The sequence below is a fragment of the Pseudomonas sp. R-28-1W-6 genome (assembly GCF_009799925.1).
Lineage (GTDB): Bacteria > Pseudomonadota > Gammaproteobacteria > Pseudomonadales > Pseudomonadaceae > Aquipseudomonas.
In genome coordinates this window covers 1-55,538 of record NZ_WELK01000008.1, presented here as the reverse complement: position 1 = coordinate 55,538, position 55,538 = coordinate 1, and the positions used below count along the sequence as shown (strand labels likewise).

Sequence of the window (55,538 nt, the reverse complement as noted above, 5' to 3'; positions counted from 1 at the left end):
TAGGAGCGCACCGCATCGTCCACCGTCACCGCATCGCGCGGCACACAGACCGCCTGGAAGTTGCCGCCGCGACGAGCGAGCTTGGCGGTCAGTTCGGCCAGCACCCGCTCGGTGTCGAGGAAGGCATCCTGGTGGTAGAACAGCACTTCGCCGTTACCCACCGCGATCACGTCGTTGTGGAACACACCCTGGTCGATCACCGCCGGGTTCTGTTGAGCATAGACCACGCCGTCGTCGCTCAGGCCGTGCAGGCGGGCGATGGCCTGCGAGGCCTCCAGGGTCTGCCGCGCCGGGTAGCGCGCAGGCGCCGGGTAGCGGCTGTCGAAGGCGCTGCGGCCGTAGACGAAGAACTCCACACCGGCATCGCCATAGCCTTTGCAGAAGCGCGTGTGGTTGGCCGCGCCTTCGTCGCCGAACTGGCCGACCGCCGGCAATGCGGCGTGGTGGGCGAAATGCTGCTGGCTGGCGAACATGGCGCCGAGCACGCGGCTGGTGGTCGGGTGCTCGATGCTGCGATGGAACTTGCAGTTGAGGTTGGCCGCGGTGAAATGCACGCGCCCGTCGGCGGTGTCGGCACTGGGGCTGACGGTGCAGGAGTTGGCGGTCCACATGCTGGAAGCCGAGCTCACGGCGGCGAGCAGCGGCATGGCCTCTTTCGCCGCCTGGGCGATCACCTGAGCGTCGGTACCGGCGAAACCCAGGCTGCGTAGGGCGGCGACGTCCTGGCGCTCCTGCGGGGCGAACACGCCCTGCTTGAAGCCCATTTCCATCAGCGCCTTCATCTTGCCCAGGCCCTGCAGCGCGGCTTCCTTCGGGTTGGACGCCGCCTGGCTGTTGCTCTGCGAAGCCACGTTGCCGTAGGACAGGCCGCCGTAGTTGTGGGTCGGGCCGACCAGGCCGTCGAAGTTCATTTCATAGGCGGACATCACAGACTCACTCCCGGGGTCAGGGTGGCGGGCAGGCTCAGGGTTTCACTTTCCAGCGAAGCAACCGGATAGGCGCAGTAATCGGCCGCGTAGTAGGCACTGGCGCGGTGGTTACCGGAGGCGCCGACCCCGCCGAACGGCGCGCTGCTGGCGGCGCCGGTCAGCTGCTTGTTCCAGTTGACGATGCCGGCACGGCTATCGATGAGGAACTGCTGGTAACGCTCGGCCGAATCCGACAGCAGGCCGGCGGCCAGGCCGAACTGGGTGTTGTTGGCCTCGGCGATGGCGCTGTCGAAGTCGCTGTAGCGGATCACCTGCAGCAGCGGGCCGAAGAATTCCTCGTCGATGCGCTCGGCGACGGCGGTGACGTCGATGATGCCCGGGGTCAGCAGCGCGGCGTTCGCCACCGGCTGGATCATCTCCAGCAGCACGCTGGCGCCCTGGTCGATCAGCTGGCGCTGGGCCTTGAGCAGGTGCTCGGCCGCCGCCAGGGAGATCACCGAGCCCATGAAGGGCGCCGGCTGCTCGTCGAAAGCACCGACCTTGATGGTCGAGCTGACTGCCACCAGGCGCGCCAGCAGGGCATCGCCCCACTCGCCCGCCGGCACCAGCAAGCGCCGCGCACAGGTGCAGCGCTGGCCGGCGGAGATAAAGGCGGATTGGATGATGGTGTAGACGGCAGCGTCCAGATCGGCGACCCGATCGACCACCAGCGGATTGTTGCCGCCCATTTCCAGGGCCAGGATCTTGTCCGGACGCCCGGCGAACTGGCTGTGCAGCAGGTTGCCGGTGCGGCTGGAGCCGGTGAAGAACAGGCCGTCGATGCCGGCGCTGGCCGCCAGGGCCACGCCGGTTTCGCGGGCGCCCTGCACCAGATTGAGCACCCCATTCGGCAGGCCGGCTTCGATCCAGCACTTGACCGTCAGCTCGGCGACTTTCGGGGTCAGCTCGCTGGGCTTGAACACCACCGCGTTACCGGCCAGCAGCGCCGGCACGATATGGCCGTTGGGCAGGTGGCCAGGGAAGTTGTAGGGGCCGAACACCGCCACCACGCCATGCGGCTTGTGGCGCAGCACCGCGGTGGCATCGGCCAGCGGGCCGCTCTTGGTGCCGGTGCGCTCGCGGTAGCTCTGCACGGAGATGGCGACCTTGTTGACCATGCTGGTCACTTCGGTGGCGGACTCCCACAGCGGCTTGCCGGTTTCCTCGCCGATGGCGCGGGCCAGCTCGTCGCTGTGCGCCTTGAGGGTGGCGGCGAACTGCTCGAGCACGGCGATGCGCTCTTCCAGCGGGCGCCGGGCCCAGGCCGGGAACGCGGCGCGGGCGGCCTGCACGGCGGCCTCGACCTGTGCGGCGCTGGCGCCATTGCCGGCCCAGATGCTTTCCTGGGTGACCGGATTGAGGGAGGCGAAGGCCTCGCCCTGGCCGGGCTGCCAGCTGCCGGCGATGAAGTGCGTGCTCATTGTTATTTTGTCTCCTTGGCCGACAGGGGCACGGCGCGCACCTGGGCGCCGACCGCGAGTTGCAAGCGCTTGGCGGTCAGGGCATCGACCACCAGGGTGCCGGCGGCGACACGCGCCGGGGCGGCGGTGATGCGACAGTCTTCGCGCTTGCGGTTGTGGATCAGGTACGGCGTGGCCTCATCACCCGGGGTGCCGACGGCCAGCACCAGGGTCTGGCTGTTCTGCACCGCACGGATCTTGTCGGTGGGCACCTCGATGGCCGGGCCGGCGTCGAAGATATCGACATAGCCCTGGTAGGCGAAGCCCTCGCCCTTGAGCATGGCCAGCGCCGGCTCGGTGTCCGGGTGGACACGACCGATGGTGTTGCGCGCATCCTCGGAGAGGAAGCAGGTATAGAGCGGGAACTTGGGCATCAGTTCGGCGATGAAGGCCTTGTTGCCGACGCCGGTGAGGTAGTCGGCCTGGCTGAATTCCATCTTGAAGAAGTGCCGGCCGAGGCTTTCCCAGAACGGCGAGCGGCCGTTGGCGTCGGACATGCCGCGCATCTCGGCGATCACCTTGTCGCCGAACAGCTCGCGGAACTCGGCGATGAACAGGAAGCGCGCCTTCGACAGCAGGCGGCCATTGAGGCCGCTGCGGTGATCGGCATGCAGGAACAGCGAGCACAGCTCGGAGTTGCCGGTCAGGTCGTTGGCCAGGAACAGGGTGGGGATCTCGCGGTGGATCTTCAGCTCCTGCGAGGCACTCACGGTCAGGCCCAGGCGATAGTTGTACCAGGGCTCGCGCAGGCCGACGGCGCCGGCCACGGCGGAGATGCCGACGACCTTGCCGTCGTCGTCCTCGAGCACGAACAGGTAGTCGGCGTCGGCCCGTTCGGCCTCGCCACGGAAGGTCCTCTCGGCCCAGCCGACCCGATGCGCCAGACGCTCCATGTTGGCCGGCAGGGTGGTCAGCCCGGCACCGGTGCTGCGGGCCAGGTCGAACAGCGCCGACAAATCGGTGCTACGGACGGGACGAACGATCATAGATCCTCCGAGTAACGGCACGCCTGCTGCGGCCCGCTACGAGTTGAAATGCAGCCAGGCCAGACAGCTGGCCGCTGATGGTCTTAAACCGCGACCAGCCTGACGCTGGCACCTTCACCGACACCCAGGGCCTCGGCCGCCTCGGCGGACAGGGTCACCGGCTTGCCGGGCGCCCAGTCGAGCTCGGCGACGATGGCGCGGAAATCCTGCAGCTGGCCATTGCTGACCAGGTACGGGCGGCCCACCTTGCCCGGGTCACCGATGCGCACCGGCACCACGCGGCTCTGGGCGATCGAGCGGATGCCCGAGGTGCGTGCATGCAGGGTCGGCCCGCCGTCGAAGATGTCGATGTAATGATCGGTCTCGAAGCCTTCGCGCATGAGGATGTCGAAGCTCACCTGGGCGCGCGGGTGGACCTGACCCATGGCCTCCTGCGCCTCATCCGGCAGCAGCGGCACGTAGATCGGGTAATGCGGCATCAGCTCGGCGAGGAAGGTGCGACTCTTCAGGCCGCACAGGCGCTCGGCCTCGCTGTAGTTGAGGTCGAAGAAGTTGCGCCCCACCGCATCCCAGAACGGCGAGTCGCCGTGTTCGTCGCTGTAGCCGACGATCTCCACCACCACCGCATCGGCGAAACGCTCCGGGTGGCTGGCGACGAACAACAGGCGGGCCCGCGAGTTGAGCTCGGCGCTGGTCGTATCCACCAGTTCCGGCTGCACGTAGAAACTGGTCAGCAGGCTGTTGCCGGTGAGATCGTGGCACAACGAGAGCACATGGATCTTGTTGTGGATCTTCAGCTCGCGCGAGGCGTGCACGAAGGTCTCGTTGCGGAAGCTGTAGAACGGCTCGGAGTAACCGGCCGAGGCGACGATGCCGGAGCAGCCGACCAGGCGGCCGCTGGCGCTGTCCTCGAGGACGAAGAAGTAGCTTTCCTCGCCGTTGAAGCTGACTTCGGCGGCGAACGACGCCTCCGAGGCGGCGATCTTGTCGCTCAGGCGACCGGCATCGTCCGGCAATGAGGTCACACCGACCGGGCTATCCGCAGCCAGACGTTGCACTTCGGCAAGGTCGGACAGTTGCGCGGGGCGCATCACCAGCATGGCCTTCTCCTTTCGACAAAAACGTCTTTCGAATAAAAACTCCAGAAACCTCGACGTCCGTCGCTGGAGAAAGACCGGGCCAGGCCCGATCACGCATGGAATCGCTCATCCTGAGGTGACTCGGGCGGCGCTTCCTGCGCCGCCCGGCGGGCATCAGCCCTGGACCAGCTTGGCCACGGCGCGCTCGAAGCGATCCAGGCCCTCGGTGATGTCGGCGTCCTCGACCACCAGGCTCGGGGCGAAGCGCACCACATCCGGGCTGGCCTGCAGCACCAGCACGCCTTCGGCGGCAGCGGCATCCAGCACGGCCTTGGCCTTGCCCTTCCAGACCTCGCTCAGCACGCAGCCGAGCAGCAGGCCGAGGCCGCGCACTTCGCTGAAAATCCCGTACTGCTCGCCGATCGCCTGCAGGCGCGAGGTGAACTGCCGATGCTTGGCCTTGACCCCGTCCAGCACGGCCTTGGTATTGACCACGTCGATCACCGCCTCGCCCACCGCGCAGGCCAGCGGATTGCCGCCATAGGTGGTGCCGTGGGTGCCGACTGCCAGGTGCTTGGCCAGCTCGTTGGTGGTGAGCATGGCGCCGATCGGGAAGCCGCCACCCAGGCTCTTGGCGCTGGAGAGGATGTCCGGGGTGACGCCGTAGTGCATGTAGGCGAACAGTTCGCCGCTGCGGCCCATGCCGGTCTGCACTTCGTCGAACACCAGCAGCGCGTTGTGCTCGTCGCACAGCTTGCGCGCGCCTTCCAGGTAGGCCTGTTCGGCCGGCAGCACGCCGCCTTCGCCCTGGATCGGCTCCAGCACCACGGCGCAGGTCTTGTCGGAAATCGCCGCCTTCAGCGCGTCCAGATCGTTGTACGGGACATGGGTGATGCCCTCGATCTTCGGCCCGAAACCGTCGGAGTACTTGGGCTGGCCACCGACGCTGACGGTGAACAGGGTGCGGCCGTGGAAGCTGTTGGTGGCGGCGATGATCTCGCACTTCTGCGGGCCGAACTTGTCGTGGGCGACGCGACGGGCCAGCTTGAAGGCGGCCTCGTTGGCTTCGGCGCCGGAGTTGCAGAAGAACACGCGGTCGGCGAAGGTAGCGTCGACCAGCTTGTGCGCCAGGCGCAGGGCCGGCTCGTTGGTGAACACGTTGGAGATATGCCACAGGGTGTTGGCCTGCTCGGTCAGCGCACCGACCAGTGCCGGATGGCAGTGGCCCAGCACGTTGACGGCGATGCCGCCGGCGAAGTCGATCAGCTCTCGGCCGGTCTGATCCCAGACTCGCGACCCCTGACCACGCACCGGGACGAAAGCGGCGGGAGCATAGTTGGGGACCATGAACTGGTCGAAATCGGCGCGTTGCACCGGATCGTGCTGAACGGACATCGGGGCTCTCCTGAATAAGCAGCACCGGCACTGAATGGCAGGTGATGGAAGGATTGTAGGGGCTCATAACTAGGGCGCATTGCCGCCATGCGACAACTTCTTACAGCGGCAACCCGTGGCTTTCCGGGGCTTTCGGCAATGCGACAGAAAGCAGCGGAATTGCGCAGTTTAAACGCTGTCGACGCAAGTCGAGCAGGTTCGGCCGAAATTAGTCCCGACGCCGCGCAGCCCCATCCGTAAAGGCAAGCACCGGGCCGACAGGGTTGTCCCGCAAGCCGCCACAGGCTGGATTACACTCCAGAACGACCCAGGCAAGCGCCAAGGAAACCCCGCAATGACAGCAGCACTGACCGATCTCGGCAAAACCTGGCGTCTCGACCTGGTGGCCGGCCTCACCGCGGCGGCCGTGGTGCTGCCCAAGTCCATGGCCTATGCCACCGTTGCCGGGCTGCCGGTGGCGGTCGGCCTGTATACCGCCTTCGTGCCGATGCTGATCTACGCCCTGCTCGGCAGCTCGCGCGTGCTCAGCGTCAGCTCCACCACCACCCTGGCGATCCTGGCCGGCACCCAGCTTGGCCTGGCGGTGCCGGATGGCGATCCCGACCGGCTGATTGTCGCGGTCGCCACCCTCAGCGCCCTGGTGGGCGTCATGCTCATGCTGGCTTCGGTGCTGCGCCTGGGCTTTATCGCCAACTTCATTTCCACCCCGGTGCTGACCGGCTTCAAGGCCGGCATCGGCCTGGTCATCGTGCTCGACCAGCTGCCCAAGCTGCTGGGCCTGCACCTCGACAAACAGGGCTTCTTCGCCGACCTGCTGCAGCTGTTCACCCTGCTGCCACAGACCTCGCTGCTGACCCTGGCCGTGGCGGCGGCCACCCTGCTGGTACTGGTCGGCATGGAACGCCTGTGGCCGCACTCCCCTGCCCCGCTGGTGGCGGTGGCGGGCAGCATCGCCGCGACCTGGTGGCTCGGCCTGCAGGACCAGGGCGTGGCAATTGTCGGCCTGATTCCCCAGGGCCTGCCGTCCCTGACCCTGCCGGACGCCAGCCTGGCGATGCAGCTGTTGCCAGGAGCACTGGGCATCACCCTGATGAGCTTCACCGAGTCGATTGCCGCCGGCCGCGCCTTTACCGAGGCCGACCAGCCGCCGATCAACGCCAACCGCGAACTGCTGGCGACCGGCGCGGCCAATCTGGGCGGCGCCCTGTTCGGCGCCATGCCGGCGGGCGGCGGCACCTCGCAGACCGCCGTGGTCAAGGCTGCCGGCGGGCGCTCGCAGATGGCCTCGCTGGCAACCGTCGCCACCGCCGCAGCCACCATGCTGCTGCTCGCGCCGCTGCTCGGCCTACTGCCGCACGCCACCCTGGCGGCCGTGGTGATCGTCTACTCCGTCGGCCTGATCCAGCCCGGCGAATTCCGCTCGATCCTGCAGGTGCGCAGCATGGAGTTCCGCTGGGCCTGCATCGCCTGTATCGGCGTGCTGCTGTTCGGCACGCTGCAGGGCATTGTGGTGGCCATCGTGGTGTCGCTGATCGGCCTCGCCAGCCAGACCGCCAAACCCCACGTCTATGTCCTCGGCCGCAAGCGCGGCACCGATGTGCTGCGCCCGCTCTCGGCCGAGCACCCGGACGACGAGACCTTCGACGGCCTGCTGCTGGTGCGCCCGGAAGGCCGCCTGTTCTTCGTCAACGCCCAGCAGGTGGCCGACCAGATCAAGGCACTGCTGGCCCGGCACAAACCCAGGGTACTGACCCTGGACCTCAGCCGGGTGACGGACATCGAGTACTCCGCCTTCAAGATGCTGCTGGAGGCCGAGCGACAGACCGCCCAGCAGGGCATCAGCCTGTGGCTGGCCGGCCTGAACCCGGACGTGCTGAAGATGGTCCGGCATGCCGGCCTGGCGGACCAGCTCGGCCGCGAGCGCCTGCTGTTCAACGCCCGCCGGGCCATCGAGCAGTACCAGGAGCAACAGGCCGCGGCCGCGCGGAGCTGAGCAACGCCGGCCGCACAAACGACAACGCCGCCGTTCCCATGCGGAACCGGCGGCGCTTTGCTTGGCCGGCGAGCCCGGCCTAACCAGCGAGCCTCACAATCAGGCGCGCTTGCCCGTCGACTCGCTCAGCTCGAACGGGCTGGCGCTGCGCCGCTGGTTGCGGTCTTCGCGCGGGGTGGCGCCGAAGAAGTTGCGGTAGGCGCTGGAGAAGTGCGGACCGGAGGAGAAGCCACAGGACAGGCCGATCTGGATGATCGACTTGCTGGTCTGCATCAGCAGCTGGCGCGCCTTGTTCAAGCGCAGCTCCAGGTAGTACTGGCTCGGTACGCGATTGAGATACTGCTTGAAGATGCGCTCCAGCTGGCGCCGCGACACGCACACATGGGTGGCGATCTCGTCGGTGGTCAGCGGCTCTTCGATATTGGCTTCCATCAGCAGCACGGCCTGGGTCAGCTTCGGATGGCTGGAGCCGATGCGGTTCTGCAGCGGGATGCGCTGGCGCTCGCCACCTTCGCGGATGCGTTCGACCACCAGCTCCTCGCTCACCGCGCCAGCCAGCTCGGCGCCATGGTCGCGGGCCAGCACTGCCAGCAGCAGGTCGAGCACGGCCAGGCCGCCGCAGGCGCTGAGGCGGTCGCGGTCCCAGTCGAACAGATGGCTGGTGGCGATCGCCTTGGGGAAACGCTCGGTGAAGTCATCCTGCCAGCGCCAGTGCACGGCGACGCGATAGCCATCGAGCAGGCCGAGCTGGGCCAGCGGGTAGACGCCGGCCGACAGGCCGCCGATCTGCGCACCGGCGCGCACCAGCTGCTTGAGCGCGGAAGCCAGCGCCGGCGCCACGCTGGCCGGCGGCTCGTCGGCGAGCAGGAACAGCTTCTGGCAGCCCTCCAGCCGCCCGGCCCAGGGCTCGCCCGGCAAGCGCCAGCCAGCCTCATCGGCAGGCGGCTCGGCGAGCAGGAAACGCACCTCGTACACCACCTCCGGGTGCACACGCTGCGCCACGCGCAGGGCTTCCTCGGCCAGAGCCAGGGTCATGGGCCGGGTTTGCGGCCAGATCAGGAAACCGATGCAGTGGGCAGTTTGGGTCATGATGGGCAGTCTAGTTCCTACTTCAGGCTGCCGGAAAGGAATTGCTTGAGGCGATCCGACTGCGGATTGGCCAGCACTTCCTTCGGGCAACCGGTCTCTTCTACCAGGCCCTTGTGCAGGAAGATCAGCTGGTTGGACACCTCGCGGGCGAAACCCATCTCGTGGGTCACCACGACCATGGTGCGCCCCTCCTGGGCCAGGTCCTGCATGACCTTGAGCACCTCGCCGACCAGCTCGGGGTCGAGCGCCGAAGTCGGCTCGTCGAACAGCATCACTTCCGGCTCCATGGCCAGGGCGCGGGCAATCGCCACGCGCTGCTGCTCGCCACCGGACATGTGCGCCGGATAGGCATCTTTTCTGTGCGCGACGCCGACCTTGGCCAGGTAGTGCTCGGCCTTTTCCAGGGCCTCCTTCTTCGGCACGCCGAGCACGTGCACCGGCGCCTCGATGACGTTTTCCAGGGCGCTCATGTGCGACCACAGGTTGAAGTGCTGGAACACCATGGACAGGCGCGAGCGCATGCGCTGCAGCTGCTTGGGGTCGGCCGCCTTGAGCGCGCCGCCCTTGCTCGGCACCAGCTTCAGCTCTTCGCCGTTGAGCAGGATCTTGCCGCCGTAGGGCTGCTCGAGCATGTTGATGCAGCGCAGGAAGGTGCTCTTGCCCGAGCCGCTGGAGCCGATGATGCTGATCACGTCGCCGGCCTTGGCGGCCAGGGACACGCCCTTGAGCACTTCGTGGTCGCCGTAGCGTTTGTGCAGATCCTGGACTTCAAGCTTGTACATGGTCTCGGCTCTCGTATGCGAATGCGGTGGAATCGGTGGCTCAGGCTTTACGCGGAGCCAGGTAGGCCAGGTAGCGGCGCTCGGCCAGCTTGAACAGGCGTACCAGGATGAAGGTCAGGCACAGATAGAACAGGCCGGCGGTGATATAGGCCTCGAACGGCAGGTAGAACTGCGAGCTGACGGTCTTGGCCGCACCGGTGATGTCGATCAGGGTGACGATGGACGCCAGACTGGTGGTGTGCAGCATCATGATCACTTCGTTGCTGTACTGCGGCAGCGCGCGGCGCAGGGCCGAGGGCAGGAGAATCCGCCGGTACAGCTTGAAGCGCGACATGCCCATGGCCTTGGCCGCCTCGATCTCGCCATGGGGCGTGGCCTTGATGCTGCCGGCGAGGATCTCCGCCGAATAGGCGCTGGTGTTGATGGCGAACGCCAGGCAGGCGCAGAAGGTCGCGTTGCTCAGGTAGGACCAGGCAAGGCTCTCGCGCACCACCTCGAACTGGGCCAGGCCGTAGTACAGCAGATACAGCTGCACCAGCATCGGCGTGCCGCGAATGGCGTAGGTGTACAGCCAGGCCGGCAGATTCACTGCCGAGCGCTTGGACACGCGCATCAGCGCCAGCGGCACGGCCAGGGCCAGGCCGAACGCCAGGGAAATCAGCAACAGCTTGAGGGTGACCAGGACGCCGCCGAAGTAGAGCGGCAGGCTGTCAAATACCACGTTGTAATCGAAGATCATGGCAGCCCCTTAGATTTCCATCGCCTTGACGCCGACCGAATAGCGCCGCTCGAAGTGGCGCAGGACGAACAAGGAAACACTGGTGATGAGCAGATAAATGGCCGCCGCCAGCAGGATGTAGGTGAACGGCTCGCGGGTGGCATCGCCGGCACTCTTGGCACGAGCCATCATGTCCTGCAGGCCGACCAGGGAGATCAGCGCGGTGGCCTTGATCAGCACCAGCCAGTTGTTGGTGAAGCCGGGAATCGCCAGGCGGATCATCTGCGGCACCAGGATGCGGAAGAACACCCGCAGCGGGTTCATGCCGTAGGCCATGCCGGCCTCGCCCTGACCCTTGGGGATGGCCATGAAGGCACCGCGGAAGGTCTCGGACAGGTAGGCGCCATAGATGAAGCCCAGGGTGCCGACACCGGCGATGAACGGGTTGATATCGATGTAGCCGTCGTATTCCAGCAGGGTCGCCACGCGGTTAACCAGGTCCTGGCCGCCGTAGAAGATCAGCAGGATCAGCACCAGGTCGGGGATGCCGCGAATCACCGTGGCATAGGCGTCGCCCAGCCATGCCAGCCACTTGATCGGCGACAGGCGACAGGCCGCACCGAGCAAGCCCAGGGAAATAGCGACCGCCATCGACAGCAGAGCCAGCTGCAAGGTGAGCCAGACGCCGTCGAGAATGGTCGAGCCGTAGCCATTGAGCATGAATCAATCCTCAGGGGAATACAGGAAGAACGCCCTTCTCCCTCAGGGGTGGAGCGCGGCGGGCCGGCCGGTTTCAGACGCCCCGCACGCGACCCACGGGCAGCCCTCCCCGCAGCGGGGGAAGGCCTTGCCGGCCTTACTCGCCGTAGACGTTGAACTGGAAGTACTTGTCCTGCACGGCCTTGTACTTGCCGTTGGCGCGAATGGCCTGGATGGCGGCGCTGATCTTGTCGGCCAGGGCCTTGTCACCCTTGCGCACGGCGATACCCGCGCCGTTACCGAAGTATTTCTCGTCGTTGAAGTCCGGGCCCACCAGGGCGAAGCCTTTACCGGCATCGGTCTTGATGAAGCCATCATCGATGTTGACGATATCGGCCAGGGTGGCGTCGACACGACCAGCCGCCAGATCCAGGAAGATCTCGTTCTGCGAACTGTAACGAACGATTTCTGCACCCGCCGGCGCGAATTTGTCGGTGGCATAACGATCGTAGGTAGAGGCGCGCTGCACGCCGATCTTCTTGCCTTTCAGATCCACCAGCGGGTCGTTGATCACGGTACCGGCCTTCATCGCCAGCTTGCCTGGGGTGTGGTAGTACTTGGCGGTGAAATCGACCGACTTCAGACGATCTTCAGTGATGCTCATCGAAGACAGTACGGCGTCGAACTTGCGCACTTTCAGGGCCGGGATCAGGCCGTCGAATTCCTGCTCGATCCACTGGCACTTGACCTTCATCTCTTCGCACAGGGCGTTGCCGATGTCGTAGTCGAAGCCGGTGATGCTGCCATCGGGCTGCTTGAAGGCGAACGGTGGGTAGGCGGCTTCGATGCCGATACGCAGCGGTTTGTCTTCTGCCTGAACCAGCGCACTGAACGCGGACAGCGCCAGGGCGCCGAGAAGTACGATCTTCTTCATGGTGTGACTCCTTCGAATGGGGACATCGTTTGGCAGAATGAGGTTCGCCAGGGCCGTGGGTAAATTGTAGGAAGTGTCACCATCTTTGCCGCCTCGAAAGGCGCTGCAAGTGGTCCGGCCAGGTGGGCGGCATTCTAGCGAGCAGGGGAAGACCGATATTTCCTCAAAGCGACAACAAATTACAGAACCACCGGAGAGGCGCGCGCAGCATCTTGACAGGTCAGGCAAAACATGACCAGAGAGACAGGAAGATTAACCTTAATATCCAGCAATAAATACGCCAACATATAGAAAGGCCTCTATAACGGCATATCCAGAGGCTCACCCGATTTTTCCGAAGCCCTCGAACGGGGCAGGGTGTTTCTCCCCTCCCCCAATCGGAGCGACACGTTACCCCCGGGTGTTACCCATCCGCCCCGCTCCCGACAAGTCCGATATTCATCCCCCCTGGCGGGCAATCATCTGGCGCAAGCCACAGACCCGGCACCCCGAAAAAGAAAAACCCCGGCTTGTGGCCGGGGTTTGGTCGCCTTGCGCAGATGCCGGGTCAGGCGGCCTGCATGGTGCGGTGGGTATCGACGAGATGTTGCACCACACCAGGATCGGCCAGCGTGGAGATGTCGCCGAGGGCATCGTATTCGGCGACGGCGATCTTGCGCAGGATGCGACGCATGATCTTGCCCGAGCGGGTCTTGGGCAGACCAGGCGCCCACTGGATGACGTCCGGCGAGGCGATCGGACCGATCTCCTTGCGAACCCAGTTCTTCAGTTCCTGACGCAGCTGCTCGGAAGGTTCCTCGCCACTGTTCAGGGTCACGTAGACATAGATGCCCTGGCCCTTGATGTCGTGCGGCACGCCGACCACGGCGGCCTCGGCGACTTTCGGGTGGGCGACCATGGCACTTTCGATTTCGGCGGTGCCCATGCGGTGGCCGGACACGTTGAGCACGTCGTCGACCCGGCCGGTGATCCAGTAGTAGCCGTCTTCGTCGCGGCGCGCGCCGTCGCCGGTGAAGTACATGCCCTTGAAGGTGTTGAAGTAGGTGTCGACGAAGCGGTCATGGTCGCCGTACAGGGTACGCGCCTGGCCCGGCCAGGAATCAATGATCACCAGGTTGCCTTCGGCGGCGCCTTCGATGATGTTGCCCAGGTTGTCCACCAGTGCCGGCTGCACGCCGAAGAACGGCCGCGCCGCCGAGCCCGGCTTGAGCGCATGGGCGCCCGGCAGCGGGGTCATCATGGTGGCGCCGGTTTCGGTCTGCCACCAGGTGTCGACGATCGGGCAGCGCGACTGGCCGACGTTCTCGTAGTACCAGTGCCAGGCTTCTGGGTTGATCGGCTCGCCGACCGAACCGAGCAGGCGCAGGCTGGAGCCATCGGCCCCCTCAACGGCGGCCTTGCCCTGGGCCATCATGGCGCGGATGGCGGTCGGCGCGGTATAGAGGATGTTGACCTTGTGCTTGTCGATGATCTTGGCGACGCGGGTCACGTCCGGGTAGTTGGGGATGCCTTCGAACAGCAGGGTGGTGGCGCCATTGGCCAGCGGGCCGTAGACGATGTAGCTGTGGCCGGTGACCCAGCCGACGTCGGCGGTGCACCAGTAGACTTCGCCCGGGCGGTAGTCGAACACGCGTTCGTGGGTCAGCGCGGCGTACAGCAGGTAGCCGGCGCTGGTGTGCAGCACGCCCTTGGGCTTGCCGGTGGAGCCGGAGGTATAGAGGATGAACAGCGCTTCCTCGGCACCCATTTCCTTCGGCGCGCAGACGCTGCCGGCAACCTTCATCAGGTCTTCGTACCAGATGTCGCGGTGCTGGTTCCACTTGATCTCGGATCCGGTGCGCTTACACACGATGACCTTGGTCACGCTGCTGGTTTCCGGGTTGGTCAGGGCGTCGTCGACGTTGGCCTTGAGCGCGGTCTTCTTGCCGCCGCGCACGCCTTCGTCGGCGGTGATCACCACCTTCGACTGGCAGTCGATGATGCGCCCGGCCAGGGCCTCCGGCGAGAAGCCGCCGAACACCACCGAGTGGATGGCGCCGATGCGGGCGCAGGCCAGCATGGCCACCACGGCTTCCGGAATCATCGGCATGTAGATGGTCACCACGTCGCCGCGGTGCACATCCTGGCCGCGCAGGGCGTTGGCGAACTTGCACACCTGCTCGTGCAGCTGGCGGTAGGTGATTTCCTTGTGTTCGGACGGATCGTCGCCTTCCCAGATGATCGCCAGCTGGTCACCGCGCTCGGCAAGGTGACGGTCCAGGCAGTTGGCCGAGACGTTGAGGGTGCCATCGGCAAACCACTTGATATCGACGTGGTGGTCGTCGAACGAGGTCTGCTTGACCTTGGTGAAGGGCTTGATCCAGTCCAGCCGCTTGGCCTGCTCGCGCCAGAAGCCGTCGGGGTTGATCACCGACTGCTGGTACATGGCCTTGTAGGTCGCCTCGTCGGTCAGCGTGGTGGCGGCCACCTCGGGGCGGACGGGATAAAGGGAAGCAGCACTCATGACTTAACACCTCGGCGGGTAGTTGTTGTTCTATGGTGTCTTTTGTATCCCCCGACAGCGGGTGGGGCCATTCGACCATGGTCTTACCACTCTACGACCAAGGTCTCAACGCTTTTTTTCAGGTAAAAAAAGGGCGACCCGAGGGCCGCCGCCAAGGCATTCCGGGGGAGGAATGTCAGAAACGCCGTCCGGGATTCGCAGGAACCGGACGCCTGACTTTTTACCCCCTGCCCCTCCCCCCGCCTATTGCACCAAGGTCGTAGCCCTCGCAAGCGGTTTCAACGACACATCGGCAACGCAGGAGTTGTGCTAGTCCTTGCCCAGGCCATGCTGGCGCAGCTTGTTGGCGATGGTGGTGTGCGACACGCCCAGGCGCTTGCCCAGCAGGCGACTGCTCGGGTGCTCGTGGTAGAGGCGCTCCAGCACCGCCTTCTCGAAGCGGCCGAGGATGCTGTCCAACCCGCCCTCCAGGGAGAAATCGCCCAATGGCTGCGGCGCGCCGTAGTCCGGCAGACGGATGTGCTCGACCTTGACCGTGCCGCCGTCGCACAGCGACACGGCCTGGAACAGCACGTTCTCCAGCTGGCGCACGTTGCCCGGCCAGTGGTAGTGGCTGAGCTTGTCCAGTACCTGCGGCGCCAGCCTGGGCAGCGGGCAGCCGATCTGCCGGCTGGCCTGATCGAGGAAGTGTTCGACCAGCGGCGCCAGACCATCCAGGCATTCGCGCAGCGGCGGGATATGCAGCGAGAGGACGTTCAAACGGTGATAGAGGTCCTGGCGGAACTCGCCCTTGGCGCACAGCTCGGACAGGTCGACCTGGGTGGCGCAGATCACCCGTACGTCCAGGTACACCTCCTCGTCGCTGCCGACCCGGCGGAAGCAGCCGTCCTGCAGGAAGCGCAGCAGCTTGGCCTGCAGGCGCGGGCTCATCTCGCCGACGCCGTCGAGGAACAGGGTGCCGCCGGCGGTCAGCTCCAGCAGGCCGAGCTTGCCTTCCGGTCGGGCGCCCTCGAAGGCGCCGGGGCCGTAGCCGAACAGCTCGGTCTCGGCCATCGACTCCGGCAAGCCGGCGCAGTTCAGCGCCATGAACGGCGACTGCCCGCGCGGGCTGGCCAGGTGGCAGGCGCGGGCCAGCAGCTCCTTGCCGGTGCCGGTCTCGCCCTCGATCAGCAGCGGCGCATCCAGCGGCGCCATGCGCCGCGCCTCGCGCACCACCGCAGCCATCACCTTGGAACTCTGGAAGATGCTGTCGAAGCCGCGCAGTTCCTGCTTGCGCACATGGTAGATGCGCTCACCCACGCGATCGGCGCGGTGCAGGGTGAGTACCGCGCCGGCCAGCGCCTCGCTCTCGTCGTGCTCGGACTGCAGCGGGGCGATGTCGGCGAGGAAGATGTCGCCCTTCACTTTCACCCGCAGGCCGTTGATCCGCGACTTGTTGGCGCGCACCAGCTCCGGCAGGTCGAAATCCTCGGCGTAGCGCGACAGCGGAATGCCCGGCACCTCGTCCACGCGCACCCCGAGCAGCTGCGCGGCGGCGCGGTTGGCGGCGACTATGCTGCCGCCCATATCGATGGAAAGCACCGGAAAATCCAGGGCGCCGAGCAGCGCGTTGAGTTCCAGATGACGGCGCTCGCTGGGCATCAGGCCGACGCGCTTGACCCCGAACACCCCGCCAATCGCCTCCAGCTTGGGGCGCAGGGCCTGGAACTGCAGGTTGATCAGGTTCGGGCAGTGCAGGTAGATGGCATTGCCCTGCTCGCCGCCGACTTCGCCACGAGCGACGTTGATGCCGTAGTCGACCAGCAGGTTGAGGATGTCGCGCAGGATGCCGACGCGGTTCTGGCAGTGGACTTTGATACGCATGGCAGGACTCTGGTCAGGCTTGTTATGGGTCGCAGACCCTGTCCCACGCCTGCTGCGCGTCGGCCATGCTGCGTTGCAACGCAGTAACAGCCGCAGGCTGGTCAATCGGGCTCAGAATGCTCATTTACAACTCGTAAACTGCGCTTCTTCGCCCGATTTCGCCTTGCCTGGCTCTAGCTCGCGAGACGCTGAACAGGGTCGCAGCCAGAAGCATTCATGGGCTGCGACATTTTTTTCGTCAAGAATATGTGACAAAAAGCCGTAACAGCAAGAAGCAGCGGCGCAACTCTCGGCAGCTCGTAATCATTTCTTTACGAACTCAGCCAGCACTCGGCACCACCCCGCCCCTCCAGCGCCTGTCATTGCCTGCAACGCCGGGTTATCTGTTGTCCAACACAACAACAAGAACCCCGGTTGGAGGCGACGATGAAGACCACGCAGTACCTGGCCCGCGAACCCGACGCGACTGGCTTTATCCACTACCCGGACAGCGAGCACGCGGTGTGGAATACCCTGATCACCCGCCAGCTCAAGGTGATCGAGGGCCGCGCCTGCCAGGAATACCTGGACGGCATCGAGCAGCTCGGCCTGCCCCATGAGCGTATTCCCCAGCTCGGCGAAATCAACCGGGTGCTTGCCGCCACCACCGGCTGGCGCGTGGCGCGGGTGCCGGCGCTGATTCCGTTCCAGACCTTCTTCGAGCTGCTGGCCAGCAAGCAGTTTCCGGTGGCCACCTTCATCCGTACCCCGGAAGAGCTGGACTACCTGCAGGAGCCGGACATCTTCCACGAGATCTTCGGCCACTGTCCGCTGCTGACCAACCCCTGGTTCGCCGAATTCACCCACACCTATGGCAAGCTCGGCCTGGCGGCGAGCAAGGAACAGCGCGTGTACCTGGCACGGCTGTACTGGATGACCATCGAGTTCGGCCTGGTCGACACCCCGCAGGGCCGGCGCATCTACGGCGGCGGCATCCTCTCCTCGCCCAAGGAGACCCTCTACAGCCTGTCCGACGCGCCCGAACACCAGGCCTTCGACCCGCTGGAGGCGATGCGCACGCCGTACCGCATCGACATCCTGCAGCCGCTGTACTTCGTCCTGCCGGAGCTCAAGCGCCTGTTCGAACTGGCCCACGAAGACATCATGGGCCTGGTGCAACAGGCCATGGCCCTGGGCCTGCACACGCCGAAGTTTCCGCCGAAGGCGGCCTGACCGATATCGCCCTGCAGGTTGGCTTGAGCCTGCGAAGCCCAGCACCCTGAGTACCACACTGGGCTTCGTCGCTTCGCGACTCAAGCCAACCTACGCTGTGACCACACCCGTACTCTGGAGAAAACTGATGAGCCTTGCCCAAGCCCAATGCGAAGCCTGCCGCGCCGACGCGCCCCATGTGTCCGACGAGGAGCTGGCCGAGCTGATCCGCGAGATCCCGGACTGGAACATCGAAGTCCGCGACGGCCACATGGAACTGGAGCGCCTGTTCCTGTTCAAGAACTTCCGCCATGCCCTGGCCTTTACCAATGCGGTGGGTGCCATCGCCGAGGAAGTCGGCCACCACCCGGCCCTGCTCACCGAATGGGGCAAGGTCACCGTCACCTGGTGGAGCCACGAGATGAAGGGCCTGCACCGCAATGACTTCATCATGGCTGCACGCACCGACCAGCTGGCCAGCACGGCCGAGGGCCGCAAGTGAGCCATTTCGCCAACATCGTCCGGGTGCCGAGCGACCCCATCCTCGGTCTGCTGGATGCCTTCCGCGCCGATCCCAACCCGGCCAAGCTCGACTTGGGCGTGGGCGTGTACAAGGACGCCCAGGGCCTGACGCCGATCCCGCGTGCGGTCAAGCTGGCCGAGCAGCGGCTGGTGGATAGCGAGACCACCAAGACCTATATCGGCGGCCACGGCGCGCCGGAGTTCGCCACGGGCCTGCTGCGCCTGGTGCTCGGCGCAGACAGCGCGCTGCTGCGTGACGAGCTGGCCGGCGCCACCCAGGCTCCCGGCGGCACCGGCGCCCTGCGCCTGGCCGGCGAATTCATCGCGCGCAACCTGCCCGGCCGCGGCATCTGGCTGAGCGACCCGACCTGGCCGATCCACGAAACCCTGTTCGCCACCTGCGGCCTCAAGGTCGGCCACTACCCCTATGTCGATGCCGGCAACCGGCTGCAGGTGGAAGCCATGCTCGCCGCCCTGGCCCAGGTGCCCAGGGGCGACGTGGTGCTGCTGCATGCCTGCTGCCACAACCCCACCGGCTTCGACCTGAGCCAGGACGACTGGCGGCGCGTGCTGGAGGTGGTCAAGGCGCGCGAACTGCTGCCGCTGATCGACTTCGCCTACCAGGGTTTCGGCGTCGGCCTGGAGGAAGACGCCTGGGTCGTGCGCCGGTTCGCCGCCGAGTTGCCGGAACTGCTGGTCACCAGCTCCTGCTCGAAGAACTTCGGCCTGTACCGCGAACGCACCGGCGCGCTGATCGTGCGCGCGGCCAGCAGCGGCCAGCTGGCCGATGTACGCAGCCAGCTGGCCGCCATCGCGCGCAACCTGTGGTCCACCCCGCCGGCCCATGGCGCCGCGGTGGTCGCCAGTATCCTCAGCGACGCCGAGCTGCACGCCCTGTGGGCCGGGGAAGTGGCAGCCATGCGCCTGCGCATCGCCAGCCTGCGCAGCGGCCTGGTCGCGGCGCTGCAACCGTACGGCCTGGGCGAACGCTTCGCGCACATCGCCGACCAGCGCGGCATGTTCTCCTACACCGGCCTGAGCGCGGCGCAGGTGCAACGCCTGCGCGAGGAATTCAGCGTGTACCTGGTCAGCAGCGGCCGCGCCAGCGTGGCGGGCATGGCCGAACAGCGCCTGGAATACCTGGCGGCGGCCATCGCCAGGGTGTGCGCCTAACGGCGCCTCGAACGTAGGGTGCGCCGCGCGCACCGAGGCCCAGTGCAGAGCCAATGGTGCGCACGGCGCACCCTACGGCTGTTCAGGCGCCGAGCGGCAACGCAGAGATCAGTCGAGGATCTCGTCGTCGCGGATCAGCACATAGCGGGCGTCGGCCACATCGTAGACGTAGTACATCTGCACTGCGCCATCGGCCACCACGGCCACGTAGTCGCCCGGTTCGGCGACGAAATGGCCGTGGGCGCCCTGCGCCGCCTCGCTCTCCAGGCGTGCGGTGACGAACAGCTCCTCGTCGCAGCCGTCGAAGTAGTCCTCGCGCTCGCGGGCGTCCCACTCGGCCGGCGCCGCGAACGGGCCGGTGAAGAGGATGCGCGCATCGCCCAGCTCCAGCTCCTCGGCATCCGGATCACGCTCGTTGGGGCGGTAGACCGTGCAATCCTGGGCGTCGGCGTGGTCCAGCAGGCTGTCTGACGAGGTCATGGCTTTCTCCGTAGGGCGCGGTCGCGCAGGTAGGCCACCACGGCCGCCTGCTCACCGGCAAATTCGATGCGCTCGGCCTTGCTCTCGCGCTGGTAGGCGTACATGGGATCGTAGTATTCGCGCAGCAGGCCGTCGATCCAGCCGCGGTGCAGCTCCACGCTGGCGCTGCGCTGCTGCTCGGCCAGCGCCGCCTGCATGATCAGCAGCAGGCGCTGATAGCGCTCGCCGCCCAGGCGCTTCTGGATATTGCTCAGGCTCTGCAGCAGGCGCTCGGCGAACAGGCGGAAGCCGTGCTCGGCGCCGTGCACGGCGATGAACTCGGCGCACAGGTCGATCACGTAATCGCGCAGGATGCGCTCGACGCGGCCCTCGAAGCTGTCCTCCAGCCACACCAGCGGATAGCCCTGCATGCCCTGGTGCAGTTCCAGCGGCAGCGAGCAGCTGCCGACCAGGCGGCTCTCGTCCTCCAGCACGAACTGCTCGGTGCCGGCGGCGCGCTGCTTGAGGATGTCGATGGCCAGGCGGTTCTCGAAGTCGATCTGCCCCGGCTGGCCAGTGGCGCGCTTGCCGAAGCTGGAACCGCGGTGGTTGGCATGGCCTTCCAGGTCCAGGCTGTTACCCAGCTGCGCGATCACCTCGGTCTTGCCGGTGCCGGTCATGCCGCCGACTATGACGAAATCGCACTCGGCCACCGCCTGCTGGGTGGTCTCGATCAGGAAGGAGCGCATCGCCTTGTAGCCGCCGAGCACCCGCGGGTAGTCGATGCCGGCCTCGGCCAGCCACTGCTGGACGATCTGCGAGCGCAGGCCGCCGCGGAAGCAGTACAGGTAACCCTCGGGGTGGGCCTTGGCAAAAGCCGCCCAGGCCTCGACCCGCTCGGCCTTGACCTGGCCGCAGACCAGCTGGTGGCCCAGTTCGATGGCCGCCTGCTGGCCTTTCTGCTTGTAGCAGGTGCCGACCCGTTGCCGTTCGATATCGTTCATCAGCGGCAGGTTGGCCACGCCGGGGAAGGCGCCCTTGGCGAATTCCACCGGGGCGCGCATGTCCATCAGCGGGATGTCGTTGAGAAATATCTGGCGGTAGTCGCTGCTGTTGTCGCGCATCACAGCACCTCGACCGCATGGGTCTGGCGCGCGGCCAGCACGCCGATCGGCGAAAGCTGCAGGCCCAGCTCGGCGGCCACGGCGAGGAACTCGGCCTCGCCCTCCGGGGTGACGGCGATCAGCAGGCCGCCGCTGGTCTGCGGGTCGCACAGCAGGTCGCGCTGCGCATCGCTGATCGGCGCGATCTTGTCGCCGTAGCTGTCGAAGTTGCGCAGGGTGCCGCCCGGCACGCAGCCCTCGGCCAGGTAATGGTCGACCCCTGGCAGGCGCGGCACCGCGGCGTAGTCCAGGCGGGCGGTGAGGCCCGCGCCGTCGGCCATCTCCACCAGGTGGCCGAGCAGGCCGAAGCCGGTGACGTCGGTCATCGCGGTGACCCCGGCCAGCTTGCCGAAGCGGCTGCCGGGCTTGTTCAGGGTGCACATCCAGTCGCGCGCCAGGCCGACGTCCTCGGCGCGCAGCTTGGCCTTCTTCTCGGCGGTGGTGAGGATGCCGATGCCCAGTGGTTTGCTCAGGTACAGCCGGCAGCCGGCGGTGGCGGTGTCGTTGCGCTTCATGTGCTTCTTCTCGACCACGCCGGTCACCGCCAGGCCGAAGATCGGTTCCGGGGCGTCGATCGAGTGGCCGCCGGCCAGCGGGATGCCGGCCGCGTCGCACACCGCGCGGCCGCCGCGGATCACCTCGCGGGCCACTTCCGGGGCCAGCAGGTTGACCGGCCAGCCGAGGATGGCGATGGCCATCAGCGGATCGCCGCCCATGGCGTAGATGTCGCTGATCGCGTTGGTCGCGGCAATCCGCCCGAAATCATAGGGATCGTCGACGATCGGCATGAAGAAGTCGGTGGTCGAGACCACGCCGCGCTCGTCGTCCAGAGCATACACCGCCGCATCGTCGCGCGAGGCGTTGCCGACCCACAGCCTGGGGTCGAGGTTCTGTGCGCCGCTGCCGGCGAGGATCACTTCCAGCACCTTGGGGGAAATCTTGCAGCCACAACCGGCTCCATGGCTGTACTGGGTCAGGCGGATCGGCTCGCTCATCGGTAACGCTCTCGGCAAATCGGAAAACAGGTCGCGGATTCTAGCAAAGCTGGCCTTTGCCCACGCCCCCCGTATAATCGCCGCGCTCTTTACCCCTTCCGCGAAGCGTCAGCCCCCGCATGGCCTGGCGTTTTGAACCTTTTCCGCTATTGAACCGGAGAATTTTCATGCTCAAGCGTACCCTGGCGCTCGCCGCCGGCTTTGCCCTGTCCCTGTCCGCCAGCCTGACCCAGGCCGCCGACGTGCTGCGCGTCTCGGCCATTCCCGACGAAGCGCCGACCGAACTGCTGCGCAAGTTCAAGCCGCTGGGCGCCTACCTGGAGCAACAGCTGGGCATGAAGGTCGAGTTCGTCCCGGTCGCCGACTACCCGGCAGTGGTCGAGGCCCTGGCCACCGACCGTCTGGACCTGGCCTGGCTCGGCGGTTTCACCTTCGTCCAGGTGCGCCTGAAGACCGGCAACGCCATCCCGCTGGTACAGCGCGAGCAGGATGCCCAGTTCACCAGCAAGTTCATCACCGCCGACGCCAGCGTGAAATCCCTGGCCGACCTCAAGGGCAAGACCTTCGCCTTCGGTTCGGTGTCCTCCACCTCCGGCAGCCTGATGCCGCGCTATTTCATGCTGCAGGACGGGATCAAGCCGGAAACCTTCTTCAGCCGCGTCGGCTACTCCGGCGCCCATGACGCCACCGCCGCCTGGGTCCAGGCCGGCAAGGTCGATGGCGGCGTGCTCAACGCCAGCGTGTGGGACAAGCTGGTCGCCGCCGGCAAGGTCGACACCAGCAAGGTCAAGGTCTTCGCCACCACCCCGACCTACTACGACTACAACTGGACCGTGCGCGGCAGCCTCGACCCGGCCCTGACCGCGAAGATCAAGGCCGCCTTCCTCGCCCTCGACCCGGCCAACCCGGAGCACAAGGTGATCCTCGACCTGCAGGCCGCCAGCCGCTTCATCGAGACGTCGCCTGCAAACTACAAGGGCATCGAGGACGCCGCCCGCGCCGCCGACCTGCTGAAATGACCCTGCGCCTGTCCGGCGCCCGTCTCAGCCACGGCAACGGCGTCCACGCCCTGCGCGGCGTGGACCTGCACATCGCCGCCGGCGAGCGGGTCGCCATCATCGGCCCGTCCGGTGCTGGCAAGTCGAGCCTGCTCAACCTGCTGGCCACCGCCCTGCAGCCCAGCAGCGGCGAGGTGCAGGTGCTCGGCGAGCAGCCCTGGCAGCTGTCCGGCCGCCTGCGTCAGCGCCTGCGCGCACGCATCGGCCTGGTGCATCAGGCCCCGCCGTTGCCGGCGCGCCAGCGGGTGGTGACCGCCGTACTGGCCGGCAAGCTCGGCCTGTGGGGCCTGGGCAAAAGCCTGCTGAACCTGCTGCACCCCGTGGATATTCCCGGCGCACGCCGCGAGCTGGCCAAGCTGGATTTGGCCGACAAGCTGTTCGCCCAGTGCCAGCAGCTGTCCGGCGGCCAGTTGCAGCGGGTCGGCATCGCCCGCGCACTGTACCAGGCGCCTGAAGTGCTGCTGGCCGACGAGCCGGTCTCGGCCATGGACCCGGTGCTGGCCGAACACACGCTGAGCGTGCTGTGCCGGCATGCCGAACAGCATGGCACGACCCTGGTCGCCAGCCTGCATGCGGTGGAGCTGGCCCTGGTGCACTTCCCGCGGGTCATCGGCCTGCGCGACGGGCAGATCCTGTTCGACCGCCCCGCCGGCGAAGTCGACCAGGCGCAGCTCGACGCCCTGTATGCCAACGAGCAGCTGCTCTCGCCGCCCGCGCCCCGCGTGACCCTGAGCCTGCAGATCCCGCGATGCTAAGCCGCGCCACCCGCGACCCGGCCGCCCTGCCCCGCCTGCTGCTCACGCTGCTGGCGCTGGCCCTGCTGTGGCCGGGTATCCAGCTCAGCGAGCTGGACCTGGGCGTGCTGCTGCAGGCCGACAGCCAGAGCGAGATGGGCCGCTTCGTCGCCGCCTTCTGGCCGCCGGCGCATGCCCCGGAGTTCCTCCGGCTGCTGCTGGACGCCACCCTGCAGACCCTCGCCATTGCCACCGCCGGCATGGCCCTGGCGCTGCTGCTGGCGGTTCCGGCCAGCCTGCTGGCCAGCCGCGCGCTGTCACTATCGGCCGCGTCCCGTGGCGGCCGGCCCAAACCGCTGGCGCAGTGGCTGCGCTGGCCGGTACGCGGCCTGCTGATCTTCCTGCGCAGCGTGCCGGAAATCGTCTGGGCCCTGCTGTTCGTCCGCGCCGTGGGCCTCGGGCCCACCGCCGGGGTGCTGGCCATCGCCATCACCTACAGCGGCATGCTCGGCAAGGTCTTTGCGGAAATCTTCGAGTCGGTCGACCAGCGCCCGGCCCACGCCCTGCTGCAGGCCGGCAGCGGCCGCCTAGCCGCCTTCGTCTACGGCATCCTGCCGAATGCCGCCGCCGAGCTGACCTCCTACACCGTGTACCGCTGGGAATGCGCGATCCGCGCCTCGGTGGTGATGGGCTTCGTCGGCGCCGGCGGCCTGGGCCAGCAGATCGATCTGTCGATGCGCATGTTCGCCGGCGGTGAGGTGGCCAGCATGCTGCTGACCTTCCTCCTGCTGGTGCTGCTGGCCGACCTGCTCAGCCGCCTGCTGCGCGGGAGGCTGGCATGAAGCGGCTGGTCAACCTGTTGCTGCTGCTCGGCATCGCTGCGGCGGTGATCGCCTCGTTCGCCTACCTGGGTATCGACCTGGGCGCGCTGACCAGTGGCGACAGCCTGGGCCAGATGGCCGGCTACGTGCGGCGCTTCCTCAGCCCGGACCTGAGCCCCGGGCACCTGGCGGCCATCGGCCGTGGCGCCGTGGAAACCCTGGCCATGTCGGCCCTCGGCACCTTGCTGGCCGCGGTGTTCGGCCTGCTCCTGGCGCTGCCGGCGGCCGGGCGCTTCGGCTGGCCGCTGCAGAGCGCCGCACGGCTGCTGCTCAATGCCCTGCGCGCGATTCCCGAACTGGTGTGGGCGGCGCTGATGGTGCTGGCTGCAGGGCTGGGCCCGAATGCCGGCACCCTGGCCCTGGCCCTGCACACCGCCGGGGTGCTCGGCCGCCTGTTCGCCGAGGCGCTGGAGAACACCCCGACCGCGCCGGCCGCAGCCATTCGCCTGCAGGGCGGCAGCCAGGTCGCGGCGTTCTGCTACGGCACCCTGCCCAACCTGTGGCCACAGCTGCTGGCCTACTGCCTGTACCGCTGGGAAAACAATATCCGCATGGCCAGCGTGCTCGGCTTCGTCGGTGCCGGCGGGCTGGGGCAGATGCTCTATGTCAGCCTCAGCCTGTTCCAGGAGGCGCAGGCCAGCACGGTGATCCTGGCCATGCTGGTGCTGGTGTTCGGCGTCGATGCCCTGAGCGGCTGGACCCGCCAGCGCTGGGTCAGGGCCTGAGCACTTGGCCGTAGGGGGCGCCGTGCGCACCAACCAACCCTTGTGCGGGCCCGGTGCGCACGGCGCACCCTACGGCCCCTGCAATTGGCACCAAAGCCTGCAGCTACTGTCCAACCCCCGCACGGCACTGCGGCATACAGCGCCGGCCGGTCATCATTGCTTTCAGGAGATCCCCTTGCCTGCCGTCTTTTCACGTCGCACCTTTCGCCTGACTGCTCTGTTGGGTGGACTCGGCCTGGCCGCCTCGGTGCTGGCCTGCCCCAGTGGGCAGCAGCAGGTCTGTGCGGTGGTGTGTTTCTGTGCGCCGATCAGCCAGGCGGACATCGACGTGATTTACCAGGACGTCAGCCAGATGGCCGCCTCCGGGCTGGAGCAGTGGCTGCTGCAGTCACGCGAGACTGCGGCGGCCGGCGGTACCCTGCCCATTCCTCTGCATGTCCGCGCCCAGCTGGAGCCCTACTACGACATCGGCGTACTCGACGCGGCACGCTACAAGGTCGGTGACGGCGAAACGTTGAGCGCCGCCAATACCCTGCTGCAGAACCCCGATGTGCAGGCGGTGACGCTGATCGACATCATCGTCTTCCGTAACGCCGCAGACGCGCAGGACAACGTCGCGCTGTGGGCCCACGAGCTGCTGCACGTGCAGCAGTACCAGCAATGGGGCGTGCGCGAGTTCGCCACCCGCTACACCCGCGACCACGACGCCATCGAGGCGCCGGCCTACAAGCTGCAGACCGAGGTCGCCCGCGCCCTGCGCGCCCAGGTGGCGCAGAGCGGGCCGGCGCGTACGGACTGACGTATGTAGGGTGCGCCGTGCGCATCAACACGCCCGGTGCGGCCCAGGTGCGCACGGCGCACCCTACGAGACCGTGCCAAATGCCACGAATTGGCGGCAATGCTTGAAGGGCTCAGGCCTGGCAGGCGTCCGCTTCGCTGCCACCGCAGTGGCCATACTGCAGGCGGTCGCGGCCCTGCCGCTTGGCCTGGTAGAGCAGACGATCCACCGCCTCGATAAAGGCCAGCGGCGTGTCATGCGCCTGCGGAATGATGGTGCCGACGCCCAGGCTGACGGTCACCAGCTGCGCCACGTTGGACTGTTCGTGACTGATCTGTTCCTTGCGCACCAGCTTGCGGCAGCGCTCGGCGATCTTCTGCGCCGACTCGCCGTCGGTCTCCGGCAGCACCAGCACGAACTCCTCGCCACCGAAGCGCGCCACGCAGTCGCGCGGGCGCGCCGCCGCGCCCTGCAGCGCCTGGCCGATGCGCCTGAGACAGTCGTCGCCGCGGATATGCCCGTAGTGGTCGTTGAACTGCTTGAAGAAGTCGATATCCAGCAGGATCAGCGACAGCGGCCGGCGGGTACGCTGGGCGTTGCCCCATTCGATGTCGAGGATCGAGTCGAACATGCGCCGATTGTTGATACCGGTCAGGCCGTCCTTGTAGGAGTACTCCTCCAGCTGCTGCTGCAAAGCCAGCAGTTGCTCCTCGGTCTTCTTGCGCTCGCTGATGTCGAACATGAAGCCGACCAGCGCCTCGGTCTCGCCGTTGGCGTCACGCATCACGTGCACCACGTCGCGGATCCACACGTAGTCGCCATTTTTGGTCAACGCCCGGTAGTCGGCCTCGTGGTCGATGCCGCACTGCGACTGGGCGATGCAGAAGTTCACCACCCGCTCGCGATCCTCTTCATGGATGCGTTCGGCCCAGTCGTTGGCGCTGATCCAGCTCTGCTGCGTCCAGCCCAGCAACGGCTCGATCTGCGGGCCGATGTAGGCGAAAGTCATGCTCTTCCAGTCGATCTTCCAGGGGATCGCCTTGGTCGACTCCAGCAGGGTCTTGTACACGGCGTGATCCGCTGCGGCGGGCGAGATGGGGTCGAGCATGACTGGGTTCCTCGAGGTTATGCCGCAGAAACTATGCCGGGTCGCCTCAGAAGTCCACCTTGCCGCGCCCGGCCTTGATCGCCCCGCGCTTGCTCTTGCCTTCCAGGCGGCGCTTCTTCGAGCCCAGGGTCGGCTTGGTCGGGCGCCGCGCCTTCTCGCTCTTGCCGGCGCTGCGGATCAGCTCGGCCAGGCGTTCCAGGGCATCGGCGCGGTTTTGCTCCTGGGTGCGGTACTGCTGGGCCTTGATGATCACCACGCCCTCTAAGGTGATGCGGCTGTCGCGCAGCTGCAGCAGGCGTTCCTTGTAGAACGGCGGCAGCGACGAGGCCTGGCTGTCGAAACGCAGGTGCACGGCGCTGGACACCTTGTTGACGTTCTGCCCGCCGGCGCCCTGGGCGCGGATGGCGGTCAGCTCGACTTCGTCGTCGGGCAGGTGAACGGAGTTGGAAATGACCAGCATGGCAGCGGGCGCCGCGAGGGATGGGCGCCCAGCATAGCGTCAAAGCCAGCGAAAATCCTCGCTGCGCTCGGCCGCTTCCATGGCCGCCTTGAGCGCCGGCGGCGGCACGCTGACGCGGCGCGTCTCCAGGCTGAACCAGGCGCCGCTGGTGGTCAGCCGGGCGCACAGCTCGCCCTTGGCGTTGTTCACCTCGCTGAGCATGGTGAACTTGCTGCCGTCCTCGGACAGCGCACCGACCTGTACCGACACGCTGAAGGGCTGCAGCAGGCGCAGCTCCTTGCGGTATTCGATACGGTCCCCGAACACCACCGGGCCGATCCTCGCCTCGGCAAAGGCCTGCGGAGTGAAGCCGGCGCCGGCCAGGAACAGGAAGCGGGCCTGCGCAGCGTAGTCCTGGTAGCGCGAGTTCTTCAGGTGGGCGTTGGAGTCCAGGTCGGCCCAGGTCACCTGGAAATCGAAGCGGGTCATGGCGCGGCTCCTCGTGGTGGCTGGAACAAGCCTAGGCGCCGTAATCTCCTGGCGAAAGCAGCAGATGCGGCGCAAAAAAGCAGCGCAGACGACCCGCCGCGTCTCAGGACTGGCAGTCGCCGCTGCAGTTGATCATCCAGGGCACGCCGAAACGGTCACTGAGCATGGCGAAGCCCTCGGCCCAGAAAGTGCGCTGCAATGGCATCTGCACCTGGCCACCGGCGGACAGCCCGGCGAACAGGCGCTCGGCCTCCTTGATGCTGTCCACCTGCAGGGAGACGTGGCAGCCCTTGATGCCCTCGTAGGGCTGGCCCGGCATGGTGTCGGAGCCCATTAGCAGCTCGCCGTCCCGGCTCAGGCAGGCGTGCAGAGTGCGCTCGCGCTGCTCGGGCGGCATCTCGCCGCATTCCGGGTGGTCGGCGAACGGCAGCACCTGCAGCTGGCCGCCCAGCTGCTCGGCGTAGAACTTGAAGGCCTCGGCGCACTGGCCGTCGAAGATCAGGTAGGCATGGATTTTCATGATGTTCTCCTCAGTCCTTGCTCAGTTGCGCGCGCAGGCGTTCTTCCTGCTCGCGCAGCTCGGGGGTGAACTCGGCGCCGAAGTCCTCGGCCTCGAAGATCTGCCGGATCTCGATCTCCGAATCGCCCGGCATCGGGTTGGGGCAGCGCTTGACCCAGTCGATGCATTCCTGCAACGACGCCACTTCCCACAGCCAGAAGCCGGCGATCAGCTCCTTGGTCTCGACGAACGGGCCGTCGACCACGCTGCGCTGGCTGCCGGAAAAGCGCACCCGCGCGCCCCTGGCGCTGGGATGCAGGCCCTCACCGGCCAGCATCACCCCGGCCTTGACCAGTTCCTCGTTGTATCGGCCCATGGCCGTCAGCAGTTCCTCGCTGGGCATCACCCCGGCTTCCGAATCGGCAGTGGCCTTGACTATCACCATGAATCGCATCGTTGCTCTCCTTTTCGTCGGATAAAGACCGCTGCACATCGGCGGTTCCTGCCAATGGTCGAAGCGCGCGGTGCGAAATCGACAGCGCCCTGAAATTTTTAGTCGGAATTTCTGCGCTGTCAGGCCGCCGCCTCGGCGCTAAGTTAAGCGTGTGATTTATTTCTCGGGGCTAACAGCATGGACTCGATCACCCAGGCGGTACTCGGTGCCAGCATCCAGGGCGCCCTGCTCGGCCGCTGGCAGGGCCGCCGCGCCCTGCTGTATGGCGCCATGCTCGGCACCCTGCCCGATCTCGACGTGCTGATCGACTACGGCGACGCGGTGGCCGACATGACCTACCACCGCGGCTTCAGCCACTCGCTGCTGGTGCTCAGCGCCCTGGCCCTGTTCATCACCCTGATTGCCAGGCGCCTGCGACCCGACCCCGGCTATTCGACGCGCCGGCTGTTCCTCGCCGTGTGGCTGGTATTGATCACCCACCCGCTGCTGGACGCCTTCACCAGCTACGGCACCCAACTGCTCTGGCCCCTGGCCACGCCGCCGGTGGCCTGGTCCTCGGTGTTCATCATCGACCCGCTGTATACCCTGCCGCTGCTGGTGGCGGTGCTTGCCGGCCTGCTGCGCGGCCTGCGTGAGCGCCCGCAGTGGCTGGCGCTCTGCGCCCTGGGCCTGTCCAGCCTGTACCTGGCCTTCAGCCTGGGCGGCAAGGCCATGGCCGAGCACAAGGTCGAGCAGGTCCTGGCCCAGCGCGGCATCCAGGCCGAACAGCTGTTCAGCACCCCCACGCCGTTCAACAGCCTGCTCTGGCGGGTCATAGTGCTGGACGGCGAGGACTACCACGAAGCCCTGGTCGGCTGGCTCGACGCTGCGCCGCCGCGGCTGGAACGCATCCCCCGCGGCACGGCCCTGGCCGAGGTGCTGCAGCACTCGCCGCAGCATGCGCGGCTGGCCTGGTTTACCCATGGCGTGCTGCGCTACGACCGGATCGGCGAGCAGCTGGTCGTCACCGACCTGCGCCTGGGCATGACCGGCTACCACCCGTTCCGCTTCATCTTCGCCGAACAGCGCGACGGCCGCTGGCAGCCGCTGGCCCGGGTCGAGCGCCTGCCCTTCAGCCGGGGCGAGCCGGCGCGCCTGCTGGTGCTCTGGCAACGCATCTGGGACGAGCGCGAGCCGGTGCAGTTGCTGAGCTGGGCCGAGGCCCTGAACGAGAAACCCTGAGGCATGAAAAAGCCCGGCCTGGGCCGGGCTTCTTCACGTACGTGGCGCTCAGCCCCGACCGGGTACCGCGGCGCCAGTCGCCAGCTTGAGGCGGTAGCAGACCCAGATGAACAGCACCCACACCGGCATCGCGTACACCGACATCTGAATGCCCGGAATCAGCAGCATCACGCCGAGGATGAACAGCACGAAGGCCAGGCAGATGTAGTTGCTCAGCGGGAACCAGAAGGCCTTGAAGCTCGGCGCCACGCCCCTGGCCTGCATGGCCTTGCGGAACTTGATGTGGGTCAGGCTGATCATCGCCCAGTTGATCACCAGGGACGCCACCACCAGCGACATCAGCAGCTCCAGCGCGCCCTTCGGCGCCAGGTAGTTGACCACCACGCAGAGCAGGGTCACCGCCGCCGAAACACCGATGGCCAGCACCGGCACGCCGCGCCCGTTGACCTTCATCAGCGCCTTCGGCGCATCGCCCTGCTCGGCCAGGCCGTAGAGCATGCGGCTGTTGCAGTACACGCCACTGTTGTAGACCGACAGCGCGGCGGTGAGCACCACGAAGTTGAGGATATGCGCGGCGGTGTCGCTGCCGATCAGCGAGAAGATCTGCACGAAGGGGCTGCTGCCGTAGGCATCGCCACCGGCGGTGAGGGTCTGTACCAGGCTGTCCCAGGGGTACAGCGAGAGCAGCACGGTCAGCGCGCCGATGTAGAAGATCAGGATGCGGTAGACCACCTGGTTGATCGCCTTGGGGATCACCGTCTTCGGCTGGTCCGCTTCGGCGGCGGTGATGCCGACCAGCTCCAGGCCGCCGAAGCTGAACATGATGATCGCCATCATCATCACCAGGCCGCTGATGCCATTGGGGAAGAAACCGCCGTGGCTCCACAGGTTAGTGATGCTGGCCTGCTCGCCGCCGGCGCCACTGATCAGCAGGTAGCAACCGAGGACGATCATGCCGATGATCGCCGCCACCTTGATGATGGCGAACCAGAACTCGGTCTCGCCGAAGGCCTTGACGTTGACCAGGTTGATCGCGTTGATCAGCACGAAGAACGCCGCCGCCGTGGCCCAGGTGGGGATCCCCGGGTACCAGTACTGCACGTACTTGCCCACCGCGGTGAGCTCGGCCATGCCCACCAGCACGTAGAGCACCCAGTAGTTCCAGCCCGAGAGGAAGCCGGCGAACGGCCCCCAGTAGCTGTGGGCGAAGTGGCTGAAGGAACCGGCCACCGGCTCCTCGACGATCATCTCACCGAGCTGGCGCATGATCAGGAAGGCGATGAAACCGCCGATGGCATAGCCGAGGATCATCGACGGCCCGGCGCTCTGCAGCACCCCGGCGGAGCCGAGGAACAGGCCGGTGCCGATGGCGCCGCCGAGGGCGATCAGCTGGATATGGCGATTTTTCAGGCCGCGCTTGAGCGGGCCGGTGTGCAGATGTTCGGACATCAGCGGGCGCTCCGGAACGGGAAACGGGAAGGACGAATGCGTGGCATGGGCTCACCTGTCGGTCAATTCCGTGACGGAAACCCACGGGACTCGTGATCCTGCGGAATGCTCGCGGCTATTGGCCTGGGGATGCCAGGGCGGCATCCAGTCACGGAAACGCCGGGCAGTATATACAGCCCGGCAATTCCCCGGCCAGCCGGGCGACGGCGGCCCGGTTGCGCACCCTACGGGTCAAGCGGCCTCGTAGGTGCCCGCGGCCGGCGCGGCCTGCCTGGCCAGCTTCAGCCGGTAGCAGCCCCACATCAGCAGCAGCCATACCGGGATGGCGTAGACCGACACCTGGATGCCCGGGATCAGCAGCATCACGCCGAGGATGAACAGCACGAAGGCCAGGCACAGGTAGTTGCCGAAGGGGAACCAGAAGGCGCGGAAACTGCTGCGCACGCCCTGGCCATCCTGGTGGCGACGGAACTTCAGGTGCGAGTAGCTGATCATCGCCCAGTTGATCACCAGCGCCGCCACCACCAGCGACATCAGCAGCTCCAGAGCATTGTGCGGCATCAGGTAGTTGACCAGCACGGCCAGCACGGTGACCAGCGCCGAGACCACCAGGGCGCGCACCGGCACGCCACGCTTGTCGACCTTGGCCAGCGCCCTGGGCGCATCGCCCTGCTCGGCCAGGCCCACCAGCATGCGGCCGTTGCAGTAGGTGCCGCTGTTGTAAACCGACAGCGCGGCGGTGAGCACCACGAAGTTGAGGATATGCGCCGCGGTATCGCTACCGATCAGGGCGAAGATCTTCACGAACGGGCTGCCGCTGTAGGGGTCGCCGGCGCTGCTGATGCTCTGCAGCAGGGCATCCCAGGGACTCAGCGAGAGCAGCACCAGCAGGGCGCCGACGTAGAAGATCAGGATGCGCCAGATCACCTGGTTGATCGCCTTGGGGATCACCTGCTTCGGCTTCTGGGCTTCCGCCGCGGTGAAACCGAGCATCTCCAGGCCGCCGAAACTGAACATGATGAAGGCCATGGCCATCACCAGGCCGCCGACGCCGTTGGGGAAGAAGCCGCCATGGCTCCACAGGTTGGCCACGGTCGCCTGCTCGCCGCCGGAGCCGCTGAACAGCAGCCAGCAACCGAGCACGATCATGCCGACGATGGCCACCACCTTGATCATCGCGAACCAGAACTCGGCCTCGCCGAACAGCTTGACGTTGGCCAGGTTGACCGCATTGACCACCAGGAAGAACACCGCCGCGGTGGCCCAGGTCGGCACCTCCGGCCACCAGAAGTGGATGTACTTGCCGACCGCGGTCAGCTCCGACATGCCCACCAGGATGTACAGCACCCAGCAGTTCCAGCCCGACAGGAAACCGGCGAAACCGCCCCAGTACTTGTGCGCGAAGTGGCTGAAGGAGCCGGCGACCGGCTCCTCGACGATCATCTCGCCGAGCTGGCGCATGATCAGGAAGGCGATGAAGCCGCAGATGGCATAGCCGAGGATCATCGACGGCCCGGCGGACTTGAGTACCCCGGCGGAGCCGAGGAACAGCCCGGTGCCGATGGCGCCGCCGAGGGCGATCAGCTGGATGTGGCGATTCTTCAGGCCGCGCTGCAGCGTGCCCGAGGACTTGTGGTCAGTCATCGTTACGTCACCTTTTGTTTTTGTCTGTGACGGGGATCGAACCCGCCGCGCTTGTGGCACGGCGGAGCTAGGCAAGGTGGGTGGACCTTATTGCGCGTCGGGCTGCACCTCCGGTGCGGCGTTCTTGAACGCCTCCAGGGCTTCGCAGCGTGCCGCGATAGCAAGGATGCGCGGATAGCCGCTGAGGTCACAGGCGAAGCGCCGTGCGTTGTACAGCTGCGGGATCAGGCAGGCTTCCAGGTAGCCGGGGCGTTCGCCCAGCGACAGACGCCCGTCGAACACGGCCAGGCCCTGCTCCACCGCCGCCAGACCGCTGTCGACCCAGTGGCGGTACCAGGCATTCTTCGCCTCGTCGCTGGCGCCCAGTTCGCTGGACAGGTACTGCAGCACGCGCAGGTTGTTCAGCGGGTGGATGTCGCAGGCGATATGCAGGGCCAGGGCGCGCACCTGGGCGCGCAGGGCCGGGTCGGCCGGCAGCAGCGCCGGCACCGGGAACACCTCGTCGAGGTATTCGAGGATGGCCAGCGACTGGGCGATGCGCACCCCGCCATTGCCGGCGTCTACCAGCAGCGGCACCAGGCCCTGCGGGTTGAGCGCCAGGTAGTCGGCGCCGTGCTGCTGGCCGCCGTCCTTGACCAAGTGCACCGGCACCTGCCGATAGGCCAGGCCCTTGAGGCCCAAGGCGATGCGCACCCGGTAGGCGGCGCTGGAACGCCAGTAGCCGTAGAGCGTCAGCTCAGTGCTCATAGCGCTCCACCGCCTGGTCGATGGCGCCGAAGATGCTGTGGCCGGCGGCGTCGAACATCTCGATGCGCACGCGGTCGCCGAACTTGAGGAACGGCGTTTTTGCTTCTCCGCTCTCGACGATCTCCAGCATGCGTTTTTCCGCCAGGCAGGACGAGCCGGCGCTGCGGTCGTAGTTCGACACGGTGCCCGAGCCGATGATGCTGCCGCTGCCCAGCGGGCGGGTCTTGGCGGCATGGGCGACCAGGGTCGGGAAGTTGAAGGTCATGTCGGTGCCGGCATCCGGCTGGCCGAACAGCGCGCCGTTGATGTGCGAGACCAGCGGGCGGTGGACCTTGCCGTCCTTCCAGGCGTCGCCCAGCTCGTCCGGGGTCACCGCCACCGGCGAGAAGCTCGACGACGGCTTGCTCTGGTAGAAGCCGAAGCCCTTGGCCAGCTCGCCGGGGATCAGGTTGCGCAGCGACACGTCGTTGACCAGCAGCAGCAGCTGGATATGCCCGGCCGCCTCGGCCGCGCTGGCGCCCATCGGCACGTCGTCGGTGATCACCGCCAGCTCGGCTTCCAGGTCGATGCCCCAGGCCTCGTCGGCCAGGCGGATCGGGCTGTGCGGCGGGATGAAGCTGTCGGCGCCGCCCTGGTACATCAGCGGGTCGTGCCAGAAGGATTCCGGCATCTCGGCGCCACGCGCCTTGCGCACCAGCTCGACGTGGTTGACGTAGGCGCTGCCGTCGGCCCAGTGATAGGCGCGCGGCAGTGGGCTGTGGCAGGCCGCCTGGTCGAAGCAGAAGGCATCCGGCTCCAGGCCGTCGTTGAGGCGCTGGTAGACCGCCTCCAGCTTGGGCTTGCTCAGCGCCCAGTCGTCCAGGGCGGCCTGCAGGGTGGCGGCGATCTGCGGCACCTTGACCGCGCGGGTCAGGTCGCGGGAAACGACGAGGAGCACGCCGTCGCGGCCTTGGTTCAGAGAAGCGAGTTTCATCAGGATTCCTTGCCCGGCGCACGCCAGGAGTTCACGTATTCGGGGACGTCCACGCCGGCGGCGGCCTCGGCCACCTCCAGGGCGCGGCGGGTGTCGATCATCACCGCCACTTCCTCGGCGAAGGTCGCCGGGTCTTCCTGGGCCTTCTTCAGCGCCTTCGGGTGCGGGCCGTGGGGGAAGCCGCAGGGGTGGAAGGTGACCATCCCGGCCTCGATGTTGTCGCGGCTGAAGAAGTTGCCGCGGTGGTAGAACAGCACCTCGTCGTAGTCGTCGTTGTTGTGGAAGAACGGCACCTTCAGCGCGCCCGGATCGGACTCGATCGGCCGCGGGGTGAAGGTGCAGACGACGAAGCCATTGGCGACGAAGGTGGTGTGCGCCGACGGCGGCAGGTGGTAGCGGTGGCTCATCAGCGGGCGGATGTCGCGCCAGTTGAGGCGCACCACGGTGTTGTCGCCGTGCCAGCCGACCACGTCCAGCGGGTTGTACGGATAGGTCACCGTGCTGATCTGGCCGCGCCGCTTGATGCGGATCTGCCAGGGGGTTTCGTCCTGCTGGGCCTTGAAGGCGGCGTCCAGCCTGGGATGGTCGAGCACCGCCGGGTCGAAGATCGCCTGCGGGCCGAGCAGGCCCTTGTCCGGCAGCTGGTAGGCGCCATCGGTGTTCTCGATCAGCAGGAAGTGGCTCGGCGCCGTCGGTTCGATGCGCCAGGCGGTGCCGCGCGGGATCACCAGGTAGTCGCCGTCGCGGTATTGCAGGTGGCCGAAGTCGCAGTAGAAGTGCCCGGCGCCATCATGCACGAACAGCAGCTCGTCGCCGTCGCTGTTGCGCACCAGGTGGCGCATGGCGCCGTGGGTCTTCCACACGCGCAGCTTGACGTCGGCGTTGTGCAGGGTCAGCGGCGCCTCCAGCGGGCAGTCGCGCTCGCTGGCGATGCGGTTGAAGTTGAAGGCATGCGGGCGCAGCGGCCCCTGCCAGTCGACCCAGCCGGTGGGCGGGTGCTTGTGGTGCAGCTGGGTGACCGGGCCGAAGAAGCCCTCGCGGCCCATCTCGCGCTCGTAGGTGCCCTGCGGGAAGTCGCAGTGCGCCTGACGCGAGCACTCGCCTTCACGCAGGGGGAAACTGATCCAGTTACGGCTCATGGCGTAGCTCCAGATGTGTAGGGTGGATGGCCACCCCGTGTAAAACCGCGAAGCGTTTTCCACCGAATACTCGTGCTCTCTGGTGGATGTGAAAAACGACATCCACCCTACGATTCACTCCGCGGAAATCACGCCGCGCTTGATCTGGTCTTCCTCGATGGACTCGAACAGCGCCTTGAAGTTGCCTTCGCCGAAGCCCTGGTTGCCCTTGCGCTGGATGATCTCGAAGAAGATCGGCCCGATCACCGTGTGAGTGAAGATCTGCAGCAGGATGCCGTCGTCACCGGGCGCGCCGTCGATCAGGATGTTCAGCTCGCGCAGCACCTCGGTCGGCTCGCCATGGCCGGCCACGCGGCTGTCGACCTTGGCGTAGTAGGTGTCCGGGGTGCTGAGGAATTCCACGCCGTTGGCGCGCAGCTGGCGCACGGTGGCGTAGATGTCGTCGGTGCTCAGGGCGATGTGCTGGATGCCTTCGCCGTGGTACTCGCGGATGAATTCCTCGATCTGCGACTTGTCGTCGGCCGACTCGTTGATCGGGATGCGGATCTTGCCGCACGGCGCGGTCATGGCCCGCGACAGCAGGCCGGTGAGCTTGCCTTCGATGTCGAAGTAGCGGATCTCGCGGAAGTTGGCGATGCGCTCGTAGAAGCCGGACCAGACGTCCATCTGCCCACGCTTGACGTTGTGGGTCAGGTGGTCGATGGCCAGCAGGCCGACGGCGTGGTCGTTCGGCGTGCGGCCTTCGATGTACTCGAAGTCGACGTCGTAGATGGTCTTGTCGCCGTAGCGGTCGACCAGATACAGCAAGGAGCCGCCGATGCCCTCGACGCAGGGGATGTTCAGCTCGCCGAAGTTGGCGTGGCTGCCAACCAGCTTGGCGCCCTGGGCCTCGACATAGGCGGCGGCCTGGGCCGCGTTCTTCACCCGGAAAGCCATGGCGCAGGCGCTCGGCCCGTGCTTCAGGCCGAACTCGCGCACATGCCCGGTGGGGCTGCCGTTGAGCACGAAGTTGATGTCGTTCTGCTGGAACAGCCAGACTTCCTTGGAGCGGTGCTTGGCGGTTTCGGTGAAGCCCATGGCGGTGAACAGCTGGCGCAGCTGCTCGATGCCTTCCGGGGTCGGGGCGGTGTATTCGACGAACTCGAAGCCGTCGGTACCTATGGGGTTGTGCTGCTCGATCTTGGCCACGGCGTTCATCCGGCCTCCTCGTTGTTGTTGTAGGCATGCGCCCTGCCCTGCCGGCAGCGCGCTGTGGATAGCCCCATGACAACCCGCGGCCGGGGTGCGAACAAGCCGCCCCGAGGGCGCAGTAAGCCCGGCTGGTCGGCCGATCTGGCAAGTATTCCTGACAGCTGCCAAAAAGCCGGCCGACGGCCTGTTCCCCACCCGCCCGCGTAATGATTTGTTTACAGGGCGGTACGCCAGCCTGCCAGCGCCGCTGTCGCAGGGGCTGGAACGGGGTGGCGAATGGCTCGGCCGGCGGCGCCCGGGCCCTAGTCGGCCGGCACCGCCAGCTCCTGCGCCAGCGCCGCGGCAAGCACGGCGAAGGGCTGCGGCCGGGTGACCACGTAGCCCTGGGCGTAGTCGACGCCGATTTCGCGCAGGGCCTGGAGGATCTCCGCCGACTCGACGAACTCGGCGATGGTCAGCTTGCCCATGACATGGCCGATATGGTTGATCACCTCGACCATGACCCGATCGATGGGGTCTTCCAGCAGGTCGCGGACGAAGCTGCCGTCGATCTTCAGGTAGTCCACTGGCAGGTGCTTGAGATACATGAAGGACGACATGCCGGCGCAGAAATCGTCCAGCGAGAAGCGGCAACCCAGGCCCTTGAGCTCGCCGATGAAACGGGTGGCCTCGGCCAGGTTGGTGATCGCCGTGGTTTCGGTGATCTCGAAGCAGATCATCCGCGGCGGCACCGGCTGGCTGGCGAACTGCTCGCGGATGAAGTCGAGGAACTCGGCGTCGCCGATGCTCGTCCCCGACAGGTTGATGGCGCAGGTGGCGTTGTCCTGCAGGGCGCCGCTGGCCAGCTGCTCGGCCAGGGCCTGCAGGGTGCTGCGCAGCACCCAGCGATCGATCCTGTGCATCAGGCCGTAGCGCTCGGCCGCCGGGATGAAGCTGCCGGGTTCGATGAGCTGGCCGTCCTCGTCCTCCAGGCGCAGGAGGATTTCCATGTGCACGCCGCCCGGCTCCTCGCCCAGGGCGAGGATGCGCTGGGCATAGAGGCGGAAACGGTCTTCCTGCAGGGCCGAGTGGATGCGCTGCACCCAGCCCATCTCGCCGACCCGCTGGGACAGCTCGGAGTCGTCCGGCTGGTAGGCATGCACGCGGTTGCGGCCTTTTTCCTTGGCCGAGTAGCAGGCCATGTCGGCGGTGCGCAGCAGCGATTCCAGGCTGCTGTGGCCTTCGCTGATCTGCACCAGGCCGATGCTGACGCTGATCGCGAAGGGCCGCCCGCCCCAGACGAAGCGCAGGTCCTGCACCGACTGGCGCAAGGCCTCGGCAATCCGTTCGCTGGCCTCCGCCGGGCAGTTCTCCAGGATGATGCCGAACTCGTCGCCGCCCAGGCGGGCCAGGGTGTCGCCCTCGCGCAGGTGGTGCTGCAGCTCGCCGCAGACCTGGCGCAGCAGCTCGTCGCCAGCGGCGTGGCCGCTGGTGTCGTTGACCAGCTTGAACTGGTCCAGGTCGAGGTACATCAGCGCATGGCGGCGGTGCTCGTGCTGCAGGCGCTCCAGCAGCTGGGCCAGGCGGTATTCGAACTCGCGGCGGTTGACCAGGCCGGTCAGCGCATCGTGGCTGGCCTGCCAGGACAGGCTGGCGACGAACTGGCGCTCGCGGGTCATGTCGTGCAGCACCATCACCGCGCCACTCACCCGGCCTTCGCTGAGGATCGGCGTGCCGACCAGGTTGACCGCCACCGCACTGCCGTCCGGGCGCACGATCAGCTTGCTGTGGTCGCAGATGCTGCGGCTGTTGCCGGCCAGCAGCGCCTGCAGCAGCGGCTCGCTGGCGGCGCCGGGCTGCTCGTCGACTATCGAGAACAGCGCATCGAAGGCCTGACCGCGAGCCTGCTCGACCCGGCAGCCGGTGAGCTGCTCGGCGGTGGGGTTCATGTAGGCGATCAGGCCCTGGCGGTCGAGGCTGATCACCGCATCGCCGATCGCCGCCAGGGTCACCTGGGCGCGCAGTTTCTCGCGTTCCAGGGCGTGGTCGGCCCGTTGGCGCTGGTTCAGCAGCTTGCGCGTGCGCAGCAGCACCAGGCCGATCAGCAGGATGGCGACGAGCAGATTGAGGCCGATCAGCAGACGCAGCACCACCCGCGAGGCCTCGCCGAGAATGCTCGAGAAGGCCTCCGCCGCCGGCGTGGCACCGTCGTTGATCAGTTCGATACGCGCCTGCCAGTCGATCACCTGGCGCGAGCTTGGCTGGCCGCGGGCGACGCTGGCGTGCACCTCGGCGGCCAGCGCGGTCAGCTCGCCGATATAGCGGTCGCCCAGGGTCCACTGCTCGATGGCCTGGCGCAGGTAGCTGACGTTCTGGAAGTGGCGGAACAGCCAGATCATCGCCTCGACATCGTCCGGGTGGTTCTTGCCCTGCAGGATGCCGGCCCGCGCCGCGGGCAGATCGGGCGGGACCCGGCTCATCGCCAGGCGAAAGGCATGGTCGCCCAGCGGCACGGCTACCGCCTCGCGGTAGGCCTGGAAATGCTCGGGAAACTGGGTTTGCGCGTAGAGATCGAGATGGTGGATGGCATCCTTCAGGCCTTTCGACCACAGGCTCTCGCCGCCCACGTAGCCGCGCACGGCGGACAGCAGGTAGAGGCTGCCGCCGGCCAGCAACGACTGCAGCAGGACCACCACGACAAAGGGCCACACCAGCCGCAGCAGCTGGGAGGTGGCACGCCTGCGCCGGCCCCGGGTCTTCGCACTGATCAAATCCCTTTCTCCTGATCTGGGTGCGCGAGCAGCCGGAGCGACCTGCACACGAACGTCATGCCCTCGTGCCTGGGTGAGAACAACAAGGCGCCCGCAGCTCTACGCCCAAGAGGTACTGGCGTACTTTTCAGGTATAGATGGCTTTCTTGCTGAGCGACAGGTCAGGAGTGGTTCACAGGCGCGAAAGTTTCCAAGCCGGCAGGCGCGGCTTAGCCCGGCAACCAAGGGGTAGCACCCAGTGCTTGGACGGTGCTTGCCGCGCGCACCGCAGGCCTGTGCGTGCTCAGCGGTGCGCGCGGCGCTCCTAGAAGAACTCAGCGGCGGCGGAACAGCGGCCGCGGCTCGATCACCGAGCGGCCATAGAGCACGCTCATGCCGGCCAGGCCCTTGAGCGCGTCCTGCGCCGACTTGTCGGCGCGCACGGCAAAGCTGTCGAAACCGCACTGGCGCATATGGCTGAGCTGGTCGCGCAGCACATCGCCCACCGCACGCAGCTCGCCGCCCCAGCCCAGGCGCGTGCGCAGCAGGTAGGCCTGGCTGTAGCCGCGGCCGTCGCGGAAAGTCGGGAAGTCCACGGCGATCAGCGGCAAGTGCGGCAGCCACTCGCGCAGGCTCTCGGCATCATCGTCGGGCGCCAGCCACAGGCCCTGCGCCGGGTCGCGGCGCTGCCGCCACTGCGCCAGCGGCACAATCAGCGGCCCTGCCCCGGCCGGCTCCAGCTCCTCGCGCAGCAGCTGCCAGGGATCGTCGTCAACCAGCCGCGCCGCGCCATCCACCAGCCTGATCAGGTTGTTCATGCCGGCACCTCCTGCTGGCGGTAGACCCGCTGCTTGAACGGTTCCAGGCCGATGCGCGCCACGCAGTCGACGAAGGGCTCGCCCACCGCGCGCTGCTGCAGGTAGACCTCGATCAGGCCCTCGATCACCGCCGGCACCTCGTCGGCGCCGAACGCCGGGCCGATCACCTTGCCCAGCGCGGCGCCGTGGCCCTGGGCGCCGCCGAGGGTGATCTGGTACCACTCGCTGCCGTTCTTATCCACGCCGAGGATGCCGATGTTGCCGATGTGGTGATGGCCGCAGGCGTTCATGCAGCCGGAGATGTTCAGGCTCAGCTCGCCTATGTCGTGCAGGTAGTCGAGGTCCTCGAAACGCTGCTGGATGGCCTGGGCGATGGGGATCGACTTGGCGTTGGCCAGCGCGCAGTAGTCGCCGCCCGGGCAGGCGATGATATCGCTGAGCAGGCCGATGTTTGGCGTGGCCAGGCCCGCTGCCGTAGCCAGCTGCCAGAGGTGATACAGGTCGCTCTGGCGCACATCCGGCAGCACCAGGTTCTGCTCATGGGCCACGCGGATTTCGCCGAAACCGAAAGCCTCGGCCCAGTCGGCCACCGCGTCCATCTGCGCAGCGGTGATATCACCCGGCGGCAACGCCGCACCCGGTTTGCTCGACAGCACCACGCTGGCGTAGCCCGGCACCTTGTGCAGGCGTACGTTGCGCGACAGCCAGCGGGCGAAGTGCGGGTCATGCAGCTGCTCGCCCGCTTGCACGCCACCGTCGGCCAGCGCGGCGTAGGCTGGCGGCTGGAAGTGTGCAGCCACGCGCTGGTATTCCTCGGCGGTGAGTTCGGCCGGACCATCCTTGATCGTCGCCCACTCCTCCTCCACCTCACGGGCAAAGGCCTCGATGCCCAAGGCCTTGACCAGAATCTTAATGCGCGCCTTGTACTTGTTGTCGCGCCGGCCGTGGCGGTTGTATACGCGCAGGATGGCCTCGACGTAGCTCAGGGTGTGGCGCCACGCCAGGCCCTCGCGGATTTGCACGCCGATGATCGGCGTGCGCCCCAGGCCGCCGCCGACCAGCACGCGCAGCAGCAACTCGCCGCTGGCGTCGCGGTACAGCTGCAGGCCGATATCGTGCACCTGCACCGCCGCGCGGTCCTCGGCCGCCGCGCACAGGGCGATCTTGAACTTGCGCGGCAGGAACAGGAATTCCGGGTTGACCGTCGACCACTGGCGGAGGATTTCCGCCAGCGGGCGCGGGTCGAGCAGCTCGTCGGCGGCGACCCCGGCGAAGGCCTCGGTGGTGACGTTGCGCACGCAGTTGCCGGAGGTCTGGATGGCATGCATCTGCACCGCCGCCAGCTGTTCGAGGATGTCCGGCACCTGTTCCAGTTCGATCCAGTTGAACTGCATGTTCTGCCGCGTGGTCAGGTGGCCGTAGCCACGGTCGTACTCGCGGGCGATCCGTGCCAGGGTACGCAGCTGCTGGGCCGAGAGCGTGCCGTAGGGAATCGCCACGCGCAGCATGTAGGCATGCTTCTGCAGGTACAGGCCGTTCTGCAGGCGCAGCGGCAGGAACTCCTCCTCGCTCAGCTCATCGCTCAGGCGCCGCTGCACCTGGTCACGAAACTGGGCAACCCGCTCGCGCACCAGCGCGTGGTCGTAGTCGTCGTACTGATACATTCCGCCACCTCGTCAGCCACCCGCAAGGCGGGTTCAAGAGGAGCAGACTATGGCCTGGCAAGGCGCAAACAGAACAGACTCAGATTGGCGATGAAAATACGGAGCAGATGCCGTGAGGCGGCTCTACGGCGTATGAAACAGAGTGGCATAGCGCTAATGGATCAGGTATCAGCCGAGAGTCGCGGCAGGCGAGCACCCAAAAAAATCGACACGGCAGAACGCCCCAGCACGCTGAACGTACTGGGGCGCTTGATCGTGCAGCGGGTTACTTGAGCTTGGCTTTCAGCGCGGCAGCGGCTTGCTGCATGGCGCTTTGCGTGGCTGGGATCTGGCTGATCACGTTGAGCAAACCGAAGTCGTGGATCATGCCGTTGTAGCGCACGGAGGTCACCTTGACCCCGGCTGCATCCAGCTTGCGCGCATAGGCCTCCCCTTCGTCACGCAATACGTCGAACTCGGCGGTCTGCACCAGGGTGTCCGGCAAGCCTTGCAGCTGTTCTACCGATGCCTGCAGCGGCGAGGCGTAGATCTCGGCGCGCTGTTTCGGATCCGTGGTGTAGTTGTTCCAGAACCACTGCATCAGGCTCTTGCTGAGGAAGTGGCCCTCGGCAAACTGGTTGTAGGAGGCATTGTTGAAGTTGGCGTCGGTTACCGGCCACAGCAACAGCTGGAACTTGATCGCCGGGGTGCCTTTGTCCTTGGCCAGCAGGCTGACCACTGCGGCCATGTTGCCGCCTACGCTGTTGCCGGCGACTGCCAGACGCTTGCCATCAACCCCAATCTGCGCGCCGTTCTGCGCCACCCATTGGGTTGCCGCGTAGGCCTGGTTGATGGCGGTCGGGTATGTGGCTTCCGGTGACGGGGTGTAATCGACATACACCGCCGCAGCGCCAGAGCCCACCACCAGGTCTCGGATCAGGCGTTCGTGGGTCTGATAGTCACCGAGTACCCAGCCGCCGCCGTGAAAGAACATGAAGACCGGCAGCGTGCCCTTGGCATCGGCTGGACGGACCACTTTGAGCTGGATCGACTGGCCACCGGCCTCGATGGTCTTGTCGACCACCTTGATGCCGGATACATCAACCTTGACCCCAGCCTGCGCACCGACCAATACGGCGCGGGCGTCTTGGGGCGTCATCTGTTCCAACGGCGTGCCACCGCCAGCGGCGAGGGCATTGAGGAAACCTTGAGTGGTGGTTTCCACTCCGGGACTACCGGCAGCGAAGGCGCTGTTGACCGCGAGAGCCAGCAGGCCGGAAACAAGAATACGGGTCATGGTATTGCTCCTTGAATGAGATCGTGGCGATTCAGATCGGGATAGGCCCCATGGGCGTTCTCAGCGGGACAACGGCTGATCACGCCGTGACGAGCGCCTGACCTTGGGGGCTGGGCCATGGGGCGCTAAAGGCCCCATGGCTGGGCGTTAACCCCAGGATCAGTTGGCGGTTTGTTCGGCAGCTTCAATGATCAAGGCCGCGACTTTCTCTGGGTTGGAGGTCATCACCACATGCGAGGCTCCAGGGACAGTCACGGTTTTCTTCGACCCGGCGCGCTCTGCCATGAACTTCAGCGCGGCTTCCGGAATGTTCTTGTCTGCCGAGCCATAGATGAACCAGGACGGCAGTTGCTTCCAGGCCGGATCGCCTGAGGCTTCATGCAGGGCGTGTTCGGTAATGGGGCGTTGGCTTGCCGCCATCAGCGCCGCTTCGGGCGCGGCGACATCGGCCGCAAACTGCTGGGCGAACTTACCCTGCTGGATGTACAGGTCCTTGTTGCCGTCCTGCAAGGTCACAGGCGCGCCCAGGGTTGGCCCCAGGGTGCTGCCGGGGTAACGGCCAGACAGTTCGACGGCAGTCTCGCCTTTGTCGGGGGCGAATGCGGCGACATACACCAAGGCCTTCACGTTCGGGTTGTCCTGCACGGCATTGGAGATGACCGAGCCGCCATAGGAGTGGCCGACGAGAATTACCGGGCCGTTGGTGTGCTCGACGATACTGGCCACGTAGTCAGCATCGAACTTGACCCCGCGCAGCGGGTTCGCGGCGGCTATTACCGGGTAACCCTGGGCCAACAGTTGCGTGGCGACCCCGTTCCAGCTGGCGGACTCGGCAAATGCGCCATGCACCAGTACAACTGTTGGCTTGTCGCCGGCGCTTTGCCCTGCAAGGGCGGACCCCATTACGCCCAGGGCCAGGGCGGTGCTGGCAATGGCGGTTTTAATCAGCGGGAAAGTACGCAAGGTGAACTCCTTTCTCTGAATCAGATTGATGCTGCGGCAGGCCGAAAGCTGATCTGCATTTCTGCATGGGTGCTCGGACAGGCTGCGGGTTTGTCAGGCTCAGCACCGGGCTTGCGGTGCTGGGCCTGAGCAGTGAGGCCGAGGCTTAGTCGAGCAGCGTCAGGGTGACGTCGATATTGCCGCGGGTGGCGTTGGAGTACGGGCAAACGATGTGCGCACGGTCGATCAAGGTCTGCGCTTGCTCGCGGTCCATGCCCGGCAGGCTGATGCGCAGTTCGACTTCGATGCCGAAACCGTTGGGGATAGCGCCGATGCCCACGACACCTTCGATCGAGGCGTCGGCTGGCATCGCCAGCTTGTCGCGGCCAGCGACGAACTTCATCGCGCCGATAAAGCAGGCCGAGTAGCCCGCCGCGAACAGCTGCTCCGGGTTGGTGCCCTGGCCACCGGCACCGCCGAGTTCTTTCGGAGTGGTCAGGGCGACGTCGAGCACGCCGTCGGAGGAGATGGCACGGCCGTCACGGCCGCCGGTGGCTTCTGCATAGGCACGGTAAGCAATGGTTTGAATCGACATGGTGGTAATCCTCTTGAGCTGTTTGGCTGGGTTTGTTTAGAGCGTTGCGGTGTCCACTGGCGATCAACCTTCGTGGCTGATCAACCAGTGCGGGTAAAGGCCTTTGCCGTCTGCCTGGCTGTCGTCAGCCAGAACCGGGGCGGAAAGAACAACAAGGGCGGTGAAGGCAATCAGGGTTTTCATTACGGTTCTCCACGACTCTCGGGGTTGTTGGATCAGGTGCAGATAACTGCCGGTCTCCGTTGCGACTTCGCGCCAATATTTTGCGCGCTAATCAGTTCTACGGAGCGAACTCTAGTACCAATAAATTTAGCGCGCAAGATATATTTCTAAAAATTTAGCGATAAGCGCTGCCCTACTCAGGCATAAGCGAGGAATGACGGGCTGTTGCGCGTTGTTTGCGAGCGGGGCGGCGGGGCGAAATCGTTGAGCGGCGCGGGAATTAACGCTTAAGGGTGATATGGCCGGCGAGGCTGCCGGCGCGGGCGACCGGCTCGTCGCCCGGGTGCTTACACGGCCTGTTGCAGGCTGCTGCGCAGAGCGACCAGTTCAGCCTTGAGGGCGCCGAGTTCCGCAGCAGATTGCTGGGTAGCGGTGAGAATGCAGCCGGGGATGCGCTTGGCCTGCTCGCGCAGATCGCGGCCCTTATCGGTGAGAAACAGCTCGACCACACGCTCGTCGACACTGCTGCGAGTGCGCTTGAGCAAGCCCTCAGCCTCCAGGCGCTTGAGCAATGGGGTGACGGAGCCGGGGTCGGTCAACAGGCGGCTGCTGATATCGCCTACGGTGATGCCATCCCCTTCCCAGAGCACCATCATCGCCAGGTACTGCGGGTAGGTCAGGCCCAGTTCCTGCAGCAGCGGCTTGTAGACCTTGGTCAACAGCAGCGAAGTCGAATACAGGGCAAAGCACAGCTGGTTATCGAGCAGCAGTTCGGCGCAAGGGTCTTGCGTGGCCATGGCGTTCTCCAGCAGCACAGGACAGTTGCCGATAATTTATCGCGCCAACTACTGTTATGCCAATTGAATGCACCCTGCGTGGCTTCCACTCAGGCCAGGATTTGACAGCGGCTCTAGGCGCCTACGGGAAAGCGCCGAGGCCTGTTGCGCCATTTCGGCCCGGCGTTTGGCTGTGCTGAGTCAAATGCACAAAAGATATGCTCAGGATGGTGGTGCCAGCCTGAGCACATCAGAACATCAAGCATGCAGCAAGGCATCCAGTTCGCCCTTGCGCTCAAGGCCAGCCAGATCGTCAAAACCACCGACATGCCTGTCGCCAATGAATATCTGCGGGACAGTTCTGCGCTTGGAGCGCTGCAGCATTTCCGCGAGACGCTGGGGTGAGGTCTCAACGTCAATTTCGACCGCCTTAACCCCCTTGCGCGACAGCAGACTTTTTGCGTTGAGGCAGTACGGGCAATGCTGCGTGGTGTAAATGGTCACTTGGCTCATGGTGATGGCCCTCTCAGTGTGCCGACGGTGGGAAGTCGATATCGGTGGCAGCGATGTTGTTCAGGTAATTGGTCAGGGTTAACAGCGCCACCTGGGCGACCACTTCAACGATCTTGCCATCGGCAAGGCCGGCTTCGTGCGCAGCGGCTATCTGAGCATCAGTCAATTGGCCGCGGCTCTCGGTGATCTGCCGGGTCAGCGTGGCAATTGCGCTCAGCTTGCCTGAGCGGGCCTGGCGAATGTCTTCCTCGCCCAAACCGCTCTTCGCACCGAAGAACGAGTGGGCCGCGATGCAGTAGTCGCAGCCGTTGACTTGCGAGGTCGCCAGCGCTGCAACTTCGCGTTCGGCAGCGCTCAGTGAGCTCTTGCCCAGGGCTTGCGCCAGAGCCAGATAGCCAGTCAATGCAGCCGGTGCATGCGCCAATGTCTTAAAGGCATTGGGAATAAATCCGAGACCCTTCTGGATGCCTTCGAGGGAAGCGCGTGAGCCAGCGGGTGCCTGTTCCAGAGTGAGAGCGGCGATACGAGTCATGGGTGTTCTCCAGTAGGTTGAGCAACGAGCTTGTCGATCAAGCTTGGAACTCATATTAGGGACCACGACTTTATTTTCGGCTTCAGATCGTCGATGTTATGCAACAGATCGTCTAAATCGAGCCTGCAATGGACCGTCTATCCACACTGCTTAAACACTTCAACCTGCATGCCGCCACATTCCACCAGGGCGGTTTTTGTGGCACCACTGACCTCTACGGCCACGGCAGCTACGGCCACGTGCACTTATTGCGCTCGGGACGCCTGACCTTCAGGGATAAGCGCAATCAGCTCATCGAATTGGCAGAGCCGAGCCTGGTGCTCGTGGCTCGCCCGCAACAACATCAGCTGGTGGCAACAGAGGTCGACGAAGCCCAATTGGTATGTGCCACCTTATTGTTCGATGGCGGTGCCGATAACCCGCTGACCCTTGCCTTGCCGGACTACATCGTCAAACCCCTGGGTGAACTGCCGGGTCTCACGGCCAACCTCGACTGGTTGTTTGAAGAAGCCTTCAGCGACGAATGTGGCCGTGATGTCGTCCTCAACCGATTGTTCGAGCTGATGGTGATCCAGCTCCTTCGACACATGATGGCGAACCAAAGCCTGCCTACGGGGATGATGGCAGGGCTGGCTGATGTGCGGCTGGCACGCGCCATTACCCTGATGCACGACACTCCGGCAAAACCCTGGTCGGTGGGTGAATTAGCAAGCGCAGCAAACATGTCGCGCGCGAGCTTTGCAGCCCAGTTCCGCAAGGTAGTGGGGAAAACCCCGGCAGATTATTTGCTCAGCTGGAGGGTCAGCCTGGCCCAGAAACGACTTCGGGAAGGACGTCCCATTGGGCTGATCGCCGACGAAGTGGGCTATGAAAGCCCTTCGGCATTAGCCAGGGCATTTCGTCGCAAGGTTGGAGCGAGCCCACGAGAGTGGCTTCAACAGTAGCTTATGTGTAATGGACGTTGCTCAGGTCAATCGACACGAGCAATTCCGTCTCGATAGCCCGCCCCTTGGCATCACGTCGATAAGCCCGGCGCTTGCTCGGCATAAGCAGCCCGCCGGACTCCACATAGTCATGAACGTATTGGGCCGCCGGAATCGCACCGCTCACATCGACGGAATAATCATGTCGGCGCAACAGGAAGTCATCGCCGAAATAGAAATCCTGCACCTCGCAATGAGTCGCGACGTCAGCGGGAAAGCGAACCCGTAAACGCCGCCACGTTGCTGTTTCTTCCTGCCAGGGCTCGATTTCTTCGGTGCTGACGCCCGGCATGGAAAACAGAAAGGGCATGGTCAGGTAGGACCACAGCGCATAACCATTGAAGTAGGCGCGATGCAGGGGATCCCAGGGCGTCGTTTCATCGTGCCCTGCAAACGCGACTCTCGGATCGAGGCGCTCTGCAACCACCTGCCCTTCTACCGTCTCGATAGCAATACGCCCGGGGCAGTAAGCCGTCCGCTGATTGGGCGCACCGAAAGGCATCACCGAAGCGCGCTGCTCATGCAGCCAGACCAGCATCTGGCGCGACACGTTGTCCTGCTTCAGCCCCTTCATGCCCCACAGAGAACCACCGCTCGTGATGCTGGCCTCCACACGGCTGAATTGGCGCCAGCGGTCGAGCCCGCCGTGGGCCTCCAGTACCTGATCCAGCAATTCGGATATCTGCTTGCTCACCTTATTACCCTCTTTCGGATGCTGTTTGCCCGAGGACCGCCTTGACTCGAGCGGCGATAAGATTGCAGTGCGTCTCCAGGGCGAAGTGCCCGGTCTCCAATAGCTCAACCACCGCGTGCGGAACATCACGCGCGAACGCCTGCGCACCGGCAGGCAGAAAGAACGGATCGTTGCGCCCCCAAATGACCAGGACCGGAAAGTTGCTATTGCGCAGCCAGGCCTGGAAAACCGGGTACTGCTTTAGGTTTTTGGCATAGTCCAGGATCAGATCGAGCTGAATGTCTTTATTGCCAGGCCGCTCAAGCAGGGTGTTGTCGAGCAGGATGGCTTCCGGAGCGATCAACTCGGGTTCAGAAACGCCAGTGAGGTATTGCCAACGTGTGGCATCGGCACTCAACAGCGCGTCGCGAATGGCCTGTCGATTAGCGGCTGACGGATCGGCCCAGTAAGCGCGCACCGGCGCCCAGGCTTCGCTGAGCCCTTCCTCGTAGGCATTGGCGTTTTGCGAAACCAGGCCGACTATCCGCTGCGGCTGCAACAGCGCCAAACGCAGCCCTATGGGGGCGCCATAGTCGAACAGGTAAAGCGCATAGCGCTGCAGCCCCAACCCCTCGGTGAATGCGGCCATGGTGTCGGCGATCTGTTCGAAGCTGTAGACATAGCTGCGTTCGACGGGAACCTGGGTAAAGCCGAAGCCGGGGAAGTCTGGGGCAATGACATGGAAGTGCTCGGCCAAGAGCGGCAGCAGATGGCGAAACTGATACGAGGACGTCGGGAATCCATGCAGCAAAAGCAAGGTCGGCAAACCGCGTTGCCCAGCCTCGCGATAGAAAATGCTTACACCATCGACTTCGGCGTAACGATGCCGCACGACTGTCGGGGCACAGGAAGCTACTTCGTTCATGGTCAATCTCCCGAGCGGGTCTTGCAGTGCAGGCGCTTCTGGCATTCGCCACGGCTGAATTAAAGGCCCAGCTCCGAAAGCCCGGCATGCTCATCCGGGCGGCGGCCCAGGGGCCAGTGGAACTTGCGCTCCGCTTCACGGATCGGCAGGTCGTTGATGCAGGCATAACGATTCACCATCAGCCCATCGGCACCGAACTCCCAGTTCTCGTTGCCGTAGGAGCGGAACCAGTTACCCGAGTCATCTCGCCACTCATAGGCATAGCGCACGGCAATTCGGTTATCCGTGAATGCCCACAGCTCCTTGATCAGGCGGTAGTCGAGTTCCTTCGACCATTTGCGCTCCAGGAAAGCGCGCGCCTGGTCACGCCCCTCAACAAACTCGGCACGGTTGCGCCAGCGCGTATTTGGGCTATAGGCCTGAGCAACCTTCGCGGCGTCACGGGTATTCCAGCCGTCCTCGGCCAGTCGGACTTTCTGCAGGGCTGTTTCGCGGGTAAACGGCGGCAAGGGTGGGCGAATTTCAGTCTTCGTTGACATTCCGGCACCTCATTCAGTGATTCGTGAATCGGCCTCGAATGACAGGCGACGCATAACAGGTCACCCGCAGCGCAATTTTATGTTCAGCCGCGGCGATAGCGCGGCGCCACCGACTGACGGGAAAGGTTGGGCATCAGCTTCTGCCGTGCCGCTTCATAGGCCTGCCAATCGGCAAGATCCGGTAGCGAAGGAATGGTGAACAGCTCGTCCTGATCGAAACCGGCCAGCGCCGCATCCACAAGGTCCGCAGGCTGCATCACGATCTGGCTCGGCAGGGCCTCTACCGGCGTGCCGGCGACCGTCCAGAATTCAGTGGCGATAGCCCCCGGGACGACGGCCTGGATGCGAATCCCTTTGCCTGCCAGTTCGTGATGCAGGGATTGGCTGAAGGCCAGTACGAATGCCTTCGTGCCGCCATACACACCATTCAGAATCTCGGGGGCGATGCCCACAATCGAGGCAATGTTGATGATCGCGCCGCCTCCACGCGCCACCAATCCCGGCGCGACGGCATAGGCCAGGCGGGTCAATGCCGTCACGTTCAGCTCGATCATCCGGGTCATCGCCTCGACATCCGCATCGAGCAGTGGAGCGGTCGCGCCGACACCCGCGTTGTTGACCAGCAGCGAGATCTGCTCGTTGCTGCGCAATAGCTGCTCGACAAGGGCCAGACCCTCCTTGTCGCCCAGATCGGCGACCAGCACCTGAACGCGGCGCCCGGTCTGCTCGACCAGCCGTTGCGCCAGTCCTTCCAGGCGCTCTCGCGAACGCGCCACAAGAATCAGGTCATGCCCGCGCCTGACCAGCCGCTCGGCGTAGAGCGCCCCGATACCGGATGATGCACCGGTGATCAGGGCGGTTCCATGGGAAGTCTGAGTGGTCATAGCCGTTTCTCCTGGGAAGTCTCGAAGGTGGATGAAGCGAAGTCTTGCCAGGAGAATAACCAGCCTTGATCGCGTCTTAAATGTCATATATACGTCTTTTTAAGACGAAACTGAAACGGGTCTCGCGGACAGATGCATAGGGTAGGTGTGGTCGTTTTCCCCAACTTTCAGGTCATGAGCCTGGCAATTGTCTCGGCCTTCGAAATGGCCAATATCACCCTGGGCGAGGCGTTCTATGACATTCGCCTGCTATCGGAGAAGGGAGGAGCGATTCGTACCTCGGCCGGCTTTGCGGTTGAAACGCAAGCCTTCGGGAGAATGGCGCTGGATACGGTCGTCGTCAGCGCCGCGACCTATATCCAGCCGGCATCACCGGGACTGCTGGACTTTGTCCGCCAATCAGTCGAGACCTCACGGCGAGTCGCAGCCCCTTGCACCGGGGCCTTTACCCTGGCCGAAGCTGGTGTCCTGGACGGCCGCCAGGCCACCACGCACTGGTTCTTTGCCCGCGATCTACAAAAGCGCTTCCCGGCAGTCAGCCTGCAGGAGGACCGAATCTTCATCGTCGATGGCAATGTCTGGACATCGGCCGGCATGACCGCAGTCATCGATCTGGCGCTGGCGATGATCGAACAGGACCTCGGCCCCGAAGTCGCTCGGGGCGTAGCCAAGAGCCTGGTCGTTTACCATCGCCGTGCCGGGGGACAATCCCAGTTCTCGGCCCTGTCGAAGCTGAGGCCGAAGTCAGACCGCATCCAGCAGGCGCTGGATTACGCCAAGAAGAATCTGCAGAGCCGGCTTTCAGTGGACGAGCTCGCCGAGGCCGCCAACCTAAGCACCCGCCAGTTCAGCCGAGCCTTCAGCGCCGAAACGGGTCAGTCGCCCGCCAAGGCGGTCGAGAGCCTGCGCCTCGAAGCAGCTCGCCTGCTTATCGAGAAAGGCCGTTTGTCGATGGATCGGATCGCCGTGGAAACCGGTTTTGTTGACCGCGAGAGAATGCGTAAGGCATTCCTCAGAGCATTCGGTCAACCGCCGCAGATGCTCAGGCGCGCTTCCAGAATCGACCTGTAAATGCGGAGTATGCGCAAAGCCTTGATCTTCAAGCTTGATCAACGTGCGCAAGCACTATCGGTGTGATGCCCTTTATCGCGTTGTGAGCGGGGATGAAACGAAGCGGTCGCCCTCGACATTCGTCTGCGAGGGCAACCGCGGAAACGCAAGTGGCTAAGTTACCGCCGATTGCACGCCTGGCTGTAACTACAGCAGGAATGGGTTAGAGCAACTCGATGACCGTCTTGCCTTTGCCTTGACCTTGCGCGACCTGACTAAACGCCTCGTTGACCTCATGCAACGCAAAGTGGCGCTGATCGACTCTGATCTTCAGTTGCCCGGCGTCGGCCAGCGCGGCGGCCTCGCGCAGGATCGCGCCGTGGTGTTCGCGCCCTTTTCCGCTGAGCAACGGCGCCAGGGTGAATACGCCTGAGTAGGTAGCACTCTTAAACGACAGCGGCGCGAGGCTGTGCTGCCCCCAGCCCAGGCAGCTGAGCACATGCCCGGTGTAGGCCTTCACCGACTTGAACGATGCGTCCAGCGTGCTGCCGCCAACGGTGTCATAGACGATGTCGAAGCCCTCGCCTGCCGTATAGCGCTCGACATAGCTGTCCACGCTTTGCGCCTGATAGTCGATAGCCGTCGCCCCCAGCGAGCGAATGAAGTCGAGACTGTCCGCCGAACCGGTGGCGAAGACTTCAGCACCGCGGGCCTTGGCCAGTTGCACGGCCACCTGGCCGACCCCACCCGCACCGCCATGAATCAGCACGCGCTGACCCGCGCGGACATGGGCATGATCCTCCAGGCCTTCCCAGGCCGTGATGAACACCAGCGGCAATGCTGCCGCTTCGCGCATGCTCATGGTCTGCGGCTTGGGCGCGATCAACCGGGCATCGACAGCAATGTATTCGGCCATGGCGCCCTGGGCACCACCAATCCCGCCGGCCATGCCGAAGACCTCGTCACCCGGCGCGAAGCCTTCGACCGCCTCGCCTACTTCGATGACCGTCCCGGCCAGATCCAGGCCGAGCACAGCGGGCAATTCCTGGCGGGCGTGGGCCGCCGCGCCAGCGGCAATCTTGGTATCGAGTGGGTTGACGCCAGCCGCATGGACCTTGACCAACACTTGCCCCGTGCCGAGTGTGGGACGAGCGATATGACGCAAGGCGAGTGGGGCCTGGGCGGACTCAGCGATGGCAGCAAGCATGGTGTTTTTCATGGCGGAAACCTCTGATTAGGTGGACGCTTTCAGGTTGCCGCATCCACAGCATTCCGATAAGAAGCTAAATTTGCATATGACTAATTCCTGGAAAAGGCCTAATCCCTGATGGATCTGTTCGACAGCATGCGCACCTTTGTACGGGTGGTAGAGCGCGGCTCGTTTTCCGCAGTGGCTCGCGAGCTGAACGTGGGACAGCCGGCCGTGAGCAAGCAGATACGCGCCCTGGAGCAACATCTTGGTGGGCCGCTATTCGCCCGCAGTACCCGCCAGCTGTCCCTGACCGACCAGGGGCAAGGGTTTTACAGCCACTGCCAGGAAATCCTCGGCAGCCTCGAGATCGCCACGCGCAGCTTCGCCAGTGGCCAGGAACAGATTGCCGGCCCTCTGCGAATAGCCGCCCCCGTCAGTTACGGGAGGCTGTGCATTGCGCCTCTGCTCATGGGGTTTCTGCAGCGCTACCCCGATGTGCGGATTGACCTGCGCCTGAGCGATCACAACGAAGACCTGCTCAAGGAAAATATAGACCTGGCCATCCGTATTGGCGTGGTGAAGCACGAGGGGCTGGTGGCCGTGCCGCTCGGCGCCAGCGTACGGCGGGTGTATGCCGCGCCCGAGTACCTGCAACGTCACGGTGAGCCACGTGAGCCGGCGGCACTCAGAGGCCACAACTGCATCGGCTTCACCTTGCTCGAGCACTACAACACCTGGCACTTCAAAGGCGCGGCAGGTGAGTTGGATATTTCCATCAACGGCAATGTCACCAGCAACAGCAGCGAAGCCATCCGTGAAATGGTCCTCGGCGGACTGGGTATTTCCCTGTCTCCCGAGTGGCTGTTCGCCGCCGATGTCGAACAGGGTAAGGTGGCCATCGTGCTTGGTGATTACCAGGCGGCTGCGCTGCCGGTGAGCGCCGTACTCAGCCGTGAACGGCGACGCTCGGCGCGGACGATGGCCTTTGTCGACTTTCTCCGCACGCACCTATAGGTTCACCAGACGGTGCTGGGAGACGCCGCCACGAGCAGCCCGGGTTCATTGCAGGCGTTCACTCCAGATCGGCGTCGATGCGCACGATCAGCCCGTCAGGGTTGACGGCGATTTGCAGCAGGCCGATCTCGTGGCCGAAATCTCCGGTGAAGTCGACCCGCACGCTGGCACGGTTGGCACCGAGAGGCTTGAGCGACAGCAGGCGAGTCACCGTGTGATAGCCGATGAAGTACTGCTCTACATAAGTGCGAATGCCCGCATGGCCGTCGAAACGATGCCCGGTGGACGGGTCATCGATCACCGCATCCGGCGTGAACAGTTTCACAACACCCTCGACGTCGAATGCATTGGTTGCGCCGATCAGGGCATCGGCGGCCCTGTGCAGGTTGTCTTCGTGCGTGGTCATCGCATCGGCTCCCGTGCTGCCTGGTTTGTGTAGATGAACATGAAGCTGCAGCCACATGGGGCCCAGGCCGGCGCCGCGCAATGCTCGAGATCGGAATGAAACGGGGCAACCCGCTCGCGCACCAGTGCTTGGTCGTACTGATACATGCCGCCACCTCGTCCACCACCCACCCTGCGGGTTCAAGGGGGAGGAATATGGCGTGGCGTGGCGCGAACAGACCAGACTCAGATTGCTGGCAAAAATACGGAGCAGATCGCAGGTGGATCGCTCGGGCGCAGCAGCGCAGACGTGCATATCGGCTGCAATCGGCCGATTCTGTTGAAAAAGTAGGTTCAGCGGCAGCCGGCCGGTCGGATGTACCTGC

Annotated in this window: 54 protein-coding genes (1 of these 54 running past the window's edge); 13 read left to right on the top strand and 41 right to left on the bottom strand. The window is 65.4% G+C overall.

Going from position 1 to position 55,538, the window contains the following annotated elements; all coding sequences use genetic code 11:
• The 5 genes from astB to F3I62_RS14795 form a co-directional block, all read right to left on the bottom strand.
• On the bottom strand, positions 1 to 926 hold the 5' portion of the coding sequence (gene astB / locus F3I62_RS14815) for an N-succinylarginine dihydrolase (RefSeq protein WP_160490413.1). The gene continues 421 nt to the left of window position 1, outside the view; 926 of the gene's 1,347 nt are visible here — the first part of the coding sequence; it begins with the start codon at positions 924 to 926; its stop codon lies beyond the left edge, outside the window.
• Positions 926 to 2,389, bottom strand: coding sequence for a succinylglutamate-semialdehyde dehydrogenase (astD, locus tag F3I62_RS14810; protein ID WP_160490412.1), 1,464 nt, complete (start codon positions 2,387 to 2,389; stop codon positions 926 to 928). The genes astB and astD overlap by 1 nt, the downstream gene beginning before the upstream one ends.
• 2 nt (positions 2,390 to 2,391) lie before the next feature.
• Positions 2,392 to 3,414, bottom strand: coding sequence for an arginine N-succinyltransferase (astA, locus tag F3I62_RS14805; protein ID WP_160490411.1), 1,023 nt, complete (start codon positions 3,412 to 3,414; stop codon positions 2,392 to 2,394).
• 83 nt (positions 3,415 to 3,497) lie between these two features.
• Positions 3,498 to 4,514 (bottom strand): arginine/ornithine succinyltransferase subunit alpha, encoded by a 1,017-nt coding sequence (gene aruF, locus F3I62_RS14800; RefSeq protein WP_160490410.1) that lies wholly within the window; start codon positions 4,512 to 4,514, stop codon positions 3,498 to 3,500.
• Positions 4,515 to 4,667: 153 nt separating this feature from the next.
• Positions 4,668 to 5,888, bottom strand: coding sequence for an aspartate aminotransferase family protein (locus F3I62_RS14795; protein ID WP_160490409.1), 1,221 nt, complete (start codon positions 5,886 to 5,888; stop codon positions 4,668 to 4,670).
• A gap of 334 nt (positions 5,889 to 6,222) precedes the next feature.
• Between F3I62_RS14795 and F3I62_RS14790 the strand changes: the two genes are divergently transcribed.
• A complete protein-coding gene (locus F3I62_RS14790) occupies positions 6,223 to 7,881 on the top strand; it encodes a SulP family inorganic anion transporter (protein ID WP_160490408.1) in 1,659 nt (552 codons plus the stop codon).
• Between the two features lie 99 nt (positions 7,882 to 7,980).
• Here F3I62_RS14790 and argR read toward each other — a convergent pair whose 3' ends face one another.
• The 7 genes from argR to F3I62_RS14755 all read right to left on the bottom strand — a co-directional run bounded on the left by argR (position 7,981) and on the right by F3I62_RS14755 (position 16,469).
• Positions 7,981 to 8,970, bottom strand: coding sequence for a transcriptional regulator ArgR (argR, locus tag F3I62_RS14785; protein WP_160490407.1), 990 nt, complete (start codon positions 8,968 to 8,970; stop codon positions 7,981 to 7,983).
• Positions 8,971 to 8,987: 17 nt separating this feature from the next.
• Positions 8,988 to 9,752 (bottom strand): arginine/ornithine transport ATP-binding protein AotP, encoded by a 765-nt coding sequence (gene aotP / locus F3I62_RS14780; protein WP_160490406.1) that lies wholly within the window; start codon positions 9,750 to 9,752, stop codon positions 8,988 to 8,990.
• Between the two features lie 40 nt (positions 9,753 to 9,792).
• A complete protein-coding gene (locus F3I62_RS14775) occupies positions 9,793 to 10,491 on the bottom strand; it encodes an ABC transporter permease (RefSeq protein ID WP_160490405.1) in 699 nt (232 codons plus the stop codon).
• Between the two features lie 9 nt (positions 10,492 to 10,500).
• Positions 10,501 to 11,190 (bottom strand): ABC transporter permease, encoded by a 690-nt coding sequence (locus F3I62_RS14770; RefSeq protein ID WP_160490404.1) that lies wholly within the window; start codon positions 11,188 to 11,190, stop codon positions 10,501 to 10,503.
• A gap of 136 nt (positions 11,191 to 11,326) precedes the next feature.
• A complete protein-coding gene (locus F3I62_RS14765) occupies positions 11,327 to 12,103 on the bottom strand; it encodes an ABC transporter substrate-binding protein (protein WP_160490403.1) in 777 nt (258 codons plus the stop codon).
• Positions 12,104 to 12,650: 547 nt separating this feature from the next.
• Complete coding sequence (gene acs, locus F3I62_RS14760; RefSeq protein WP_160490402.1) at positions 12,651 to 14,606, bottom strand: acetate--CoA ligase; 1,956 nt, start codon at positions 14,604 to 14,606, stop codon at positions 12,651 to 12,653.
• A gap of 309 nt (positions 14,607 to 14,915) precedes the next feature.
• Positions 14,916 to 16,469 carry a sigma-54-dependent transcriptional regulator gene (locus F3I62_RS14755; protein WP_160490401.1) on the bottom strand — a complete coding sequence of 518 codons (1,554 nt, stop codon included), beginning with the start codon at positions 16,467 to 16,469 and terminating at the stop codon, positions 14,916 to 14,918.
• A 426-nt stretch (positions 16,470 to 16,895) separates the two neighbouring features.
• On the opposite strand from F3I62_RS14755, the gene phhA reads away from it, so the two are divergent.
• The 3 genes from phhA (at position 16,896) to F3I62_RS14740 (ending at position 19,355) form a co-directional block, all read left to right on the top strand.
• Positions 16,896 to 17,681, top strand: coding sequence for a phenylalanine 4-monooxygenase (gene phhA, locus F3I62_RS14750; protein ID WP_160490400.1), 786 nt, complete (start codon positions 16,896 to 16,898; stop codon positions 17,679 to 17,681).
• Positions 17,682 to 17,805: 124 nt separating this feature from the next.
• Positions 17,806 to 18,162 (top strand): 4a-hydroxytetrahydrobiopterin dehydratase, encoded by a 357-nt coding sequence (locus F3I62_RS14745; RefSeq protein WP_160490515.1) that lies wholly within the window; start codon positions 17,806 to 17,808, stop codon positions 18,160 to 18,162.
• Positions 18,159 to 19,355 carry an amino acid aminotransferase gene (locus F3I62_RS14740; protein WP_160490399.1) on the top strand — a complete coding sequence of 399 codons (1,197 nt, stop codon included), beginning with the start codon at positions 18,159 to 18,161 and terminating at the stop codon, positions 19,353 to 19,355. Before F3I62_RS14745 ends, F3I62_RS14740 begins: the two co-directional genes overlap by 4 nt.
• 108 nt (positions 19,356 to 19,463) lie before the next feature.
• On the opposite strand, the gene F3I62_RS14735 is transcribed toward F3I62_RS14740, so the two are convergent.
• The 3 genes from F3I62_RS14735 to selD are packed head-to-tail and all read right to left on the bottom strand — an operon-like array spanning position 19,464 to position 21,972.
• Positions 19,464 to 19,835 carry a hypothetical protein gene (locus F3I62_RS14735; protein WP_160490398.1) on the bottom strand — a complete coding sequence of 124 codons (372 nt, stop codon included), beginning with the start codon at positions 19,833 to 19,835 and terminating at the stop codon, positions 19,464 to 19,466.
• Entirely contained in the window at positions 19,832 to 20,938 is a 1,107-nt protein-coding gene (gene mnmH, locus F3I62_RS14730; RefSeq protein WP_160490397.1) for a tRNA 2-selenouridine(34) synthase MnmH, read from the bottom strand. Before mnmH ends, F3I62_RS14735 begins: the two co-directional genes overlap by 4 nt.
• The gene (gene selD, locus F3I62_RS14725) at positions 20,938 to 21,972 is read right to left on the bottom strand and encodes a selenide, water dikinase SelD (protein WP_160490396.1); all 1,035 of its coding nucleotides are present in this window, start codon (positions 21,970 to 21,972) and stop codon (positions 20,938 to 20,940) included. Before selD ends, mnmH begins: the two co-directional genes overlap by 1 nt.
• Before the next feature lie 167 nt (positions 21,973 to 22,139).
• On the opposite strand from selD, the gene F3I62_RS14720 reads away from it, so the two are divergent.
• The 5 genes from F3I62_RS14720 (at position 22,140) to F3I62_RS14700 (ending at position 26,169) form a co-directional block, all read left to right on the top strand.
• Positions 22,140 to 22,991: a putative selenate ABC transporter substrate-binding protein gene (locus F3I62_RS14720; RefSeq protein WP_160490395.1), complete on the top strand. Its 852-nt coding sequence runs from the start codon at positions 22,140 to 22,142 to the stop codon at positions 22,989 to 22,991.
• Positions 22,988 to 23,785 carry a phosphonate ABC transporter ATP-binding protein gene (locus tag F3I62_RS14715; RefSeq protein WP_160490394.1) on the top strand — a complete coding sequence of 266 codons (798 nt, stop codon included), beginning with the start codon at positions 22,988 to 22,990 and terminating at the stop codon, positions 23,783 to 23,785. Before F3I62_RS14720 ends, F3I62_RS14715 begins: the two co-directional genes overlap by 4 nt.
• Entirely contained in the window at positions 23,779 to 24,606 is an 828-nt protein-coding gene (locus F3I62_RS14710; RefSeq protein WP_160490393.1) for an ABC transporter permease, read from the top strand. Before F3I62_RS14715 ends, F3I62_RS14710 begins: the two co-directional genes overlap by 7 nt.
• Entirely contained in the window at positions 24,603 to 25,370 is a 768-nt protein-coding gene (gene phnE, locus F3I62_RS14705) for a phosphonate ABC transporter, permease protein PhnE (protein ID WP_160490392.1), read from the top strand. Before F3I62_RS14710 ends, phnE begins: the two co-directional genes overlap by 4 nt.
• 175 nt (positions 25,371 to 25,545) lie before the next feature.
• Entirely contained in the window at positions 25,546 to 26,169 is a 624-nt protein-coding gene (locus tag F3I62_RS14700) for a DUF4157 domain-containing protein (RefSeq protein WP_160490391.1), read from the top strand.
• 112 nt (positions 26,170 to 26,281) lie between these two features.
• Here F3I62_RS14700 and F3I62_RS14695 read toward each other — a convergent pair whose 3' ends face one another.
• The 5 genes from F3I62_RS14695 to F3I62_RS14675 form a co-directional block, all read right to left on the bottom strand.
• Positions 26,282 to 27,256: a sensor domain-containing diguanylate cyclase gene (locus tag F3I62_RS14695; protein ID WP_160490390.1), complete on the bottom strand. Its 975-nt coding sequence runs from the start codon at positions 27,254 to 27,256 to the stop codon at positions 26,282 to 26,284.
• Between the two features lie 46 nt (positions 27,257 to 27,302).
• A complete protein-coding gene (arfB, locus tag F3I62_RS14690) occupies positions 27,303 to 27,716 on the bottom strand; it encodes an alternative ribosome rescue aminoacyl-tRNA hydrolase ArfB (RefSeq protein WP_160490389.1) in 414 nt (137 codons plus the stop codon).
• A gap of 39 nt (positions 27,717 to 27,755) precedes the next feature.
• On the bottom strand, positions 27,756 to 28,184 hold the full coding sequence (locus tag F3I62_RS14685; protein ID WP_160490388.1) for a thioesterase family protein: 429 nt from the start codon (positions 28,182 to 28,184) through the stop codon (positions 27,756 to 27,758).
• Between the two features lie 103 nt (positions 28,185 to 28,287).
• Positions 28,288 to 28,704: a VOC family protein gene (locus tag F3I62_RS14680; protein WP_160490387.1), complete on the bottom strand. Its 417-nt coding sequence runs from the start codon at positions 28,702 to 28,704 to the stop codon at positions 28,288 to 28,290.
• A gap of 10 nt (positions 28,705 to 28,714) precedes the next feature.
• The gene (locus tag F3I62_RS14675; protein ID WP_160490386.1) at positions 28,715 to 29,137 is read right to left on the bottom strand and encodes a YciI family protein; all 423 of its coding nucleotides are present in this window, start codon (positions 29,135 to 29,137) and stop codon (positions 28,715 to 28,717) included.
• 177 nt (positions 29,138 to 29,314) lie between these two features.
• On the opposite strand from F3I62_RS14675, the gene F3I62_RS14670 reads away from it, so the two are divergent.
• On the top strand, positions 29,315 to 30,358 hold the full coding sequence (locus tag F3I62_RS14670) for a metal-dependent hydrolase (RefSeq protein ID WP_160490385.1): 1,044 nt from the start codon (positions 29,315 to 29,317) through the stop codon (positions 30,356 to 30,358).
• A gap of 48 nt (positions 30,359 to 30,406) precedes the next feature.
• Here the strand turns inward: F3I62_RS14670 and F3I62_RS14665 are convergent, their stop codons facing one another.
• The 15 genes from F3I62_RS14665 to F3I62_RS14595 form a co-directional block, all read right to left on the bottom strand.
• Positions 30,407 to 31,810 (bottom strand): amino acid permease, encoded by a 1,404-nt coding sequence (locus F3I62_RS14665; protein WP_160490514.1) that lies wholly within the window; start codon positions 31,808 to 31,810, stop codon positions 30,407 to 30,409.
• A gap of 228 nt (positions 31,811 to 32,038) precedes the next feature.
• The gene (locus F3I62_RS14660; RefSeq protein WP_160490384.1) at positions 32,039 to 33,451 is read right to left on the bottom strand and encodes an amino acid permease; all 1,413 of its coding nucleotides are present in this window, start codon (positions 33,449 to 33,451) and stop codon (positions 32,039 to 32,041) included.
• A gap of 87 nt (positions 33,452 to 33,538) precedes the next feature.
• A complete protein-coding gene (maiA, locus tag F3I62_RS14655) occupies positions 33,539 to 34,198 on the bottom strand; it encodes a maleylacetoacetate isomerase (protein WP_160490383.1) in 660 nt (219 codons plus the stop codon).
• The gene (locus F3I62_RS14650; protein ID WP_160490382.1) at positions 34,188 to 35,171 is read right to left on the bottom strand and encodes a fumarylacetoacetate hydrolase family protein; all 984 of its coding nucleotides are present in this window, start codon (positions 35,169 to 35,171) and stop codon (positions 34,188 to 34,190) included. The genes maiA and F3I62_RS14650 overlap by 11 nt, the downstream gene beginning before the upstream one ends.
• Complete coding sequence (locus F3I62_RS14645; protein WP_160490381.1) at positions 35,171 to 36,310, bottom strand: homogentisate 1,2-dioxygenase; 1,140 nt, start codon at positions 36,308 to 36,310, stop codon at positions 35,171 to 35,173. Before F3I62_RS14645 ends, F3I62_RS14650 begins: the two co-directional genes overlap by 1 nt.
• A gap of 114 nt (positions 36,311 to 36,424) precedes the next feature.
• Positions 36,425 to 37,507 carry a 4-hydroxyphenylpyruvate dioxygenase gene (hppD, locus tag F3I62_RS14640; RefSeq protein ID WP_160490380.1) on the bottom strand — a complete coding sequence of 361 codons (1,083 nt, stop codon included), beginning with the start codon at positions 37,505 to 37,507 and terminating at the stop codon, positions 36,425 to 36,427.
• Between the two features lie 296 nt (positions 37,508 to 37,803).
• Positions 37,804 to 40,251: an EAL domain-containing protein gene (locus F3I62_RS14635; protein WP_218572889.1), complete on the bottom strand. Its 2,448-nt coding sequence runs from the start codon at positions 40,249 to 40,251 to the stop codon at positions 37,804 to 37,806.
• Positions 40,252 to 40,565: 314 nt separating this feature from the next.
• Entirely contained in the window at positions 40,566 to 41,048 is a 483-nt protein-coding gene (locus F3I62_RS14630; protein WP_160490379.1) for a DUF934 domain-containing protein, read from the bottom strand.
• A complete protein-coding gene (locus F3I62_RS14625; protein WP_160490378.1) occupies positions 41,045 to 42,712 on the bottom strand; it encodes a nitrite/sulfite reductase in 1,668 nt (555 codons plus the stop codon). The genes F3I62_RS14630 and F3I62_RS14625 overlap by 4 nt, the downstream gene beginning before the upstream one ends.
• Before the next feature lie 265 nt (positions 42,713 to 42,977).
• On the bottom strand, positions 42,978 to 43,988 hold the full coding sequence (locus F3I62_RS14620) for an alpha/beta hydrolase (RefSeq protein ID WP_160490377.1): 1,011 nt from the start codon (positions 43,986 to 43,988) through the stop codon (positions 42,978 to 42,980).
• A gap of 159 nt (positions 43,989 to 44,147) precedes the next feature.
• Positions 44,148 to 44,891 carry an alpha/beta fold hydrolase gene (locus F3I62_RS14615; protein WP_160490512.1) on the bottom strand — a complete coding sequence of 248 codons (744 nt, stop codon included), beginning with the start codon at positions 44,889 to 44,891 and terminating at the stop codon, positions 44,148 to 44,150.
• A gap of 205 nt (positions 44,892 to 45,096) precedes the next feature.
• Entirely contained in the window at positions 45,097 to 45,525 is a 429-nt protein-coding gene (locus tag F3I62_RS14610; RefSeq protein WP_160490376.1) for an organic hydroperoxide resistance protein, read from the bottom strand.
• A gap of 509 nt (positions 45,526 to 46,034) precedes the next feature.
• Positions 46,035 to 46,484: a MarR family winged helix-turn-helix transcriptional regulator gene (locus F3I62_RS14605; protein WP_160490375.1), complete on the bottom strand. Its 450-nt coding sequence runs from the start codon at positions 46,482 to 46,484 to the stop codon at positions 46,035 to 46,037.
• A gap of 237 nt (positions 46,485 to 46,721) precedes the next feature.
• A complete protein-coding gene (gene grxC, locus F3I62_RS14600; RefSeq protein WP_160490374.1) occupies positions 46,722 to 46,976 on the bottom strand; it encodes a glutaredoxin 3 in 255 nt (84 codons plus the stop codon).
• A 13-nt stretch (positions 46,977 to 46,989) separates the two neighbouring features.
• The gene (locus F3I62_RS14595) at positions 46,990 to 47,508 is read right to left on the bottom strand and encodes a carboxymuconolactone decarboxylase family protein (protein ID WP_160490373.1); all 519 of its coding nucleotides are present in this window, start codon (positions 47,506 to 47,508) and stop codon (positions 46,990 to 46,992) included.
• Between the two features lie 128 nt (positions 47,509 to 47,636).
• Between F3I62_RS14595 and F3I62_RS14590 the strand changes: the two genes are divergently transcribed.
• A complete protein-coding gene (locus tag F3I62_RS14590) occupies positions 47,637 to 48,452 on the top strand; it encodes an AraC family transcriptional regulator (protein WP_160490372.1) in 816 nt (271 codons plus the stop codon).
• Between the two features lies 1 nt (position 48,453).
• On the opposite strand, the gene F3I62_RS14585 is transcribed toward F3I62_RS14590, so the two are convergent.
• From F3I62_RS14585 to F3I62_RS14570, 4 genes are all read right to left on the bottom strand, one after another.
• Positions 48,454 to 49,185 carry a hypothetical protein gene (locus F3I62_RS14585; RefSeq protein WP_160490371.1) on the bottom strand — a complete coding sequence of 244 codons (732 nt, stop codon included), beginning with the start codon at positions 49,183 to 49,185 and terminating at the stop codon, positions 48,454 to 48,456.
• A gap of 4 nt (positions 49,186 to 49,189) precedes the next feature.
• Positions 49,190 to 50,089 carry an alpha/beta fold hydrolase gene (locus tag F3I62_RS14580; protein WP_160490370.1) on the bottom strand — a complete coding sequence of 300 codons (900 nt, stop codon included), beginning with the start codon at positions 50,087 to 50,089 and terminating at the stop codon, positions 49,190 to 49,192.
• Positions 50,090 to 50,148: 59 nt separating this feature from the next.
• A complete protein-coding gene (locus F3I62_RS14575) occupies positions 50,149 to 50,628 on the bottom strand; it encodes a nuclear transport factor 2 family protein (protein WP_160490369.1) in 480 nt (159 codons plus the stop codon).
• A gap of 83 nt (positions 50,629 to 50,711) precedes the next feature.
• Positions 50,712 to 51,512 (bottom strand): SDR family oxidoreductase, encoded by an 801-nt coding sequence (locus tag F3I62_RS14570; protein ID WP_160490368.1) that lies wholly within the window; start codon positions 51,510 to 51,512, stop codon positions 50,712 to 50,714.
• Between the two features lie 132 nt (positions 51,513 to 51,644).
• On the opposite strand from F3I62_RS14570, the gene F3I62_RS14565 reads away from it, so the two are divergent.
• Positions 51,645 to 52,583, top strand: a complete 939-nt coding sequence (locus tag F3I62_RS14565; RefSeq protein ID WP_160490367.1) for a GlxA family transcriptional regulator — start codon at positions 51,645 to 51,647, stop codon at positions 52,581 to 52,583.
• Between the two features lie 202 nt (positions 52,584 to 52,785).
• Here F3I62_RS14565 and F3I62_RS14560 read toward each other — a convergent pair whose 3' ends face one another.
• Entirely contained in the window at positions 52,786 to 53,781 is a 996-nt protein-coding gene (locus F3I62_RS14560) for a zinc-dependent alcohol dehydrogenase family protein (RefSeq protein WP_160490366.1), read from the bottom strand.
• Positions 53,782 to 53,889: 108 nt separating this feature from the next.
• On the opposite strand from F3I62_RS14560, the gene F3I62_RS14555 reads away from it, so the two are divergent.
• Positions 53,890 to 54,768, top strand: a complete 879-nt coding sequence (locus tag F3I62_RS14555) for a LysR family transcriptional regulator (RefSeq protein ID WP_160490365.1) — start codon at positions 53,890 to 53,892, stop codon at positions 54,766 to 54,768.
• Between the two features lie 58 nt (positions 54,769 to 54,826).
• Here the strand turns inward: F3I62_RS14555 and F3I62_RS14550 are convergent, their stop codons facing one another.
• Positions 54,827 to 55,174, bottom strand: coding sequence for a nuclear transport factor 2 family protein (locus F3I62_RS14550; protein ID WP_160490364.1), 348 nt, complete (start codon positions 55,172 to 55,174; stop codon positions 54,827 to 54,829).
• Positions 55,175 to 55,538 lie beyond the last annotated feature (364 nt).

Coding starts and splice junctions, on each gene's coding strand:
- astD (WP_160490412.1), bottom strand. CDS start 2,389: ATGAGCACGCACTTCATCGCCGGCAGCTGGCAGCCCGGCCAGGGCGAG.
- astA (WP_160490411.1), bottom strand. CDS start 3,414: ATGATCGTTCGTCCCGTCCGTAGCACCGATTTGTCGGCGCTGTTCGAC.
- aruF (WP_160490410.1), bottom strand. CDS start 4,514: ATGCTGGTGATGCGCCCCGCGCAACTGTCCGACCTTGCCGAAGTGCAA.
- F3I62_RS14795 (WP_160490409.1), bottom strand. CDS start 5,888: ATGTCCGTTCAGCACGATCCGGTGCAACGCGCCGATTTCGACCAGTTC.
- F3I62_RS14790 (WP_160490408.1), top strand. CDS start 6,223: ATGACAGCAGCACTGACCGATCTCGGCAAAACCTGGCGTCTCGACCTG.
- argR (WP_160490407.1), bottom strand. CDS start 8,970: ATGACCCAAACTGCCCACTGCATCGGTTTCCTGATCTGGCCGCAAACC.
- aotP (WP_160490406.1), bottom strand. CDS start 9,752: ATGTACAAGCTTGAAGTCCAGGATCTGCACAAACGCTACGGCGACCAC.
- F3I62_RS14775 (WP_160490405.1), bottom strand. CDS start 10,491: ATGATCTTCGATTACAACGTGGTATTTGACAGCCTGCCGCTCTACTTC.
- F3I62_RS14770 (WP_160490404.1), bottom strand. CDS start 11,190: ATGCTCAATGGCTACGGCTCGACCATTCTCGACGGCGTCTGGCTCACC.
- F3I62_RS14765 (WP_160490403.1), bottom strand. CDS start 12,103: ATGAAGAAGATCGTACTTCTCGGCGCCCTGGCGCTGTCCGCGTTCAGT.
- acs (WP_160490402.1), bottom strand. CDS start 14,606: ATGAGTGCTGCTTCCCTTTATCCCGTCCGCCCCGAGGTGGCCGCCACC.
- F3I62_RS14755 (WP_160490401.1), bottom strand. CDS start 16,469: ATGCGTATCAAAGTCCACTGCCAGAACCGCGTCGGCATCCTGCGCGAC.
- phhA (WP_160490400.1), top strand. CDS start 16,896: ATGAAGACCACGCAGTACCTGGCCCGCGAACCCGACGCGACTGGCTTT.
- F3I62_RS14735 (WP_160490398.1), bottom strand. CDS start 19,835: ATGACCTCGTCAGACAGCCTGCTGGACCACGCCGACGCCCAGGATTGC.
- mnmH (WP_160490397.1), bottom strand. CDS start 20,938: ATGCGCGACAACAGCAGCGACTACCGCCAGATATTTCTCAACGACATC.
- selD (WP_160490396.1), bottom strand. CDS start 21,972: ATGAGCGAGCCGATCCGCCTGACCCAGTACAGCCATGGAGCCGGTTGT.
- F3I62_RS14720 (WP_160490395.1), top strand. CDS start 22,140: ATGCTCAAGCGTACCCTGGCGCTCGCCGCCGGCTTTGCCCTGTCCCTG.
- F3I62_RS14715 (WP_160490394.1), top strand. CDS start 22,988: ATGACCCTGCGCCTGTCCGGCGCCCGTCTCAGCCACGGCAACGGCGTC.
- F3I62_RS14710 (WP_160490393.1), top strand. CDS start 23,779: ATGCTAAGCCGCGCCACCCGCGACCCGGCCGCCCTGCCCCGCCTGCTG.
- phnE (WP_160490392.1), top strand. CDS start 24,603: ATGAAGCGGCTGGTCAACCTGTTGCTGCTGCTCGGCATCGCTGCGGCG.
- F3I62_RS14695 (WP_160490390.1), bottom strand. CDS start 27,256: ATGCTCGACCCCATCTCGCCCGCCGCAGCGGATCACGCCGTGTACAAG.
- arfB (WP_160490389.1), bottom strand. CDS start 27,716: ATGCTGGTCATTTCCAACTCCGTTCACCTGCCCGACGACGAAGTCGAG.
- F3I62_RS14685 (WP_160490388.1), bottom strand. CDS start 28,184: ATGACCCGCTTCGATTTCCAGGTGACCTGGGCCGACCTGGACTCCAAC.
- F3I62_RS14680 (WP_160490387.1), bottom strand. CDS start 28,704: ATGAAAATCCATGCCTACCTGATCTTCGACGGCCAGTGCGCCGAGGCC.
- F3I62_RS14675 (WP_160490386.1), bottom strand. CDS start 29,137: ATGCGATTCATGGTGATAGTCAAGGCCACTGCCGATTCGGAAGCCGGG.
- F3I62_RS14670 (WP_160490385.1), top strand. CDS start 29,315: ATGGACTCGATCACCCAGGCGGTACTCGGTGCCAGCATCCAGGGCGCC.
- F3I62_RS14660 (WP_160490384.1), bottom strand. CDS start 33,451: ATGACTGACCACAAGTCCTCGGGCACGCTGCAGCGCGGCCTGAAGAAT.
- maiA (WP_160490383.1), bottom strand. CDS start 34,198: ATGAGCACTGAGCTGACGCTCTACGGCTACTGGCGTTCCAGCGCCGCC.
- F3I62_RS14650 (WP_160490382.1), bottom strand. CDS start 35,171: ATGAAACTCGCTTCTCTGAACCAAGGCCGCGACGGCGTGCTCCTCGTC.
- F3I62_RS14645 (WP_160490381.1), bottom strand. CDS start 36,310: ATGAGCCGTAACTGGATCAGTTTCCCCCTGCGTGAAGGCGAGTGCTCG.
- hppD (WP_160490380.1), bottom strand. CDS start 37,507: ATGAACGCCGTGGCCAAGATCGAGCAGCACAACCCCATAGGTACCGAC.
- F3I62_RS14630 (WP_160490379.1), bottom strand. CDS start 41,048: ATGAACAACCTGATCAGGCTGGTGGATGGCGCGGCGCGGCTGGTTGAC.
- F3I62_RS14625 (WP_160490378.1), bottom strand. CDS start 42,712: ATGTATCAGTACGACGACTACGACCACGCGCTGGTGCGCGAGCGGGTT.
- F3I62_RS14620 (WP_160490377.1), bottom strand. CDS start 43,988: ATGACCCGTATTCTTGTTTCCGGCCTGCTGGCTCTCGCGGTCAACAGC.
- F3I62_RS14615 (WP_160490512.1), bottom strand. CDS start 44,891: ATGGGGTCCGCCCTTGCAGGGCAAAGCGCCGGCGACAAGCCAACAGTT.
- F3I62_RS14610 (WP_160490376.1), bottom strand. CDS start 45,525: ATGTCGATTCAAACCATTGCTTACCGTGCCTATGCAGAAGCCACCGGC.
- F3I62_RS14605 (WP_160490375.1), bottom strand. CDS start 46,484: ATGGCCACGCAAGACCCTTGCGCCGAACTGCTGCTCGATAACCAGCTG.
- grxC (WP_160490374.1), bottom strand. CDS start 46,976: ATGAGCCAAGTGACCATTTACACCACGCAGCATTGCCCGTACTGCCTC.
- F3I62_RS14595 (WP_160490373.1), bottom strand. CDS start 47,508: ATGACTCGTATCGCCGCTCTCACTCTGGAACAGGCACCCGCTGGCTCA.
- F3I62_RS14590 (WP_160490372.1), top strand. CDS start 47,637: ATGGACCGTCTATCCACACTGCTTAAACACTTCAACCTGCATGCCGCC.
- F3I62_RS14580 (WP_160490370.1), bottom strand. CDS start 50,089: ATGAACGAAGTAGCTTCCTGTGCCCCGACAGTCGTGCGGCATCGTTAC.
- F3I62_RS14575 (WP_160490369.1), bottom strand. CDS start 50,628: ATGTCAACGAAGACTGAAATTCGCCCACCCTTGCCGCCGTTTACCCGC.
- F3I62_RS14570 (WP_160490368.1), bottom strand. CDS start 51,512: ATGACCACTCAGACTTCCCATGGAACCGCCCTGATCACCGGTGCATCA.
- F3I62_RS14565 (WP_160490367.1), top strand. CDS start 51,645: ATGCATAGGGTAGGTGTGGTCGTTTTCCCCAACTTTCAGGTCATGAGC.
- F3I62_RS14560 (WP_160490366.1), bottom strand. CDS start 53,781: ATGAAAAACACCATGCTTGCTGCCATCGCTGAGTCCGCCCAGGCCCCA.
- F3I62_RS14555 (WP_160490365.1), top strand. CDS start 53,890: ATGGATCTGTTCGACAGCATGCGCACCTTTGTACGGGTGGTAGAGCGC.
- F3I62_RS14550 (WP_160490364.1), bottom strand. CDS start 55,174: ATGACCACGCACGAAGACAACCTGCACAGGGCCGCCGATGCCCTGATC.